We start from the raw sequence: 40,497 nt of genomic DNA, 5'->3' as shown, positions 1-40,497 counted from the left end.
TTATATAGTTAAATATATTTCCCATGATTATTAGTTAATAATTGTTTTGTAACATAGCAGATTCCTATGTAATGAGATTAATTGACACTGGTTTGGTGACATCTTTTTGACGTTGCAAATGCCAGATTCTTAAAGTCGATAGAATAACCATAGCCTAAAATTGCAATAAGAAATGAAGATAAAAGGTGTGCTAGCGAGCTAACTTTTATAATTGACTTGATAGTTCTTTAAATTTCTCAGTCATTATTTAATTCAACAGGTATGAATTGTCCCCTCATCGCTCTAAACGGACTTTCAGATCGGCGACCTTTCTACTATATGTCAGAGGCATACTTTAAATTGTTCAGTGAAAAATCTCATATCTTTGTCAATTTATGTCAAACACCTAGTACCTGCTGGAACCAAAATGACATCGAGTCTGCATGTGGACACAACCGAATCGGCGAGGTAATCTCTTCCAGATGATCATTTTGCTATTATTTGACAGTATCTTGAGGGACTTAGAGTGCGCGTTAAATCGATTAAGCTTACCAATTTCAAGAAATTCAAAGATGAACATCTTGAGTTCAACGATGACGTAAACATATTTGTAGGTGATAACAATGCAGGTAAAAGTACGATTCTTGAAGCATTGGAAATAGTTCTTAATTACAACTATCGTGGCCGACCTTTCAACACCGAGTTTACACCAGATATTTTCAACAAGGATGCAGTCCAGCAATTCTTGGCTTCGGACAAGTCAGCCAAGCATCTGCCTAACTTAACGATCGAGGCATTCATAGATGGAGTGCCAGAATATCGAGGAGCAAACAACTTTCTGAAAGTTGATGCCCAAGGAATCACAGTGCAAGTGCGCTTCGATGCTGCGCTTGAGGACGTGTATACCGAATACCTAAAGACAAACCCTAACATTACGAGCATTCCGATCGAGTTCTATAAGCTAGAGTGGTTGGATTTCGGATGGAACCCGATTAAAGCTGTAGCCAAGAAATTCAGAGCGTTGTATATCGATCCAGCACGTATTCACCCAACATTGGGTAAGAATCAGTATATCTCGACCATCTTGAACACTGCTTTGAACAAGGAGGAACTTGTTAAGCTGACTCTCAATTATCGTGAGAATCAGCAGGTGTTCAACAACTCGGGTGAGGTGAAGATGGTCAATACCGGCTTAGATACAAACCACCTGATCACGGACAAAAAACTCTCTATTGCCGCGAGTACCTTACCTGCCGGCTCTATTCAGACCAGTCTTCAACTTGAAGTGGATGACGTACCTTTTCAGTTCATCGGCAAGGGTGAACAAAGTAATGTGCAGATCAAACTCGCAATTCAGAATAAATCGAAGGATATCGATTTGGTGATGATGGAAGAGCCCGAAAACCACCTTTCCCACACCAACCTTAATAAATTGGTGCACTACATCGAGAGGCAGCGGGGCACCAAACAGCTCTTCCTTACAACTCACAGCTCATATGTGCTCAACAAGCTGAGCATTGATAAAATCTGCCTTGTCCAGTCGGGATATAAGCGCCTACATAAGCTTGATCCTGCAGTCGTCAAAACTCTTAAACGATTACCAGGGTATGATACCTTGCGTGTGGCATTGTCCCGCAAAGTAATCTTGGTAGAGGGTCCATCGGACGAGCTGGTACTTAAGAAGATCTACCATCGCAAACACGACCGACTGCCGGAGCAAGATGGAATCGATATCATTGTGGTGCGCGGAGTTGGGTTCGATACTTTCATCTCCGTGGGCATGGAGATTGGTACCAGAATCAACGTGCTCCGGGATAACGATGGGGCCTATGATGAGAACGTCGTGAAGGCTCGTGAGGCCTATGCGTCTTATCCCAATATCAAGCTCATCTCCTCTGAGGATGATGAAGAGTTTTCGCTAGAACCCGCGATGATTTATGCCAATGCAATCGATCTAAAAACGTTGAATGCTTTTGCTGAGGAGGTGTTATCCAAGCAGACCTACAGCCTCTACGCGAAAGTTGCCAACTTGAATAAACGGCGCGAATTTCTGATCGAGTGGTTCCGAAGCGTTAAGGGAAACGGTAAGGGTGCTCGCAAGGTTGATTCGGCTATCAAGCTATTTGATGGAAACCTGGATTTCAAGTACCCGGCCTTCCTTGATGAGGTGTTTAACTTTGGCTAATGAATTCTGGATTGCGGGAGCAGGGTCAGGCAAAACCTATAAAATCATCCAGGACGCCATTAAAGTGATTGAGGCGGGTGGCCGTGTATTAGTTGTCACCTACACCACAAGCAACCAAGCCGAACTCCGTTCTCGTTTCGTAGAGCTATATGGCAAAAGCAGTGATGATTTTGTCGTCAAGGGCTTATTTTCCTTTTACCTGGAAGACTTAGTGAGACCATATCAAAATGTCGTTTTCCCTGAGCGGATTACCACCACAGCGTTCACCGAGCATAACCCTCACCTGAATGCGGTTACAAAGAATTGGTTCCCCAACAGGGGAGAGAAAATTGGTGGGATCCTGAATCCACTCCATTATCTGACCTCCTGCAAGACAAAAGCATATACGGGCCTACTAGCAAAGCTGGCTACCAGGATCGCCAGCAAGACAAAGAATGCACCAGCAAAGAGGTTAAAAGAAATCTATCATCGGGTCTTTTTCGATGAGGTTCAGGATTTAATTGGTTGGGATTACAATGTTATCGAAGCGCTAAGTAAGATAATGCCTGACTCGATTTGCTGTGTCGGCGATTTCCGTCAAACTATTTACAAGACTACATTCGGTCATAAGGCACCGCATACTCCTGCGCAAAAGATCCAATATTTTCAGAAGATAAATTTTGAGCAACGCTCGCTGCCGAGAAATCGTAGATGTATTCAAAAAATCTGTGATCTGTCTGATACGATTCATCCTGGCCTCTATGAAAAGACAATGTCGGATGTGGAAAATGTCCCTGATGCGATGGCCCATCACTACGGTACCTTCATCATTAAATCTTCACAGGTAAGCGATTATCTCGCAACGTTCAAACCTCAGGTTTTGCGGTGGTCATCGTCCATGGGTAAAGCTTATTTGCCGCCAGGCCTGACCTGTCACACCTTCGGCTCAAGCAAAGGTCTAGGTTTCGATCGTGTCTTGATTATTTCACCGGAGAAACATCTCAAGTATCTAGGCGGCGACCTAAAAGTGTTCGACAAAGACAAAACGGAGGAGTCTAGAAATAAGCTGTACGTGGCTATCACCCGAGCTCGTTACAGCGTGGCGTTTGTCGTTGAGGAAGAACACTTTAAAAATATAAAGCTGCCGCATTGGATTAGACTTGCGTAGGTCGATGCTGGCGTCTGGCAACTTATCTTCCGCTTTTCGCTCATAGGGTACGATGGTCCCTTGCAATAATCGCTGCTGTTATGCCTCACCGAAACCGCATTCAAACTCAAGCTTTACTGGCTTTTCAGTGAAGCTCCGACTTTGTCGGAAAACGGATCTCAGCGAGAGAAGATAAAGACTAATGCTGATAATGCAATAATGGATGTATATTATTGCTGGTATTGGATTAATGCTAATTTGGTAATAAAAAATCACCTTGATGCTAAAAAGGAAAAAAAGGCCACAGTACATTCTGTAAGGTTATGTCGCCATGCATTGCTCTGTTAAGGAAATGTACACTGTTTCAGTCATGATGCCCTAACGCCCCCATCAAGGAGACAGCTATGAAGAGTTGCCTGTTATAGCCGAAGCAGCAAGAAATATTTGCCGTAACCATACTGCTGTATTAAGCCCTGCAGGTTCTGATATAATATAAATGTAGTCAACATGACAATATAACCATACAGTGAATGCGGTTCGTAGTGGAGAGGGAAATATACGTATGCCAGAATTAAACAAAGAGATTTATAACGAACTTACAGAGTCAATCACCGCACACATGATGACTGAACATGACCTTCACCTTGGCCAGTTTGAGTCTGAAGCGCTGCTTGATGAATTGCTCAAGAAACTCATTCCGTCAATTTATAATATGGCTATCGACGACGCAATTCTGTCACTACGGGGCGCTGCTGAAAAAATTGAAGAGGAATTAGATCTGAGGAAAATAATATGAGCTTCAAGACTGACTTAAATTTGATGCGTAAGGAATGGTATAACGCATTTTATACCGGTAACGTCGATCAGTTGGACTATCTCGAGACTGAATGGTTTATATCCACCAATGGCCAGAAAGTGATTTATAAGAAACACCAGTTACGCAAGGTAAACATGCGCCCTGCAGAACAAAAAATCTTATCGTTAACGAGAAGGGAGTATGACGTTGAAATTCGGGAATTCAAAGGTATTGCATGTGTATCTGGTAAAGCAGCATTAGATAACGACGATGATACAGTGCACATCGGATTTATTGAAAACTGGATTATGGTCAACGGCGGCTGGAAACTACAGTTCGTTACTTTTGAAGAACTATAAAGGGAGGTTTTCCTCCCTCTGTTAAATTAATCAAGCAATTCCAGGTTAATATGCTTATAGGCAGGCGTATTACACTGTATTTTCAACATCGTTTCGTTGAGCTGTATATCAAACTTCTTTACTGCCTCGTTAATCAGCTCCCGAAGAGCAGTATCATCCGAGAGCCTTTCTCCAAATTCAATGGGGGCGCGAATGTATTCATTTCCTGATAATTCATCAAGTAAAGTTCTGAATATATCCAGACGCCGGGGTCTTATTATTGTGTAGGAAACGTGAAGAGAGCGCCTGGTCTGGGTTGAGACGTTATGCCAGTACCCCGCGGGGAGGTAGATTGCCTGGCCTGGCTCAACATCAAATATAAAATCTGGCTCCGTTGTAGGTGCAATAAAGTCGAAGCTACGCTCATGCTCCAGAGGGTATGAGTATGTCGGCTTATGTACTGTCCATCTTTTAATCCCTTCAATCTGTACGGCAAGGACATCATGGTTATCAAAATGGAGGCCAAAACTGGGGGTCGGCGTAAAGGCTGCATACAGGTTGGCGCTACATGAACACTCAAGCTGAGAGGACAACCATTGCCTCATGTGATCCACTGAGTCAAAAAACGCCTGGCAGCGATCAAGAACAAGTGTTGCTCCTTCGCGTAAGCATTTATATAACTGGTGTCTGTTGATGTGAGGCGTCCTGTCTCCGGACTGGCTGTAGGAATATCTGACAAACCCGCCGTAGCCCCTCATTTCCGGCCAGTTATCATTGGCAAGCCTTACTCTGGGGTAATGAAGAATGTCCTTCTCCAGTGTCTTGTTTAATGCAGGCCAACTCACCAGCCTACTGGCGTCGACACCGGTTAGTACAAAAGGCGATTTTTGAAAGTGTTCGCGGCGAAATTTTTCCATAATATCGTGGCTGATAAAATTATTCACAGGCCAGCTCCTTGCTGTTGTTCATGCGTACAATACTGGTATCAGCACACGAACCCAGTAACCGCTCATCGTGTGTTATCACAAGTACATATTTGTCTCTGGTCTCATGCGACAGATATTCACGAAAGGCATTTACTCCGGATTCATCAAACCCTTTGGTTGGCTCATCAAACACGATGAGGCTGTACGGCTTGCCATATGAAAGCATGACGCCTAACTTCTGCTTTTGGCCACCTGACAGATTACTGCCGAAACCACGGATAACATGATCGAGCGGCTTATCGAACCCGAACCTCTTCAGCCATTCAGTGATCGCACTGAGGTAAGTTTTGTCAGAAAAGTGAGAGATATTATCCTCTACAGTGCCCGGCAGGAGCTCAATGTCCTGTGGCACATACAGTACATTCGGATACGGCAACTCAGTGCTATCACAAACCTTGCCGTTTATCTCGAACAGGGTATCGCTACTGTTTCTGTTGCCGGAGAGCACCCTTCCTAAGGTTGATTTTCCTGACCCATTCGGCCCAACAAGAAACGTAACTTCACCCTTGTTCAGGGCAATGGTTGTATCAAAAAGACCATTCCTGATGCGTACGTCTGTTTTTTCCTGCGCCAGGGGCAGGGGAGACGGCCGGGTAGTTGAGGGGATAATATCCTTTGTTTCGGAACAATATAAATCAATATCAGCCCGGGCCATTTTGATTTGACGGAATATAAATCCGGCCTGGTTCATTGGGAGGAATATCTGGAACAAGAAGGTAGCGACCATTACCAGACTACCGCTGGTAATATTGCCGTTTTGAATCAGCACATAGACAGAGAATAATATGATTCCACAGAATACAACCGACAGGAGAGCGGAGCTAATCCCGAAAAAGAAGAACTCATTACGTACCGCTACTTGTTTCGAAATATTATCGTTCACGAAGCTCATGAACCTGGTTCTGCTCTTGTCTGTAGTGTGAAATGACTTATCAACGGGCAGCAATTGCATGAGATCAAACATCCCACCAGACACCTTTTTTGCCGTTATGGCTACCGCTCTCATCATCGGAAGTCTGCGTTGAGTCATTGTGATGATAAAATACAGGTAAGCGAGCATCATCACCAGAAATTCGATTGAGATAATGTAGTTAACCGAAACTGCAATAGTAACTACTATCGTAACAAGCTGAATTAATAGTGGTATTATGTGTGTGCATATTGTCCTGGTAAGCGTGGTGGCAGACGTAATCATACTTTCAGATACTTTGTTAATTTCGCCAGGTTTTTTTTTGCTAAAACTATCACTCTGCGATGTCAGTATCCTGTCAATAATTTTTGCACGTAAAGTATAGCTCAGTCTGATATTTAATCTCTGCGTAAGGAACTCACATAAACTATAGCCAAGAGGCATAAAAAATCGTATGGCAAGAAAACACGATGAAAAGATAACCAGCATCGTAGAGTCGGCCAGAGATCCTTTACTATCAACAACACTTTTAATTAATAAACCAAACATGACGAACAAAGCACTGCTGGATGCTGATATTAAAAATATGCTTAACAGCATCACACGACAGTTACCAAGAATATATTTTTCAATATAATTCAAAATAGTTCCTTTAAGCCCATTCTCATGGGCTTCATTAATCCATTAATCAACGCGAATTACAGGAGCATCCTGCGCCACACCCTTTTCCACTGCAGCCACAAACTGATGCGGGTCCAGTCCATACGTCAATCTTCATTATTATTTTAATGAATTTATCAGCTGGCATATCAAGTAAAGGTGTGATTTTTTTTATGTATGTATCGTCAGTGGACGATGCGAGTGGCTTTCTCAGGGTGTTTAAATTTTCCATGCTGTATTTAACAGCAAACTGACCATACCAGGTGGCAACGGTTTCAGCGCCTAAATAACGCTCTATACGCTGTATTTGATTTACATATTCGTTATAGCGGTAATCTCTATAAGTTATTCCCGTCTCATTAACATGCTTCAGTTCCTTTCGGATCATGTCATTCGTGCTGGGGTAGTGATGAAGATATCCGCCAAGATAATCCTCACAGAAGCTGGTATAGGCGTCTGTGAACTGAATGAATGTATGCCACATTTCATCAATAATGGTGAACTGCTCGTGCACCTTAATGTTGAAACATTCCCTGAGAGAGGCTGAAGCAAGCCATATAAATTTCTTGGTTTCAGTGAAAATGAATTCAGCTTCTTCCGGGCTGACATCCCATTCTTTTCTGAATTTCAGCAGCACATCAGTATTTTGATAATTCATTATCGCCTCTAGTGAGGCCGCTTCGAGCGGGGAATGCAGAGAGGTACTTTTCATACTATGTTGCAGCATCGCTAACTCCTTTAGTGATAATACAAATGATAGTGATTAACAGTAGCATTTACAGGCTAATGAGTACGTGCTTTGTAGTCAATATGTTTTTTATTTGTTCTGATTGTGTGACTTTGGACTGTCTCGCTACAAGGTAAACTCATGGATCAGGGATTTGGAGTTTTTGGATCTCAGGAGGAATGAAGAAGGATTAGTGCTGATAAAGCACTAATCCTGATAGACTGATAACATTAAAGCATTATTGCGTACAGGGGAAAATTAACTTTCCTTTATTGATTCCGGGAGCATGATCTCCGTCTTCTTTCCGGAGGCACTGAATAACTCCATCCTTTGCAGGGTTATCCCCGCCGCCCTGCACGGTGGATCGTGCCCCTGACCTGAGCGGAAAAATGGCAGACAAAACCCGCCTTAACCGTCCGGTTACCCCTTCCGCCCTAAAAACCGCATTAACGGCCTCAAACGGCCTGCCGGTGCCCGCTATAGTGCGCCCGCCGCCGTATCCATGACCGCGGTATTCATCTGTCAGAAAATTCTTCGGTGATACAGGACATACAGAGCATGCCGTTTGAGTGGAAAGATGTGATCACGCCCGTCGCGACCCTCACCGCAGCCTGGCTCGGAGCGAGACTCGCATTAATTAATGACATCCGTAAGAAAGCGCTGGATCTGGAGACCGAGAGGCTGGAGCGTCTGGCGGTGGAATGCCACTGCGCCGTCAGTAATCTGCACATTTACTGCCTGCGTCTGCATAAAATCCTTCACACTTTATCAAAAGGTTATAGCCGGAGCATCACCGCGGTGGACTTAAGCCGGTGCCTGGCAGAATCTGCCATTGATACCGAAGCTGCACAGCGGTTTCAGAATACGCTGGAACTTCACCGGCCTGGCGATTTTGAGGAATGGAAAAGGCGTGTCGTTCCGCTACTGGAGCACATTCACGCGGTAATTCCCTCGCCTTCGCTCGCCACAGCAGACTGTACGGAGGAGCTCAGGCGCATGTACGGGAGACCGGATCAAATCAAAATATACAATGAAAAACTGGCCGAGCTGGCAGGCAAGCTCCCGAGCTACCGGCAGCAGATGATGGCGCGCATCGCCGGAGATTACCGCGCATCGCTACATTCGGCCTCCCCGAATATCCGGGTGATGACGCGCAGGATCTGGCGAGCAATGCAGGATTTTGTCAGATAATGTCCTCTGCGTTGCAAAACGTTCTACAGCAGTGAAATCCGGCGCTTTCCGGTGAGCGCGCCTGTATTCCGCAGGCCCTCAGCGCTGGAAGCGCACGACGAAAGAACGGTACCATACCTGCCGGGACCTGCAGAAGAAAGTAAGGCGGGCTCAGGGATGCGATGACGTCCCGGGAAAGCCCCCATCCTGGGGGAGGGGATCAGGAATGCAGGGTGATGCGCGGGATTATTTGTAGGTCTTGGTGAACTTTCGCTACTGGATAAAAATGCGTCAGAATCATCCGCAGCTTATTTTCTTGGGAGAGATCGAAGCGCCTGCCGGGTAGATAGAAAAATACAGGGATGTTATGATGGCTACTCACCCCCTTAACTGAGAGGCTTGATGCTGGAGAATGTAATCATCTGATAAGTAAATATTGAGTAACCACTCACTATCTTATTTATCAATACATAAAACTCATAATCTAGTGCGTTTACGTGCTGGCCGACTTTTTGTATTTGATTACAGGTATCAGGATCGATGAACCTTTCACGTCAAGAACAACGCACCCTTCATGTTTTAGCTAAGGGTGGAAAAATATCCTATTCAAGAGATTCTGCAGGCCGGGTTGTGTCTGTTGAGTGTTACAGCCGGGAAGGCTGGCTACTGTCTGATTGTTCCCTCACCGTTTTCAAAAAACTTCGTAAAAAAAAGCTGATTAAATCAGTAAATGGTCAACCATATCGCATTAATACCGTAGGGCTCCAGAACGTAAGAGCTCAATGCGATAATGCATAATAGATTGAAATAATTAAAAAAATTACAGATAAGTAATTAAGGGAATAACTATGCAAAAAATATTGAAAACAAATCGATTAACATTAATACCTCTCAGTGAGGAACATTTTGATTACCAGTATCAGCTGGACTCCAATGCTGATGTCATGGCCTTCCTCCATGGACCCAGGAACAGGCAAACGTGTAGGGAGGAGTTATCGCAATTTATAGATTCCGCCTCACGGGGATTAGGTTATTGGGTTGGTTTTGTTAATGGGGCTTTTGCCGGTTACTGGATACTCTGTGTTCCGGAGATCTATGTTGATAATGCTGCGGGAGAGTTAGGTTACAGACTCCTTCCTGAATTCTGGCGTCAGGGACTGGCAAAAGAAGGTGCAGCTGAACTGTTGCGATACGGGTTTGAAAATCTCGGCCTGGAAAGGATCTATGCCTTTACAGCCGTAAGTAACCAGGCATCAAGAGCCACGATGCAATCCGTTGGCATGGCTTTCGTTAAAGATTTTGTTGTCGAACTCGATGACTGGCCTGTCGGGGCAGATAGAGATGGCGTTGAATATCTCATAACCTCAGACGAATGGTCTCACACAGTGAAACAGAACTGTTGACTATCTCTGATTAACTACCAACTTAAAAAGGCATCTTCGGATGCCTTTTTCCATGCCACAGATACAGCGTCCTTCGCGGCTGACCTGCCACTTCCGGTTTTGCCTTTTTTCGGACCTCAGGAGAAATAAGAAGAGCACACAGAAGGTGTAGCAAGCCCGGCATTACTTTCCGTAATTATAAATCCATCACAAATATAAGCGTTAAAGGATAAATTTAATAACGCATTTCACTAATGCTAGGTTAGCATGATAGTCAAAACAAATATGAAAGGAACGATGATGCTCAGCCAGCTTAACCTGCGTTTTCACAAAAAGCTGATCGAGGCGCTGAAAGTGCGCGCCGGTCGCGAAAATACCTCGGTCAACGCCCTGGCCGAACGTTTCCTCGATGACGGCCTGAAAACGGTCGCGCCCGGTGACGGCTATTTTCAGCTGGTTGCCGATCCGGAGGCCACGGTCCGGCAGCTGTACCGGCATATCGTTCTCGGCCAGATCTTCGGCACCTCGCCCGTTTCCCGTGACGAGCTGCGCTTCATCCTGGCCTATGCCCGGGAAGCCTTTCTGTGCGGCCGGAACAGGGTGGCCACGCTCCCGGCCCTGCGCACCCTGCTGGACATCACCCGGGACCTGCTGGCCTGGCAGGCTGAGAACGACCGTCCGGTGGACGGCCACTACCTGAAGGGGATTTTCCGCCTGGCAGGGGAGAACTGGACGGCGGAATTCGACGCTTTCCTGGCGGCGCTGCGCCCCGTGGTGGATCAGATGTATGCCGAACATCTGCTGCGCCCGCTGGAAAGCGACTGTTTTGGCCTGGCGGAGGTGCCGGACACCGTGCTGGGGGAGATCTTCACCCTGCCGCGGCTGAAAGCTGTTTTCCCCCTGGTTCTGCGCGGGCTGGACTGGAGCGAACCAAAAGCGACAGCGCTGGCGCAGGATCTGCGCCCGGTGATCCCGTCCGTGACGGAAACCATTGAAGCCGGCACGCTGCGCCTTGATATCCGCATTGACGGTCAGCTTCCCGGCGAGCGCCCGGGGGCCTGGTACACCACGCCGCGTCTGCACCTGCTCATCACCGGCCAGGACTTCGTGGTGCCGTACGGGTGGGAAGCCTTCTCCGAACTGCTGGGCCTGTTCACGCTCTACGCCCGCCATCCGGAAGCCCTGGCGCACGGCCACCAGGGTGAGCGCGTGATGTTCTCCCCCCCGGGAAACGTCACGCCAGAAGGGTTCTTCGGTATCGACGGGTTACGAATTTTTATGCCGGCAGAGGCCTTTGAGACGCTGGTCCGCGAGCTGAGCATGCTAAGCGCTGAAGGCACACTGGCGGAGGCCCTGGCTGGCCTGCGCGGCCTGTACGGGGATCTGTAAATGCCCACAGGATCAGAACTGTCCCGTGCAGGATTTGAAGGCCCGGTACTTAATCCGGAGGACGATCGTTATGGTTTTAGGGCGATAGCGCAGGGTCTGGCCCGAAGCATCCGGGCACTGGACGAGAACATAAGTACCGTCATTGGAATTGAGGGGAAATGGGGTGCCGGAAAAAGCACTCTTGTGCAGTTTCTGACCCATGAACTTCAGTGCCCCACATCACCACAGACGCAAATCGTGACGTTTTCACCCTGGCTGCATTCGCCTGATGATAGCCCGGTCACGGCACTTCTGGTGAGTATTGCCGCCAGATTAGCCCGGCTGGATACGTCTGTTCAGGCACAGGCGGGTCAGCTGTCTCCTCTGGCAGCGAATCTCATGAACTATGCCCAACAGACCTCTCGTGGGCTGGCTCCCCTGATCCGGTTCGGGAGCAAATTCTTCCCTTGGATGGGGCTGGTCGCTGACGGGATGGATGCGGTAGCAGAAACGGAACTTGGTAAACGTGAGAAAACAGCCGCAGAACTGCGGGCAGAAATCGAGCAGCAAATCGCCTCACTCGGGGTAAATTTTATCGTGGTTATTGACGATCTGGACAGGCTTGAACCGGCGCAGGCGGCAGAGGTCCTGCGTATGGTTCGTTCAGTGGCGGACTTCTCCTGCATCCGGTACGTAATGTGCTATGACCGCAATGTGCTGGCACATGCCGTGGAAAGCGCGCTGGGTGTGCTGGATGGCAGGTTGTATCTGCAGAAAATCATCCCGCTGTCATTCAGCCTGCCAAGACCTGAAAGCTTTGATTTGCGCCGTGAATTCCGCCAGGGCGCGCTTGCGCTGTGGCGGGAAGTCAATGCAGACGAGCCGGATGAAGATCTCCTCCGGGCGCTGGCTCATTACACCGAATGTTATGGCGAAGCCCTGTCCACTCCCCGCGAAGTTAACCAGGCCCTGAATGCCGTCCGCTTTCGCTATCCGGGATTACGGGATTATGTTTACTTCCCGGATCTGTGTCTCATCCAGCTGCTTACGACCGTGAATCCAACGCTCTCAAACTGGGTCGAACATTACCTTACCGAATGGTCGGTAGTGACGACTCGAGACGGGCATGTCAGTGACGATGAGCGGCTGGAACTGACTGGAAATCTCACGAAAGCCTTAAGCTGCTTCGGCGCCATTCAGGCGCGATCCGTCTGGGAATTACATGACTGGCTGCCTGGCATTGAAGGGTTTGATGAAAAAACACTCAGCCTGTTTATTCCCGTATCCGGAAACGCTCAGGAGCGAGCCAGCTTGCAGCGCAGGCTGGCCAGCCCGGTGTACTGGCGATATTATTTTTCCTTTTCAGCCCCTCAGAACGTGATGTCCGATGCGGATATTCAGGATATTCTTGCCCTCGCCGGCAGCGATTATGATGCCCTCGAACGAAGACTGTCAGACAGTGTAACGGCAAACGGCATTTCATCCCGGACCTGGTTCGAACATATACTGACCCGCCTGACGCCAGCCGTTACAGCCAAAGCCCGACCCTGTGCCCAGAGGAACCTGCTGAAATTCCTGTTCCGCTGCAGCGATAAAATCATACCTTTCTACCGTGAACGGGATATTTTTTTCCGACGGGAAAGCCTGGGGATCGATACCCTGGTCTCGCAGCTTATAGTACAGCTGAAGCAACGGCAGCCCTCAATGGCAATGTCGTACGTCAGCAGGCTGGTGCGTGATGCTGAGGCATTTGCCTGGGCCACCACTTATCTCTGCCATCTTGGCAGGCAGGCAGATGGTGACCCCGTAAGTCGCGCTGAGCTGGCTGATCTTATTATGATGATCAGGATTCGGCTTGCCGAAAAAAGTGTACGTCAGAAGCTGGCAGAAATTCCGTATCTGGCCAGCTTTATCTATGCCTGGCGTGAGATATCCTATTCAGATAAGGAAAAGGAAGAAGTCAGGGACTGGATAGCTGGGGAACATCTTGATGACAGGGCGTTTCTTCAGATGCTGCTGAACATGAGGACGCCCGTCAGCAGCACTGAACTGGGGACCTACCTGCGTCTTGATCTACCGGCTCTTCAGCAATTTTTCGGTGCTACCGGGCTGAAGGCGAGGCTGGCACAGATTAAAGACGACGATGAGGAGGCCCTGCGGGATATGGCCGCCATGGTGGACGAGGCAATCAAATTAAAAAATGCATGAACGACGGATATTGGCTCAGGATTAAGCGGCTTTGTTGCGCGCACTCAGCCCCGGCAAGAGCCTGTTTTGTCAATAGAGAATATAGAGGGGTGTTTTGAATGTAGCCTCGCCCCGCCACACTGAGCTGGTTGACGCCTTCTGCGCCCGACTCGATGCCATCCTGCCCTGGGACCGCGCCGCGGTGGATGCAACCACGGATATAAAGGTGGCGCTGCGTCTCGCCGGCACGCCGATCGGTCCGAACGATCCGGCGATCGCCGGGCATGCTATTGCCGCTGGCGCCGTTCTGGTGACGAATAATACAAGAGAGTTTGAGCGGGTGCCGGGCCTGGTGCTGGAAGACCGGGTGAAATAAAAAAGTATGTTGAGGTAATGAGCGACCGTTGTGTGCCAGAGGCGAACTTTGCATTTTCTTGGCTAGATCAATCATAAAGGAGATTGATGAGTATGACTGGTTTGTAATCTACCTTAATCTGTCTTGCTTATGCCGCAAGAATCGGGTGAAAGGAGTTTTGACATGAATATCAAAGAGTTTCCTCCGGGGATAATTGAACATCTTGGTTGGTATGTATACCGACTAATTGATCCCAGGGATGGAAGTACCTTCTATGTAGGGAAAGGCACAGGGAATCGTGTATTTGCTCATATGCGTGGTGAGGTGGCTGCGGCTGATGATGAATTATTTAGCAACAAACTCAGGCAACTTCGAGAAATAAGATTGGCTGGCCTTGAGGTCATCCATGTAATCCATCGCCATGGTATGGCTGATGAAAAGACCGCTTACGAAGTTGAAGCCGCACTAATAGACGCCTACCCCGGTTTAACGAACATCATGAACGGTGCTGGCAGCAACGAATATGGTGCTGCACACATCAAAGAGTTAATTGCAACATACCAACCTGAAACAGTCGTGTTCCAACATAAAGTCCTGATGATATCGGTGAACAGAAGTTCAAAAGATGTGGACCTCTATGATGCCGTACGTTTTAGCTGGCGCGTCAGTGTTGAGCGTGCCCGTAAGGCTGAATTTATACTGGCTACAGTAAGAGGAATCGTGAGGGGGGTGTATGTGGCTGATGAGTGGCTCCAGTCTACCCGTGAGAATTTCCCTGAAATGCCTTCATGGAATGCTGACGATGAGTTTGAATCTACACAAAAATCCCGTTTTGGGTTCCGGGGAAAGATAGCATCCCCTGATATATTAAGGATTTATCTAGGTAAAAAAATTCCGGATGAACTAAGAAAAAAGGGAGCTATGTCTCCAGTGAAATATTCGCCTGGCTTTTGATTTTAGAAAGGGGAAGATTCATATTCATAGCCGTTTTTCGCCCCCTGGTTGCTCATTACAGTCTGTATGTCTGCCCTAAGACCAGTCTGTCCTGTGTCAGAAGCGGACGTTCTTTAATATCACACGCTGGCAGCCTGCGATTCAGAGGTCCTGAGGAACACCAGACCCGGGAAGTATTTCACAGACAATTCTGGCACTCCGTGGCAGCATGTGGTGCGTTGCGGAAACTTACAGCCAGTCGGTTATAAGCATTCATAAGGCCGATAGCCAGTGTGAGATCACACAACTCTTTATCTGTAAAAAACTCAGAAAGATTAGGTGCTTGCTCATGTCGTAAAGTCGCATTATGTATGAGGGTAATATGTTCGGCCCATGCTAATGCGGCTTTTTCTTTCGGGGAAAACAAACCCTCCGTAAAGGCCCACACCTGCACCATAGCCAGTTTACCGGCGTTCAGTCCATCCTTAGTCAGCATGCGGATATGAAGATCTGTGCAGTATGCACACCCGTTGAGCTGGCTCACACGCAAATAAACCAGGTCAATAAGTGTTTCCTCCAGATCACTTTGGTTGAGATAGGCATCAACCTCGCAAAAAGCAAGAACGCCGTCCGGCGACGTCCTGCCGTAATTGAGACGGTATCCCATCGCTTTACTTCTTGCTGTCCGGGATTGTTAACTGTGTATCCTTTGTGTCAACAATAAACACGGCCAGAAGTTTTGCCGGAGCCGTTTTGCTTGCATTACGGCTAACCACATGATGCGCACCCGGGTCTTCATACCAGCTTTCACCCGCTTTATAAGTACGCTCAGGCTGACCGGCTACCTGACTGGTAATTTCACCTTCAACGACATAGGCGTAGATAAAAGAAGAGGGTGCATGAGTGTGAGAGGGGGAAGCCGCTCCTGCTGGATAAATAACTTCCACTGCAGTCAGAGATTTACCCGGCACGTCAGGCAACACGTGTGAAAAATTGGGTTTTACAATCTCCCCGGCCTGGTGCTGTTCAATCCCGTGCGCTGAAGCGTAGCTGGAGAAGAGTAGTCCAAAGGTAACAACAACTACAGAAAAAGATTTGATATTCATAACTTACCTCGTATTTAATGACAATCCGTTTTTGCGGCTTTACAGATGTTGTCCATAGCCCAAATTATATGGTTGTTGTATTCACACGTTACTATTTTTTCCTGCAGGCCAGACTAAATATTGCCGATAAGCCCATAAAGTAAAATGCCGGTCTCTGGCCATAATATCATTTTCTGGAATTACCTCATTTGAAATCTCAGTCTCCAGAAAAGCGTCAAATTTTCCAATATGTTCCTGTAGAAATACGATGAAACTCATTCTTTCGGCTTCATTATTGAAAACAATTATCGGAAATATTTGCGCTTCGCCCTCATTATCATCTGACGCGATTCCGGTGACGATTTCTTGATAGCGCTCTCCCAGCAAATTAAAGAGTAATGCGAATTTAAGACTCCCTTTGATGTAGTAAAAAATATCCCTGCAAAACGTTACGCCCTGACTCTTCCGGGGTGATACAATTTCATCAAAGTCAGGAAAGGGCACGGTCAGCCCTGACGCCTTAAATTGCACCAGTGGCACTGTGCTGATGATATGCCCGCCGAACCTGAGTCGCAGAAGTCGCCTGACGGCCAGTCCTGAAAATTGCTCTGTCCACCAGTAGACGCCGCCTGTTACTTCTGATTTGCTTACCGTCACGGAGAACTGGCGATTCAGTTTATAAATCCGCGTTCCGGAGTTCGTGACTTCCCAGAAGTGACGGTCCTGTAAAAATCGCACAACATAATCTTTCGGTGACGGACCCAGTCCGAACCTGTCTCGCCATATATTTTCGGTCTGACGAAAAGAGGCCCGAGCAAATTCAGCCGTCTCACCGGACATCTGATGAGAATAAATTGTTCCTGGCCACACGGTATGGCGGCCGTCAGTCATCATTTCGTCAAGACAGAAAGGTTTATTTCTTGAGTCGCTTATTGAAACTACAAGCATACTGCCTTCTGTAGCCTCAATGTTGCTGATGGTTATCTCAGGCCTGATCCCACCTGAAAAAGATAAATGTTCAAACCAGTCATTATAAAAATTAGTGTCGTTATTATTATCGGCAATAATAAGATAACGGTCACCCGGGAAAATCGTATTTGCAAGGGATAATATACCGTATATCAACACCACATGATTTAAAGAAGAGGCGGGAATAACCTTCCAGTTAATCCCTTTATCACCGTAATTCATTAAATCACAGATGAGAGTTGCTTTATCACCCAGTTCTTGATTATTGCTCATTATTGCGGTCGTTGAAAATAATACACTAATTTATGAGACAGGCCTGAACCATTTCTTCACCGTATAACCCGATATCACTATCGGGTTTCTGCTGCTTCCTGAGGAACGTTGCGGAAACTGATAGCAAGGCGGTTATAGGCATTGATCAGGCCAATTGCCATCGTAAGATCGGCGAGTTCTTTATCTTCAAAAACAGCAGATGCAGCATTAAATGCAGCGTCCGGAACATGCGTATCGGAGACCCTGGTGACGGTTTCAGCCCAGGCGAGAGCTGCTTTCTCACGTTCAGTGAAAACATCTCCGGCCTCGTCCCATACCTGAACCAGTGCCAGCTTAACAGGGGTCAGGCCCTTCTTAAGAAGATCGCGGGTGTGCATATCCAGGCAGAAAGCACAGCCGTTTATCTGGCTTACACGAAGGTTCACTAACTCAATAAGCGTGTTTTCCAGACCGCATTGTGCAACATACGCATAAACGCTACCGAGCGCTTTTACGCCAGCAGGGGAAGTCTTAGTATAATCAATGCGTTGGCTCATTTTTCGTTTCCTTTATCGTTGAAAGTGAGTCAAGCTTACCAGCTGGATTTACACTGAAAAGAACCAAAACCAGAAGATTTTGATGTACCACGAGATGTGGATGAACAACCGCCAGCGCCATAAAGTAAACAATATCTGGCAGATATCGGGTATGTGACGACACGTTTTTAGGGAAGCCATACGCGCGACCGGGGGGAGTATGAATAAGAGAAAATTGATGTTTGCCATAAATCGCTCAGGAAGCCTGTCTATATCAGACCAGATCCGTAAAGTGATCACTGAAGCTATCGAGACCGGAGTATTGCAACCCGGCGCCAGACTACCTTCATGGATAGATCTTGCCACGCAGTTGGGTGTTTCCCGCGGCACAGTAAAGACAGCCTACGAGCGTCTGTCTGATGAGCAATTCGTGGTGATGTCCCGCGCTACCGGAACTTGTGTAGCTGCCAAGCTGCCGGTGAACACGACAAAACTTGCCGATGCTGAACCGGTACCTGCTTCAGAGCTGTATCAGGATTTTTTATTCCCCACCGGCGATTTTCAGATGGGCATTCCAGCAAGCGATGTTTTTCCTGTTCCCTTGCTTTCTCGGCTGTTTGCGGCTTCTGCCCGTAAGGTCATGTCTCTCAGGCAGGCATACTTCGATCCCCGTGGTGAAAGTGAGTTGCGTCGCGAGATTGCAGGCCAACTGGCGCTCTCCCGGGGTTTAAAGTGCCATTCGGCTCAGGTTTTCATCACGACAGGATTCACTGGCGGGTTGGGTCTTGTCCTGCATGCACTCGCTCTGCATGGCAAACTGGCATGGGTTGAAAATCCCGGTTTTCCACCTGCGCGAAAAGCGCTTGCTCTTGCCGGCCTGACAGCAGTTCCGGTGCCGGTTGATTCGTCCGGAATGGACGTAGAGTACGGCATTCTTCATGCCGCCAGTGCCTCGGTGGCTCTTGTTACCCCTGGACAGCAAGCCCCGCTGGGAATGACTTTACCGCTTGAAAGACGTAACAGACTTCTTGAGTGGGCCAGAGCTAATGAAAGCTGGATCATTGAGGATGACTATCTGGGAGAGCTTCAGCTTAACCGTCGGGCAGCACCCGCCCTGGCGTCACAGGATACCTTTGGCAGGGTTATCCATATTGGCTCCTTCAGTAAAACCATCAGTCCGGGCCTCCGGCTTGGGTTCGTGGTGGTTCCACCATCGCTGATTGAAGCCGTTGCCGATGTCGCAGCCTGTCTCTGTCCCGCTCCGGATCCGGCCATTCAGCTGACTGCCCTGGCTTTTATGAACGGAGGTCATTTCTTACGTCATCTGCGAAAAATGAAAAGGGTGTATAACTCGAGAAGCACTGAACTGGCCAGAATAATGGAAGGGTTTGGTTACACCACGCATATCTACGGGTTATCGGTATTGATTGATCTTCCTGATGGTGCCCGTGACAGGGCTATAGCCCATTATGCCTATAATTACGGGCTTGCACCTTCACCACTCTCCGGCTGGTATCTGGCTGATACCCCAGCCCGTGCAGGCCTGCTGCTCGGGGTATCCGGGAAAGAGGGAGCATCTCTGCTGCAGGCCTGCCAGCGCCTCGACCGCTTAATTCGTAAATTGTCATGAGATGAGAACTCCTTCGAGACGGATTAGAAATACAGATACACTGCCTGCTACTGGCACTCACAGAGATCCCCGCGCTGGAAAAACTTGCTGGTACATAAAAATCATTCGTTTTTGGTTCTTTTTAATGGACCTGCCGTTCTCTATCCTGACCTGGTCATTTACGACTGTCGGGCCACTTCCCGGGCAGTACCAATACTTTTGGAGAGAATATGAAAATTTTACTGGCAGGTGCCACAGGTGCAATCGGATTACCCCTCGTCAGAGTGCTTATGGCGCTGGGATATACAGTGGCAGGCATGACGCGTCAGGGGAAAGGGGTTGATGACCTTAAGGAAGTTGGCGCAGAAGCGCTGTGCGTGGACGCAATGGATCGTGATGCCGTTTTTAGTGCGGTCGGAAATTTCAGGCCGGACGTCATTATCGATCAACTGACATTATTACCTGCCAACCCGGCTGAGGTGATCCGCTCTATCCCGGCTGACACACAATTGCACAAGGTTGGAGGCGGTAATCTCCTGGCAGCTGCAAAAGCGCATGGTGTTAGTCGTTATATTCTGCAGTCCCGCGGGTTCTACCTGAGTGCCGAAACCGGACATCTGGCCGATGAAAACGCGCCACTTCGCGTTCGGGCTCCGGGCGTGGTCGGGGAAAGCTGCCAGGTTCTCTCGGATTATGAAAACGACGTTACGCAATCAGGTATCTGCGGCGTGATCCTGCGTTACGGATTCTTTTACGGGCCGGGTACCTGGTACCGCCCTGGTGGTGCCATCGCGGAGCAGGCTCTCAGAGGCGAAGCAGCAATTTTCGGTGAAGGTAACGCAGTCTGGTCTTTTGTTCATATCGATGATGCTGTCGCCGCAACGGTCGCAGCCCTCGATGCTTTGCCGGGCAAATATAATGTCGTGGATGACGATCCACTGCCAGTAAACAAATGGCTTCCTGCATTTACACGCTGGGTCGGAGCGCCGGAGCCTGCTCGGTTGAGCGTCGGGGAATCGCTTTCGCTGGCAGGGGAAGAGGGCCTTTACTATCACACTGCGCTGACCGGGGCATCAAACAGGGCCGCTAAACAGGAGCTTGGTTTTTCTCCGCGTCCTCTGCTCTGGAAAAATCACGTCTGAAGACATTGGCGGTGCTGTGTGGCAGCACCGTATTATCCTGGCATAGGTGAGTGTCATTAGTAATGAACAGTCGGAAAAAAATGCACGTTTTTGATTTTATACTCAGCGACAGTCGCTTTCTGAGAGCATCGGTGATCCGGAATGATGACGGCAGTTGTATGCCGGTACTTTCTGAAATAATGAATACTGCCAGTACGCAGACAGCCCCTTTACTCAGCCCGGTTCCCTGCGAAACCGGCAGTGGGCAGTACGAGGCATTTATTCAGCTTCTGGGGGTTGTGCAATGGAAAGCCGTCAGAGCGGATGTCATCTTGGACACCATTCAGATAAAACAGGGAGTCGATGAGGTTTTTGAAAGTACGCTGGAACGAATAATTAGTCATTTCGCACCCGGGGTAAAGTTAATACGTGTGATGACAACGCACTGAGATACCAGGTTTGATATTATTCTGTCCATCTGACGGCCTGGATTTGTATTTTCCTGAAAGCATAAGCACCATGAAATCCGCTGCCTGCCATTAAGATATGCATAGCGGTAGAATGCCGTCCAGAGATGAATTTTCAAAGGAATACCAGCAGAATGACCAGAGCTAACCTGGTCATTCTGATTGTTTCATATGTTCATAGGGCCATTACTTTGACGCTTGCGTTTCCTGACCTGGCATAGACGAAAGGAAACTCAGCAGATCATTGACAAGCCTGTTCCTGTTTTCAAAAGGCAAATAATGTCCATCGTTTTCATACTCGATATACAGGGCGTGTTTAATCAATCGAGCAGATTCCCGTCCGGTAATCTCAACAGGCGCGCTCTGATCTACGCTCCCGTGGATAATGAGTGTGGGAATATCAATCGACTGAAGATCTTCTCTGAAATTGGTTGAGTACCATGACTCGGCACTCGAAATTATAGCGCGCGTACTTGCCTGATGCGCCATGTGTGAATACCAGTTTTGCATTGCCACATCAGCAAAAGTCGTCCTGGCATAGCCATCGAGGCAACCAATGCGATCGCTAATCAATGCGTCCAGAAAGCCGTTAAAGTCATTTAACGCCATCCCGCCGGGATTTGTCTCTGACCACGCGAGCTGGGGGGTGATGCCTGCAATGATAACGACGCCTGCCACTCTTTCTGAACGAAATCGCGAGATATATCGGGCAACTTCGCCACTCCCCATGGAGTAACCTATTAGCACGGCATTCGTCAGATTAAGGTGCTCCAGCAACTGGCTCAAATCATCTGTCAGAGTGTCATAATCATAGCCATGCCAGGGGCGATCAGATCGGCCAAACCCCCTTCTGTCAGGTGCTATAACTCTGTAACCTTCCCCGACCAGTGCGCTGGCGATGTCATCCCAGCTTTCATTGGTAAGCGGCCAGCCGTGAAGAAGTACGACGGGGCGCCCCTGCCCCCAGTCATTGTAATTTAACTCAACTCGATCCTGAGTATGGAATACAGGCATATTATATGTTCCTCGTTGATTAATTATCAGTATGGAAAGGGTCATTATCGACAAATGAACACGCGTCCGGAGAGAGACTGCTGAAAACAGAGAAAAGCCTGATCCCTCATTAAAGGCATCGGTTCAGTTTAATCGTCTGAAGAGGGAACCGTTCCGGATGAATACGGGTTTAAGGTGCGTTCTGTCGTGACCCAGGTACGTTTGAAAATAACACTTGGCAATGACTCCCCTCCCTGTCTTTATTTGCAGATAAGATCCGTAAGGTGTGGATATTATCTGCAGTAAACAATACTTTTATTGCAGGCAGGTCAGGTATTCTGAAGAGCAGAATACCCGTTTTGTCCCGTTATGCTTTTTCGAATGCAGGATAATCGGTATATCCTTTTGCGCCTTCGCCATAGAAAGTTGACGGGTCCGCATCATTAAGGGCATGGCCCTCCTGTAGACGTTTTACAAAATCTGGGTTGGCAAGCGCCCATCGCCCTACCGGCACAGCATCTGCTAATCCGGCATCTATATCACAGGCTATGTCTTCAAGAGGGCGGTTTACGCGGTTCACCAGTAACGCGCCTGTCCAGAGCTTGCGTAAATCTGCCAGTAATTCGTCATTGCCGTTGTGCGCAATGTGCAGGTACGCCAGTTTACGTTTTGCCAGCTCCAGTACCAGCTGCCGGTACAGCGCCGGATACTCGCTGCCTTCAGCAATGTCTCCCAGGGAGGAGCCCGGAGATATGCGAATTCCCACGCGATCTGCACCGACTTCCGCCACAACGGCATCCACCACTTCCAGAGCAAAACGAATACGATTTTCTACCGGACCACCATACTGATCTTCGCGCTGGTTGGAGTTTGGTGAAAAGAACTGCTGGATCAAATAGCCATTTGCTGCATGAATTTCCACGCCGTCTGCGCCTGCCGTGATGGCCTGTGCCGCCGCATGTCGGAAATCGTTAACAGTCGTGCGAATTTCCTCACGACTAAGGGCACGTGGCTCCGGCACGTCAACAATGCCCGATTTGGTGTAGATTTTTGAATCCGGCACGATTGCGGAAGGGGCTACAGCCTGCCTGCCATGCGGGGTATTGGACGGATGAGACATCCGACCCGCGTGCATCAGCTGAATAAAAAGGTGGCCTCCTCTTGCATGGACAGCGGCGCTGACTTTACTCCAGCCTGCTACATGCGCGTCGGTATAAATGCCCGGAGAGTTCGGAAACCCCTGGCCATCTGCAGAGGGCTGGGTGCCTTCGGAGATCAGTAAGCCCAGTGAAGCTCGCTGTGAATAGTATTCTGCAGCGAGTTCCCCCGGTGTTCCGTCCTCGCATGCCCGGGCGCGCGTCAGCGGTGACATGACCAGGCGATGGGACAGTTGCAGGCGACCAATGGTAATGGGTGTCCAAAGACTTTTCATTTCGTTTTCCAGATAGGTTCTGACAAGGTGATTAAATGTTAGACCGTTTCATTTTATGGATGAAGATCCTATTATTTAGACACACTGTCTCAAAAATGGATTAGTCATGGATCTTACAGCGCTTGCAGATTTTAATATCGTTGCCGCCTACGGAGGATTTGGAAAGGCCAGTCGGGGTACCGGGCGTCCGAAAGCGACGCTTTCGCGTCGCGTAATGGATCTTGAGGAAAGTCTTGGCGTCCGTTTGCTGGAACGCGGGGCAAGAACGCTAAAGCTTACCGAGGAGGGAAAGGCACTCTACGAACGGACACATCATCTGGTCAGCGAAATTATGGCCGCGGGAGATCTAATCTCTACCGGGTTAGAATCCCCTCGCGGACGTTTGCGCATCAGCGCACCTGTCCTGTTTTCGCATACGATGATCGGTAAGATAGCTGCGGGCTTCTCTGACGCTTACCCGGACGTAGTTCTGGAAATCAATGCTGAAGACCGAAACGTGGAACTTGTAGATGATAATTATGACGTGGCGATTCGTGTGAATCCCAGGCATGACGCACTGCAGGTTGGCCGCTGTTTTGCACGTGACGAAATGTTGATCGTTGCCGCCAAATCAATCCCCGTACCGGACTTCAGTGCATATGGTGAAACGGGAGGTCCGCCTGTAGATATTCCCGCAGTTGTTCTGGCAAGCGGCTTCGACGGAGGAATGTGGAAATTTAGCCATAATGGAAAAGAGATTACCCTCAATCCACATGAACGTATTCGGATGTCATCCCTTGTTCCGCTGCGGGATGCAGTCCTGGCCGGAGCCGGGGTAGGACTCTTGCCCCGTTCGCTTCTGAACCAGACCGGTGCAGATCTCAGCGGAGTAAATATCTGGGGTCACGCAGTCGATCGGCCGATTGAACTCTGGGTGCTGCATCCATCGAGAAGGCTTGCAAGCACAAAGGTAAAAGCCTTCATCGACTTTTTGATCCTGCAATTTCCGGAACGCAGCATGTCCGGGGTAATGCACCTGATTTGATAAACCAGATGCCGCATGCTGCTGTAGTAAAACCGCGACATAGGTAAACCCTGTAAATCACATGCGGTTTTCATTGTCCCATTCCTTCGCGTCGGGATCACTGCCCGGCACCGTACACTTTTTTATATACCGCCGGACTCATTCCGGTGACCTTAATAAATGCTCTGCGCATCACTTCCGTGCTGCTGTATCCGCAGCGGGCAGCGACTGTTTTAACCGGAAGCTGCCCGACAAGTAACTCTCTGGCCCGCGAAATTTTTGCCTGCTCCAGCCAGTCACCTGTACTTACGCCCATCTCCTGCTGAAAAATCCTGTTAAGGTGGCGAACACTAAGACTGATATAGTCAGCCATCTGGCCTACGCCACGAATTGATTCCAGGTTTGTTAACACCCAACGTTGCAGGTCCTGTAAGGAAGAGCGTCCGTTCGTTGACACTTTTTGGCTACGAATGAAATGACCCTGCCCACCGGGACGACGAAAAAACATGACCAGGTTTGCCGCCACATCGCGTGCAATATCCTGTCCAAGATCCTCTTCAACAAATCTGATGGCCAAATCCATTCCGGATGTCACGCCTGCAGCGGTTCTGACCGGTCCATCCGCCACATACAGCGCATCTGCATTGACCTGAACTGCCGGAAAGCGTTTGTGCAGTTCTTCCGTGACAGACCAGTGTGAAGTGACCTGACGGTCGTTGATTAGCCCTGTCTGCGCAAGAAGTAATGCACCTGTGCAAATTGAACCGTAGCGGAAACTTTGCTGGCATATCTCAGTTAATGCACAAATCTGGCTCTCTGATAACTCTCTGCTGCCGATATCCGGTGAACCGGCTATCAGAAACGAGGTTTTGTCACTGATGCAAAACTGTGAAAGGCAGGTAGTCGCGTTCACTGACACCCCCGAAGATGACTGAATGACATCCTCGCCCAGGGATATCACAACGGAGTGATAGACACGCCGGCGCGTTATACGGTTTGCTTCAGAAAAAACATCCAGTGGACCTGCGATGTCCAGTAGCTGCACTCCAGGAACAGCGAGTATAACGATAGTATGCATAATCTTTTCTCTACAGGTCTGCTTTTGCTGCTATGTCCTAAAATGACATAAAAGAACCATTATAGACATTCTGTCGTTCCTTTAACATATGGACAGTACCTATCCAACGGAGGACGACCATGAAATTAAACAAGCAGGGCATACACGTACCGGACACGCAAATGACACGGGATACAACCTCGTTCATTCGTGATACCGAATCAGATTTGCTTTTTCACCATTCAAGCAGGGTTTATCACTGGGCTGCGTTGTCAGCACAAAAACACGGTATACAGGTTGATCATGAGCTTCTGTACGTAGGCTGCATGTTTCATGATATTGGCCTGACGAAGGAGCACTGCAGTTGCGATAAGCGTTTCGAGGTAGACAGTGCGAATGCGGCACGAGAATTTCTTGAAAACTACAGAGTGACCCGTGAAGAGATCGACAAAGTCTGGACAGCAATTGCCCTGCATACTACTCCCGGTATCCCTGAATATATGGCGCCGGAAATTGCTCTCGTCACCACGGGTGTCGAAATGGATGTGTTGGGAATAGGATATGAGACGTATACCGAGGATGAAAAAGCCGCAGTGATTGCCGCACACCCTCGAACTGAACGCTTCAAGGAAGATATTATCCAGGCATTTTATGAGGGTATAAAACATCGACCCCAGACAACGTTTGGTAATGTGAAAGCAGATGTCCTGAAAGACAAGGATCCTGGTTTCATCCCGTTTAACTTCTGTAGCATCATCCGCCAGTCGCCCTGGAAGGCATAAGCGAAACAGTACCCCACAGTACCGAGCGAACCGGTAAAGGGAGAACGAAGCCAGAGCGGATCGAACTCCCTGTAATAGGGTGCCAGAGCGGTACCCTGTTTCAGGAAGCTGTTCTTCCTCTCCCGGAGCAACCAGCAGTCAGGGATTTGGTGTTTTTTGGGAAAGGATTTACTGTTTTTTTATGACATGAAGGACTAACTTCCGCTTGCAGTTCATAGCAGACCTACCTTACACACCTGTCTGCTCGGCGCCAAGAGCAGACATTACTAAGTCCGCACTGCATTAATTCTTTGGGCACAAGTCACTCTTTTCGAAATGTCTGTCTTTATCCAGGCGGCAAGTCTGTTTTGGGTCATAGCGGAAATGCCATGTAGAAGAACCTAGGTTGAAACCCTCTGCTTAGTTTGCTAGCTGTTGTACCTCCGCCCACACGTCATCATCTATGGGGGCAGTATTTCCGGCACTGAGAATCGCAGAGAAGGATGGAAAATCGCTATCCCTGAATGCTGATTCTCCAATCGTCAAAAAATTTCTGAGGGGAGGAGTTAAGAGACCATCTAAATGCATCCACGGGAAGGACACGGTGGGCAAATCCCAAGCCACTTAACCATGCACATTACCAACTTGTAACACATTCTCACTTCGCTTCAGATTCGTTTCAATCTTTCCTAAACTATTCTGCGTTGCTGCCGATTATCAACAGTTAGATCGAAATAATCAAAGGTAATCCATGTCTAAATTTCGTACTGCACTGCTATTAATTTCAAGTGTATTTTATTTGACAGCTTGTGGCGAAAGCGATCCTGACGTAAAGACGATACAAGATACAAAGCCAGTATTTTTTATAGGTGACTCTTATAAGGAGGGTTTTGACAATTGGAGCGTTTGCGGTTCAGTGAAATGGGAGAAAATGAAAGAAGACGTCACAAGAATGTATGAGGGGAGAGACGTAGTCAGAGTAACTTGTGATGTTGATAATGTTGATGATTATGCGGGAAAACTCAAAAGTCTTATGCTTGACAACATTGCAAAGAATCCAGACAAATCTACAGCAGAAAAAGATAAAGCAACCACAAACCTCATAACCAATCTTGATTCCATTCAACTAAACCTATATTTTCTGCCTCCCAACGGGTCTAAACCGCGACCATATCTTTACGCATATAGATACAAATGGAAGGACGGTAAATCTGGTGTTGACATACACCGCCCTGAAGGGTTCATAAGGGTGATTCAAGGTCAGAAAAAAGATGTTTTCGACCTGATGTTTAGCAATAAAAATAACGAATATTCTAATGGTCGTGATGCGAGAGCAATGGCGACTCTATTTATGGCTATGAGAAAAGACTAACAGTGTAAATAAACTCATGTGCCCAAGGTGGGCAAATGGGTTTATTTCCGACTGAATCGCCACGGAAAACATGCTGAAAAGGTACTATCAACACAGTATTTTTCTTGCTAATTAATCCACTTTTCAAGCCAGCTATGGGGGATGCCATGGGCATAGTTCCATGGATCAGGTTAGATCCCGCAGAGTGCCCTAGCTTTCGCTCAAACAGTAAGCCGCTTTAGGTACTAGAGAGCTACTTCTGGTTTATGGCGATTGTGACCTGCGCCCCATTATTTAAAACACCTCGATGTAAGTGTATGTATTCCTAAAGTCAGCTTCTCGCTCATAGCGGACCTTTAGCCTGTCAGCTTGCCTGCTCCGTGTTGTGAGTTCAACGGGTCGATGCAACGCTAACCTAAATCAAGGGAGCACGTTGCCATGAAACCAAGAGTGGGTTGCTGTATACGGCGAACGAGGCAAACACAAAAGCCTGTATAAGCGAGCTTACATGCCATTCGAAAGCTGCTGACCCTTTTCCGTCCCCTTACTGTCTAGTAGGTGCCTGTTGAGAGTTCTAACTTTCTGATGTTGTCGGCGTTGACCTACCACTATCCAATCATGTTTGGCGGGTTGGCGGGAATTAAACCCGCATCCCAGAATAACTATCTATATGTTTTATCTTGATAAAAAGAATTTTTAGTTGATAAAATGCATTATGATGCTTTAGCAGTCTTTTCGTAGTACCTTTTGTGTCCTTTCCAGCAATATTTTGTGGTTTCAACTCAGGAAGGCTAAGGATCTGCCATGACGACTATAAAAACGCCTAAACGAGTTTGCCTTTATAATGATGCAGACCGTAAACATAGCCTCAGTTTTCTCAACTTAATTGATAACACTATCCTTGGTGGTCGTGGGGAAGTGGTAGTAGATTTTTCAGAGTTGGAGTATCTTGGTGCAGCAGCGAGTGTAAGGCTTTTTGCGATTATAAATCGTGCTTATTTTGTCACCAAACGTAGCAATGTTGTTCGTTTTATCTGGCCTAAGAAAGAAAAAAATCCTTCAGGCCACCGTTACATTGTGGGGACTGGGCTATCTATTGCTTTAATGGCAAATAATACCCAAAAATTGGAAAAGTTATGCTTGGATCAAAGGTACTATCAATCAGCAGTAGAGCCTTTTGACCACTGGATGAAAACTTTAGAGATCATTGATGATAAAGCGCTTTTGACCTTTGATCAGTATCTACTAGTATCATCTGCTCTGAGCGAGGCAATGCTCAACGTTTCTTACCATGCTTATGAACATCAACGGTTTGAAGATGTGAAGTGGCACACTGAATTTGGCCACCTGAATAGAGGTGATATCATCACCTCACAGTCAAAACAGGTGACATTATGACCGGACGTAACAGACGTAATTTTAGCCCCGAGTTTCGCCTCGAAGCTGCCCAACTTGTACTCGATCAGCACTACACCGTTGCCGCCGCTGCAACGGCAATGAATGTTGGTAAATCCACGATGGATAAATGGGTTCGCCAGCTTAAAGAAGAACGCGCAGGTAAATCCCCAAAGGCCTCTCCGATGACGCCTGAGCAACTTCGCATTCGTGAATTAGAAAAACGACTGCAACGTGTTGAAATGGAAAACGATATATTAAAAAAGGCTACCGCGCTCTTGATGTCAGACTCCCTGAACAATTCTCGTTAGTTGAGAAACTCAGGACGCGGTTTCCTGTTGCCTTTATTTGCAATGTGTTCGGGATCCATCGCAGTAGCTATCGGTACTGGCTAAGCCGACCGCAGAAACCTGATGCAAAACATATCGTTATACTTAGCCTGGTTCGTGAAGTTCATCATGCCAGTAATGGCTCTGCGGGGGCCCGGAGCATTGCCGATATGGTCAGCGCAAAAGGTGTTCCGTTGAGTCGCTGGCGGGCCAGTAAGATAATGAAAGAGCTGAATATTGTTAGTTGCCAGCAACCGGAGCATCGCTACAAAAAAGCCACAAAAGAGCATGTGGATATCCCTAATCATCTGGATCGCCAGTTTGCAGTAACGGAACCTAATCAGACCTGGTGCGGCGACGTGACCTACATCTGGACGGGCAAACGGTGGGCTTATCTGGCGGTTGTTCTGGATTTATTTTCCCGCAAGCCAATAGGCTGGGCGATGTCGTTTTCTCCGGACACAGCTCTGACAGGAAAAGCATTAACGATGGCCTGGGAAGCCAGGGGAAAACCGGCTGACGTTATGTATCATTCTGACCAGGGAAGTCACTATACCAGCAGGGAGTTCAGACGGTTACTGTGGCGTTATCGTATAAAGCAAAGCATGAGTCGACGTGGGAACTGCTGGGACAACAGCCCAATGGAACGATTTTTTCGCAGCCTGAAATCAGAATGGGTACCGAACTGTGGATACGCTAATTTTAGCGAAGCAAATAGATCAATAACGAATTACATCATTGGTTATTACAGCCAGCTCAGACCCCACCAATATAACGGTGGCTTAACACCCAATGAATCAGAGCGATTGTTCTGGAAAAACTCTAAAGCCGTGGCCAGTTTTTGTTGACCACTTCACAATGCTTTTTCGCATATCGGTGCACAAGCCCACACATCCTCTCGGCGCAGTTTCTCTAGCTTGTTCGTCCATGAACGCAGCGTACAAAGTATGATACCGTCAAGGTCAATTTTCTTATATGAGGTTGCATCTATCTGGGTGAGTTCACTGATACGCATACCAGTGAAGGCAGACAGAGTCATAAAACACGCGCCCTCGAATACTTTGAATTCATTAACAGCAAACCGGTCTGTCAGACCGTATTGTCTGGCATAAACTTTGACATCTTGAAGATAGGGAAGTCTTTCATATGCATTGTTCACATCCTGCATTAATCGCCCCATCAGTTGCTCATAAATCGCGGGGATCACCGTGGGGTTATGTCCATTTCCGTTAACAGAATATTGTTTGGCTAATTGCTTTAAACTTTTTCCTTCCGGCAGTCCTAACTCGAATCGTGAATGTTCTGGAAAGTGCGAATTAACCTGCGTGAGGACACTCAGTGCCTGAAGATTAATTTTTAATGATCCTTCGCTAAATGCCTTTCCTTCATGAAGTATTTGGCTGAAGACCAGTTCATTACTGAACAACGAGAAGGAGTCAATGTCAGTATCTTTAAACACTCTAATCGCCACATTTGCAAATTTCGCTACGTGCCAGCATTGCTCGAATGTGCGAAACGTGTCTCCCCCCATGTGCAAAAGTTCACCCTTCGCACCCCAAATAAGAAAATAGATGCGTTGCTTCAATTCTTTGAGCAGTTTCGGGTTATTTTTATCAGGATGAAAGTTGATCTTGTATAGATTTTTAGAGGCGTTCGTACGATTAAAAAAAACATTGTAATCCCAGATATCATGGGCAAAGTAAGACACCGGTTTACCATTTTTATCGACGCTGACTACAGTGTCATCACCCGGCATTACAAATTGACCAGAGGCTTGTGGTAAGGCATATTCTTTATATTTATCGATATCACTACTGATAATGAACATGACTACCCCCTGAATATATCTATTACTGATTGTTCATCCCATAGAGGATGACATTCTCGCTCTAGATGCTTCTGTGCCGCTTTTAGGTGCGCTTTCTTAAATTGCTCTTTGAGCTTATTAAGCTTGGCTTTGATCTCACCGTAGTTGGTCAAAAAATGCTCTACATTCCGGTGGGCGAGCATGGCTTCATTTAAACGCTTTTCAAAGGACAGCAAGCGCCAGATATCGTGGGGATCATCGACAATACCGAAATTGGCACAACCAAAACACTTTATGACAAAGCCGCATCCCAGTTCTAACTTCTCTTCAGTACTGAGAATGCCCGCCCGGTTGACCACCTTCTGGAACTCCCGTTTTTCTGGTGTATCCTCACCCTTACAGAATCCGCCGTTGAGATTCTCTACGACCTGAGCCATGGTATCGCTACTCTTTAGCACCTGCCATTCCTCATTTGAGAGTACCTTACCGACTATCTCTTTGGCCTTGCCCACCGCGAGAACTGTGCCACCACTGGGATTTTCCCCTAAATAATGCAACGCCGTTAAACCCACTGCCAGTTGATTTCTTGCTTCAGCCTTCGAGACCTTGCTGTAGTTATAGATTTTGTAGGTTATGTCTGCATTACGCGTATTTTCAGCCGCCTTCGTTCTGCCCATGCTCTGTTCGGCAAACTGCTTAATGGATGATTTCAATAGGTTACAATTCAGCCGAAATCCCGGACGATTTTCAATTAACGACTGGAGGCGCGAAGAGTGTTCGACCAGGTATTTCTGAGCATAAAGATTAAGATTACTTGCTGTAGGCGCTTTGCCGTTCATTTTCCGGAACAGGTAATGTTTATTCAGACCGAGGCTCAAGGAATGCGCCTTGGACCACGAAAGGTGAGATTCAAAGAAACTTTTACATACTGCTCGCGGGGTAAATGTGCGAAGCTCAACCTTATCTCCTCGAGTCTTAAAGCCCTCAATGCTAATGCGTCCTGCACCGGACGCCTGGCAAACCCATTCATCCTCTAAAAACATGCTGAATGTTTCAGTCTGTCCAGTACCCAGATAATAAATTGTCAGAAACACCGCATTGTATACCAAGCTGTCGAAAACAAATCGTTTTTCAAACTTTGTTAACGTCTCATCATGATATGACATTAACAACCTGCTTCGGTCATCCAGCAATGCATGAGCAATGGCTCGCAGCTCTTTGACGTTGTAATTATTTGAATCCAGTTTGGCTGACCGGGTATTAAGGTTTCGTGCCGCTTTGGGTATTTGTCCGAAGCCAAATTTTCTACATATTGAATTCAGGCGTGAACCTATAGTACCAAGCGTTGTTGTCTCAATGGAGATGCCGTGAACCCCCTTTCCTGTGCTTACCATAGACAGGTATTGCGCATGAATGTATTGAGTACAGGTTTCCGGTGAGAACTCCGCTTTGGCTTTTTGCACACCGCTTTGCTTATTGAACGCATGTGCCAGTACACGTCGGACGTATGAAAAATGCCAAACTTTTGTCGCTTCTCGCCATCCCGATTGCTCAAATTTGGAAATCAGTAAACGAATATGGTCATCGGTGGCGTACGCTTTGAATGTGGTAAAGTCACAAATACTGTTTCCTCCGGCGCCATTTTGCCAAACATACTTCCATTTGGTGATGTTGGTCAGCGTATTGTCCGTAACCATTTCAGTGGTAGGGATGGAGCGGTAGGTGCGTGCGTTTTCTTTTTGGTCTGAGTCATCAGTCATGAATTACCTCATCCTCCAGCAAATTCATGGTTATCTCAGGGATCTGGTTCTTATCCGGATTTCCATCATGATGCTTGAGATATAGCATGGTCGTATCCAGATCCTTATGACCCATTTCTTTCTTTAAGATTTCCAGTGCTTGCAGCATCGTCAAACCTGATATTTGTGCCAAAGAATCAAGTTTGTAGGCTCCAAAGGTGGCTCGGCAATCATGCTGCTTGTGCTTGAAATGTGGGTTACTGTTCTCCTGGATTGCTGTTCGTAGTTTTCCCCAGAGCGTATTAAGACTTTGTGTCGTGAAGCTATTGCCGTCCTTGTTGATGAAAGCTGGCGGGTTCATGTCACCTGTATTCATGAAATACAGTTGTTGCCGCTTCTTATATCGCTCACTTTTATGGTATTGGTTTATCGATTCCATCAACCAAACAGGCATAGATACCTGACGGTTGGTGCCATATTTCGTTTTACAATTGTGGTCGGACCCAATCCAGATACCTGTCAATGTTTTGCCGTTAAACCCCTTTGGGATTGCAAAATGTTCAGGCTTAATATTTGCCACCTCAATTGCTCGAAGCCCTACGCAGAGCATGACACTGACCATCAGGCGAAATTCTCTGGACAGCCCTTTGCTAAACCAGTTGTCTCTTACATGTTGAAGATCGAGTTCGTTTAAGGGCTGAAGGTTGGTATCTCTTGTCTGACTACGAATAGAGCAGTCTGTCGTCGTTTGTCCGTATTTCGTCATGCCTGTCACTTCAAAAGGCAGCTTTGAAATGTAACCATGTCGGTAACAAAACAGGTAAAAACGTCTTGCGATAGACAATGCAACCACGGCTGTGTTGCGGCTCAGTGTGCCTCTTTCGATTTCACCAATGAGATATGCGCGGTATAGAAATATGGGAAAGCGTTGCAGCTGTTCTTCATGGTCGTCCCACTTGAGGGAGTTGGCATCCAGAAACCGGTAATACCGCAACAAGTGAAAACACGTTGGTTTAATATCTTTTACCCCCTCAACGATACGGCGATGAAGGATAAAGGCATTCGGTTCAAATACTGGCACGCCTTCACTGGTGAGCAGCATGAATACGCCTTTAAAGGGCATAGGCCGTTCAATACTGAAAGAACCTCCGTCATCAGCAACCTTCACATCACCTATGTCTATAACGGGGCTTGTCTCTACAAGGTGGTAGAAATGATTCATCTTGCTCTGACTCCCTTGACGCTATCCTTCAACGTACCAATCTAATTTTTAGTATAGATGTCACTCTAGTTATGACAAATCATGAAGGCTCTAGTGATAATCTAAAAATACTACTTAAATTTTTAGTTGAGTGTAGAAAAGTAACTTTTCCGTCGGTATAGGATTCACTTTTGTTGCTCATCACAGGGTCGAAACCTACTGAGGGGAGGTCTGCAATTTTGCTTCCAACCGACTGACAGCCAGTCAAAAGACAGATAAAAATCACTCCGGCTGCTTTAATCATTACTAGCCCTCATAATCGTTTTCTGTATGGTGCTGATATCGAATTCTTCACCTGGGTAAACCGTCAAATTTTTGGAGAAATAATTAGAACCAACGAGGAAGCTGTTACGTTTACCAACCCAAACAAACTCTGAAAACATAAAAGACCTGAGTTTATCAGTCGCTATAATCTCGTAGGTATGTGAGGACGGTAATGATGCAGTCGCGACATCTGGGATTGTGACGGAAGAGTGAATTTTTTTGGGCACATTGAGACGTAGTGCGACTTCTGGTGAAGGGTCATACTCCTTTGAAAAATCCTGTGATTTTGAAGTTTGGGGGAGGGTGAATTTTTTACCCTGGTCTGGTCCAAAAATCGCAATAACGCTTTTATTCAATTTACTTACGGACACTATCGCCTGTAATGGGGTACTGGATAGGTCATTGACGAAAGAGATTGTCAGGCTGGAACCCGGCTCTAACCATAGAATTTTTTTACCGGCTGCATCTTCATCCAGGGATACAATATTTGATAACAAAACGCCATTTTTGGCTATAACGTCAAATGCAATTTTGGGTATCACAAGGTTCAAAGGCGTAAGTGTTGACTGATTTGCGATCTGGAGATAGTTACGCTTAGTCATGCTTGTTTTAATTACAGGTCTTTGTTGACCATTAACAAGCCACATACCGTCGACATATTTTGCAGAAATAGAAATAAATTCATAGTTAGCCTCAGATTTAGCAACTGACTGCTGAGAAGTAGGCATTGGTGTTTTAGTCGATGCGGTTGCATTGATTGATGGCCACACAAATGCCAGCACCGGTAAAATTATCAGTTTTAATTTCTGCATTATAAAGCAGCCTCTATGTTGTTATCTTTTAAATCCAGGTCAAGTGGTGTTGTGTTTTGTGTGTAAATGCCGTTCTTATTAAGGATCATTTGGTGGCAAATTAGGGTTGGTGTTGAGGCCAGTATCAACTCGACCAGCGTTATTGCCGGAACTGTAGTACGAGGTATACCTGGGGCTAGTAGTGCTGGATCGCTAATTGCTGACATGAACAGCGAGCCAGTATTGATATGGAGACAGTTGCCGACGAGTACAGGTAAGTTAGTCAAAGGTAACCCATGAGCCTTTCTGATGCTATTGACCGGATTCCGACCCAGTACAACGAGGTTGACATCGCTAATATTCATTGGGCTGACTGCGTGATCCATACCAAAAAGAAACTGACTCTGAAAGATATTCACGTTTGCCTGATTAAACGCGAGGAGAGCGTTATAGGTATTGTCGAAACCCTGTCGTATGTCCGTGTAGTCGGATGGACAAACACCGATAGTAATATTTCCTTTAAAAAGCACCTTCATCACCGTGGCCAGCTGGGTGGAGAGCAGTTTGCTGATCTCCTCTTCAAGATAACTGCGGTTAATTTGTTTATGCCAACGTCCGCCTCTTGCACACCACCGTTCGTTAAGAAATGTGCTTGGGTAATAAGTCCTACGATCATTATTTGTGGGTAAGAGCTTCTTCATCATCTCTTCACCAGCCCCGGCTGCTGAGAACACTCGCACAGAACGTCCATCAAAAATACCAGTGTTTATCGCTGTCATTAACTCCATGGGCTCAGGACCATAATCAAAGAGATTCCCGGTAGGGAAAATGATTAGTTCCTCATCTGGGCTCGATATCGAATGGATAAGATTACAAAGCGTCGAATAATGTCCATGGGGGTCTGCCAGAAAGAAAACCCTTCCGGAATAATTAGTCAGGTCAATTGTCTGGACGTGCTCAGATGCCATAAATGCCTCTTCTAGAAAGTACAGTAATAATACCGGATGAGTGTCGGCAATATTTTCGTTAAGAGGGCTAATTTCTGCGCTTAGGCAAAATAGAAGTTGAATTCATCTGTAGTATCCGCACAGAGAGACTTTTAAGTGCCGTCTTTGGATAGGATTTTTTAGTGTCGTAAAGCTGAAGAAAACGTCATTTATGTGTGTTTTTATCAAGTGTACATAAAGTAGAGCAAGACAATTTTTAAAAACGAAGGATTCTTTTTTAACAATAACTTACGTGTGTTTCTTGCCTCGTTTTTGTTGACCTAAAGCAACCATTAGTGTATAAATCCCATATCAAAAGTGGTGGGTTAATTAAACCAATTCGAGGGGTTCTGCATGACTGAATTAGTAAAAACAAAACTGGCTGTAGCTGAATCAAACTCTACTGAATTAGAGACACTTAAAGTTGTTATTGATGATGGTAGTAAAGCGGCAAAACTGGTTTGTGTTAACAATCAAGGTGACCTTGTTCCCTTATTGACTCAAAATAGTTTCGTTGCAGATTTCCGGGTAAGCCATGACGGGCTTATTCCGTTTAATTACCTTATTGATGGCCTTCAACGATTCTCTCATCACAGTGAATCTAGTAATGCCCTTGAAACTACCGACGTTGCGCATCAGTACGATGAGATCAGTCGTCTGAATGTTCACCATGCTCTTCATTCCTCTGGTTTAGAGCCGCAGGATGTTCATCTCTATGTAACATTGCCACTTAGTCAGTTTTATACCGCTTTGGGTGAAACCAATGACGAAAACATCCAACGGAAAAAAGACAACCTGATGAAGCCGGTTGAACGTTATATTGATGGTAAGCGTGTTTCATTTAATGTTGTTTCAGTTACCGTGTTTCCTGAGTCACTTCCGGCGGTAACTCGTGCAGATGAAATTGAGTTAATTGAATCTTTTGAATCAAGCCTGGTTATCGATTTAGGTGGGACAACACTTGATGTAGCAAGCATTACTGGTCAGCTGGAACAGATCTCCCGAGTCAAGGGTTTTGACCGTATTGGTTGTTCTATCGTATATGATGAAGTCCGTCGTTATCTGGATTCTTCAAAGCTGAACGCAAGCTACGCGTATATTCAACACTTGGTCGACAATCGTGATAACAAAGCCTCACTAAAGGTTTCTTCCGATGATCTTGATGGTGTCTTCCAAGCCGTAAATAGTGCCGTAGCGCAACTTCAAGAAAAAGTGATCAAAGCAGTCACTCAGGTGGAAGAACGTCCGCACAATGTATTCCTAGTCGGTGGGGGTTCTTACCTGATTGAACCGGCAGTGCGTGAACATTTTGATAAATCGAAAATCATCATGGTAGATAATCCGCAATTCGCTCTCTCACTGGCTATTGCAGATACTGTTTTTGCGTGATGATGGTTTTGTAAAGGGGGGGGGTATGACAAAAAAAACTGAGAAGGAAAACGATCGCATCCAGATTAGCGCGTTTTGGTTATCGGAAAGGCAATCTCCGTATGCCTATAATTTTCTAAAAAAAAGTGACTTAACACATCGTGGCGAACAGCTTTCCATAATAAGGTCTGCAATCACTACGGGGTTAGTGCTAAATAACCTCTTCCCCGAGCTATCAAGTTTTATTAATGGACTGAATGAGAGATTAACGGCTGCTGATCTAAATCGGTTTTTTAATGATGAATTTAAAAAGAGTGATTTAAGTAATGAACAGTTGAAAGAACAAATAAGTCTTATGCTTGATTCGAAATTCAACGATTTAATTTTAAAGATTAATAATTGCAAGAATCCTGCTGCTGTATTTTCAACTAATTGTCAAACTGATGTCAGTGATGCAGTAAAGCCTGAGACAGCAAAGGAACAGCGGTTGGAATTAATGTCTACAGAACTGGCCAAAAACTCCATGCCTGTGACTGTAGAGACCTTGCCGCCTGTTGCGATCGCAAATCAGAATGATTCAGTTCTAAAAACTAATCATGGTTCTCCGGACGTTAACTTAGCTCAAACCGAAACCATGGCGCTCAGTGAACAAGCGCAAGTGCAGGGTGTGACAACAAAGCAGAAGAAAAGGGCAAATGCAAACCTCGCAAATCTTGCAAAGTAAATATAGAAGTATCAATTGATTAAAATTTGTAATCTCTCAAAAAAGTCAGCTTACCAGCTGGCTTTTTTGTTGGTATATTATTAGTAGATGAGGTTGGATGGTGAACCGGTTACATGTAGTTAATGGAACACTCAATGCTGCATAGCAAGTTAAATAATTTCGTAGAATTATAGATCCAACTCAAAAACTCATTATGAACCTCTTTGGTTGTTTCAGGTCTAACCAGTTTGTTTTATGAAACCTAATTTTAGTTATGTATACTACTAAAAAAAAGGTGGTTTAGCTCCTGTTTATGGTTGTTCGTTTGCACGATTTAAGAACAGGTGTTAAAACGGGTACAGATTTGTCCTAAAGTATTGGTTGAAGTAAGAAATATCTTACTAAAATTGGTACTTATTTATTATTTTATGTAAAAAATCTCTATGCTTTACTGGTCAAGTTAGGTTTTTTTGTTACCCTAGCACCCTATGATCCTAAGAGTTTCTGCCGTGCAATCTGGATGAGCGTAAAGAAACTAACGGCATCATGTGTAACTGTTTGATTATTATAATGAAGGCTGACTGAATGTTATCACGCAACTCACTAATACATGGTTTACGTCGAGATCAGTTAATCGAAGTTCTGTCTATTTCTGAATTCCCAGTTGTCCTGGTCGAGAATCCCTTCATTCAGCCTGAATCAACGGGCAAAAAACCTGTAATTTTTAATATTGATGAATTTCATGTTTCTATCGCTCCAATTTCCTCCCTTAAGTACGACTGGGAATGGGCTCCAATTGATACAATACTCATCGAAGTGGTCATTCCACCTGCGGAAGCAGACCTCGTAAGCGCCGAGAATGATTTTCTTCGCGATGCGGGTATTGGCCATATTCAATGCGAGCCTGGTGGTGTATCGATACGCCGTACAGTGACATTTGTTGGTGGTATCACCGCCGACAATTTGCTGTATCAGCTTAGGCTTATGTGCGTGAGTGCTTTACACCTGATTGGAGAGGAACTGGAGGATGAAAGTTAATTACAAGAAACTATTACCTCTTGTAGTGCTCGGTTTAACAATTGCGGGGGCTTACTCGCTTTTCAACGCAAGACCGGCGGAGCCCGACTTGTACGATTTTACTGGCAAAGTTCTTAAAGCCACGTCTGTTTTCCAACCCTGTGATAAAGAATCCACACCTTCGTTAAACGTTAAAATTGCAGATAACGGAAACATACATATCAATGGTGTTGCATCAAAAGTTACTTTTGTTGAAAAAGTTTCGCCTGATGAAATTTCTGTTAAGTGTGCTGGGTTACCAATCAAAAATGCTCGGCTTGTGCATACGAGCTCTTACACCATGATAATTTCGGAAGGAAAAGGTGGTTTTGTTATTTCGGATTTGATACGCATCCAGGATAATGAAGTCATCTCCGGTATATGGTTCTTTAAGAAGAGAGCATAGCAATGAAAGAACTGGAAGCTATTGGAACGAAGGCTCTACGGGCTAGGGTCTTCAGCCAGTCAGTGGCGATGGCATTTGAAGTGAACGTCGACATAAGTCGGTCTGCTGATAATTCAGCCTTCATAAGCGAGGCTGAAAAATATTACCTTACTCTCCAATTCGCCCCTCCGGCTGACAATAGAGAATATGGGTGGAATTCAGAGGGAAGTATTCTCATGAAACTATCCCAAAACGAAGCCATGGCGCTGGCTTCTGTCTTCCTGAGAATTAAACCTACACTTAAAATTGAAAAGAGAAAAACCACGCATCGCACACACCAGGCTTACAAAAATATCACTATCGGCCCAAATGACCGTGGGGGCTTGTTAGTCACGTCAGGCATTGTTCCGGTCGAAAGGGGTTCATTTAAACCCATAAATTATAATCTTCCCGTAACGCAAATGGATTGTGTTTCAACAGGACTTTTTTTGCTTGGATTCTTGACGCTTAAGATGCCATGGGTATCCTCAGAATCGATAATAACTGCTCTGCGCCTTTCGGAGTCGAAAAGCTGTCAGTGAGTTAAAAATCTTCAATTTTTAGCAAAAAATTAATATTTTTTTTCCTCTTAACGACAAAGATTTCAGATTTTTTTATCGTAGAGTACTTCTAATT

Annotated in this window: 37 protein-coding genes and 1 pseudogene; 23 read left to right on the top strand and 15 right to left on the bottom strand. The window is 46.5% G+C overall.

Annotated features, from left to right (window positions below; genetic code table 11):
- Positions 1 to 505: 505 nt before the first annotated feature.
- The 4 genes from HX778_RS14145 to HX778_RS14130 all read left to right on the top strand — a co-directional run bounded on the left by HX778_RS14145 (position 506) and on the right by HX778_RS14130 (position 4,445).
- Positions 506 to 2,164, top strand: coding sequence for an AAA family ATPase (locus HX778_RS14145; protein ID WP_176982371.1), 1,659 nt, complete (start codon positions 506 to 508; stop codon positions 2,162 to 2,164).
- The gene (locus HX778_RS14140; protein ID WP_176982370.1) at positions 2,157 to 3,311 is read left to right on the top strand and encodes a UvrD-helicase domain-containing protein; all 1,155 of its coding nucleotides are present in this window, start codon (positions 2,157 to 2,159) and stop codon (positions 3,309 to 3,311) included. Before HX778_RS14145 ends, HX778_RS14140 begins: the two co-directional genes overlap by 8 nt.
- Before the next feature lie 541 nt (positions 3,312 to 3,852).
- A complete protein-coding gene (locus tag HX778_RS14135; RefSeq protein ID WP_218167142.1) occupies positions 3,853 to 4,086 on the top strand; it encodes a DUF2164 family protein in 234 nt (77 codons plus the stop codon).
- Entirely contained in the window at positions 4,083 to 4,445 is a 363-nt protein-coding gene (locus tag HX778_RS14130) for a nuclear transport factor 2 family protein (RefSeq protein WP_255483404.1), read from the top strand. Before HX778_RS14135 ends, HX778_RS14130 begins: the two co-directional genes overlap by 4 nt.
- Before the next feature lie 26 nt (positions 4,446 to 4,471).
- Here the strand turns inward: HX778_RS14130 and HX778_RS14125 are convergent, their stop codons facing one another.
- The 3 genes from HX778_RS14125 to HX778_RS14115 are packed head-to-tail and all read right to left on the bottom strand — an operon-like array spanning position 4,472 to position 7,707.
- The gene (locus HX778_RS14125) at positions 4,472 to 5,368 is read right to left on the bottom strand and encodes a JmjC domain-containing protein (RefSeq protein ID WP_176982369.1); all 897 of its coding nucleotides are present in this window, start codon (positions 5,366 to 5,368) and stop codon (positions 4,472 to 4,474) included.
- Entirely contained in the window at positions 5,361 to 6,962 is a 1,602-nt protein-coding gene (locus HX778_RS14120) for an ABC transporter ATP-binding protein (protein ID WP_176982368.1), read from the bottom strand. The genes HX778_RS14125 and HX778_RS14120 overlap by 8 nt, the downstream gene beginning before the upstream one ends.
- Positions 6,963 to 7,008: 46 nt before the next feature.
- Positions 7,009 to 7,707 carry a hypothetical protein gene (locus tag HX778_RS14115; protein ID WP_176982367.1) on the bottom strand — a complete coding sequence of 233 codons (699 nt, stop codon included), beginning with the start codon at positions 7,705 to 7,707 and terminating at the stop codon, positions 7,009 to 7,011.
- Between the two features lie 558 nt (positions 7,708 to 8,265).
- Between HX778_RS14115 and HX778_RS14110 the strand changes: the two genes are divergently transcribed.
- The 7 genes and pseudogenes from HX778_RS14110 (at position 8,266) to HX778_RS14080 (ending at position 15,123) form a co-directional block, all read left to right on the top strand.
- Entirely contained in the window at positions 8,266 to 8,898 is a 633-nt protein-coding gene (locus HX778_RS14110; protein ID WP_176982366.1) for a hypothetical protein, read from the top strand.
- Positions 8,899 to 9,417: 519 nt separating this feature from the next.
- Entirely contained in the window at positions 9,418 to 9,675 is a 258-nt protein-coding gene (locus HX778_RS14105) for a YjhX family toxin (RefSeq protein ID WP_176982365.1), read from the top strand.
- Between the two features lie 50 nt (positions 9,676 to 9,725).
- Positions 9,726 to 10,280 carry a GNAT family N-acetyltransferase gene (locus HX778_RS14100; protein ID WP_176982364.1) on the top strand — a complete coding sequence of 185 codons (555 nt, stop codon included), beginning with the start codon at positions 9,726 to 9,728 and terminating at the stop codon, positions 10,278 to 10,280.
- A gap of 279 nt (positions 10,281 to 10,559) precedes the next feature.
- Positions 10,560 to 11,648, top strand: coding sequence for a transcriptional repressor PifC (pifC, locus tag HX778_RS14095; RefSeq protein ID WP_176982373.1), 1,089 nt, complete (start codon positions 10,560 to 10,562; stop codon positions 11,646 to 11,648).
- The gene (locus tag HX778_RS14090; RefSeq protein WP_176982363.1) at positions 11,649 to 13,835 is read left to right on the top strand and encodes a P-loop NTPase fold protein; all 2,187 of its coding nucleotides are present in this window, start codon (positions 11,649 to 11,651) and stop codon (positions 13,833 to 13,835) included.
- A gap of 103 nt (positions 13,836 to 13,938) precedes the next feature.
- Positions 13,939 to 14,190 (top strand): annotated as a pseudogene (locus HX778_RS14085) (PIN domain-containing protein); the annotation flags it as partial.
- 162 nt (positions 14,191 to 14,352) lie between these two features.
- Positions 14,353 to 15,123, top strand: a complete 771-nt coding sequence (locus tag HX778_RS14080) for a hypothetical protein (RefSeq protein ID WP_176982362.1) — start codon at positions 14,353 to 14,355, stop codon at positions 15,121 to 15,123.
- A 178-nt stretch (positions 15,124 to 15,301) separates the two neighbouring features.
- Here the strand turns inward: HX778_RS14080 and HX778_RS14075 are convergent, their stop codons facing one another.
- The 4 genes from HX778_RS14075 to HX778_RS14060 all read right to left on the bottom strand — a co-directional run bounded on the left by HX778_RS14075 (position 15,302) and on the right by HX778_RS14060 (position 17,965).
- Entirely contained in the window at positions 15,302 to 15,769 is a 468-nt protein-coding gene (locus tag HX778_RS14075) for a carboxymuconolactone decarboxylase family protein (RefSeq protein WP_176982361.1), read from the bottom strand.
- Between the two features lie 4 nt (positions 15,770 to 15,773).
- Positions 15,774 to 16,208 carry a cupin domain-containing protein gene (locus tag HX778_RS14070; RefSeq protein WP_176982360.1) on the bottom strand — a complete coding sequence of 145 codons (435 nt, stop codon included), beginning with the start codon at positions 16,206 to 16,208 and terminating at the stop codon, positions 15,774 to 15,776.
- An 81-nt stretch (positions 16,209 to 16,289) separates the two neighbouring features.
- Complete coding sequence (locus tag HX778_RS14065) at positions 16,290 to 17,429, bottom strand: hypothetical protein (protein ID WP_176982359.1); 1,140 nt, start codon at positions 17,427 to 17,429, stop codon at positions 16,290 to 16,292.
- Positions 17,430 to 17,506: 77 nt separating this feature from the next.
- On the bottom strand, positions 17,507 to 17,965 hold the full coding sequence (locus tag HX778_RS14060; protein WP_176982358.1) for a carboxymuconolactone decarboxylase family protein: 459 nt from the start codon (positions 17,963 to 17,965) through the stop codon (positions 17,507 to 17,509).
- A gap of 199 nt (positions 17,966 to 18,164) precedes the next feature.
- On the opposite strand from HX778_RS14060, the gene HX778_RS14055 reads away from it, so the two are divergent.
- Entirely contained in the window at positions 18,165 to 19,574 is a 1,410-nt protein-coding gene (locus HX778_RS14055) for a PLP-dependent aminotransferase family protein (protein WP_176982357.1), read from the top strand.
- Between the two features lie 209 nt (positions 19,575 to 19,783).
- Positions 19,784 to 20,695 (top strand): NAD(P)-dependent oxidoreductase, encoded by a 912-nt coding sequence (locus HX778_RS14050; protein WP_176982356.1) that lies wholly within the window; start codon positions 19,784 to 19,786, stop codon positions 20,693 to 20,695.
- Positions 20,696 to 21,327: 632 nt separating this feature from the next.
- On the opposite strand, the gene HX778_RS14045 is transcribed toward HX778_RS14050, so the two are convergent.
- Positions 21,328 to 22,155: an alpha/beta fold hydrolase gene (locus HX778_RS14045; RefSeq protein WP_176982355.1), complete on the bottom strand. Its 828-nt coding sequence runs from the start codon at positions 22,153 to 22,155 to the stop codon at positions 21,328 to 21,330.
- A 346-nt stretch (positions 22,156 to 22,501) separates the two neighbouring features.
- On the bottom strand, positions 22,502 to 23,566 hold the full coding sequence (locus HX778_RS14040) for an alkene reductase (RefSeq protein WP_176982354.1): 1,065 nt from the start codon (positions 23,564 to 23,566) through the stop codon (positions 22,502 to 22,504).
- A gap of 106 nt (positions 23,567 to 23,672) precedes the next feature.
- Here HX778_RS14040 and HX778_RS14035 point away from each other — a divergent pair, with 106 nt between their 5' ends.
- Positions 23,673 to 24,590, top strand: a complete 918-nt coding sequence (locus HX778_RS14035; protein ID WP_176982353.1) for a LysR family transcriptional regulator — start codon at positions 23,673 to 23,675, stop codon at positions 24,588 to 24,590.
- Positions 24,591 to 24,687: 97 nt separating this feature from the next.
- Here the strand turns inward: HX778_RS14035 and HX778_RS14030 are convergent, their stop codons facing one another.
- Positions 24,688 to 25,647 carry a GlxA family transcriptional regulator gene (locus tag HX778_RS14030; protein WP_218167141.1) on the bottom strand — a complete coding sequence of 320 codons (960 nt, stop codon included), beginning with the start codon at positions 25,645 to 25,647 and terminating at the stop codon, positions 24,688 to 24,690.
- A gap of 119 nt (positions 25,648 to 25,766) precedes the next feature.
- Here HX778_RS14030 and HX778_RS14025 point away from each other — a divergent pair, with 119 nt between their 5' ends.
- From HX778_RS14025 to HX778_RS14010, 4 genes are all read left to right on the top strand, one after another.
- Positions 25,767 to 26,408 (top strand): HD domain-containing protein, encoded by a 642-nt coding sequence (locus HX778_RS14025; RefSeq protein WP_176982352.1) that lies wholly within the window; start codon positions 25,767 to 25,769, stop codon positions 26,406 to 26,408.
- A 730-nt stretch (positions 26,409 to 27,138) separates the two neighbouring features.
- Complete coding sequence (locus tag HX778_RS14020) at positions 27,139 to 27,759, top strand: hypothetical protein (protein WP_176982351.1); 621 nt, start codon at positions 27,139 to 27,141, stop codon at positions 27,757 to 27,759.
- 783 nt (positions 27,760 to 28,542) lie between these two features.
- Positions 28,543 to 29,136 (top strand): hypothetical protein, encoded by a 594-nt coding sequence (locus HX778_RS14015; RefSeq protein WP_176982350.1) that lies wholly within the window; start codon positions 28,543 to 28,545, stop codon positions 29,134 to 29,136.
- Positions 29,133 to 30,310, top strand: a protein-coding gene (locus HX778_RS14010) for an IS3 family transposase (protein ID WP_142486209.1) whose coding sequence is annotated in 2 segments (ribosomal slippage) — positions 29,133 to 29,391 and positions 29,391 to 30,310 — 1,179 coding nt in all. Because the reading frame shifts where the segments join, the coding sequence is not laid out codon by codon here. The genes HX778_RS14015 and HX778_RS14010 overlap by 4 nt, the downstream gene beginning before the upstream one ends.
- Positions 30,311 to 30,315: 5 nt before the next feature.
- Here HX778_RS14010 and HX778_RS14005 read toward each other — a convergent pair.
- From HX778_RS14005 to HX778_RS13985, 5 genes are all read right to left on the bottom strand, one after another.
- Entirely contained in the window at positions 30,316 to 31,290 is a 975-nt protein-coding gene (locus HX778_RS14005) for a hypothetical protein (RefSeq protein ID WP_176982349.1), read from the bottom strand.
- 2 nt (positions 31,291 to 31,292) lie between these two features.
- A complete protein-coding gene (locus HX778_RS14000; RefSeq protein WP_176982348.1) occupies positions 31,293 to 33,029 on the bottom strand; it encodes a hypothetical protein in 1,737 nt (578 codons plus the stop codon).
- Complete coding sequence (locus HX778_RS13995) at positions 33,022 to 34,230, bottom strand: site-specific integrase (protein ID WP_176982347.1); 1,209 nt, start codon at positions 34,228 to 34,230, stop codon at positions 33,022 to 33,024. The genes HX778_RS14000 and HX778_RS13995 overlap by 8 nt, the downstream gene beginning before the upstream one ends.
- A gap of 275 nt (positions 34,231 to 34,505) precedes the next feature.
- On the bottom strand, positions 34,506 to 35,345 hold the full coding sequence (locus HX778_RS13990) for a hypothetical protein (RefSeq protein ID WP_015063114.1): 840 nt from the start codon (positions 35,343 to 35,345) through the stop codon (positions 34,506 to 34,508).
- Positions 35,345 to 36,292: a metallophosphoesterase gene (locus HX778_RS13985; protein WP_015063115.1), complete on the bottom strand. Its 948-nt coding sequence runs from the start codon at positions 36,290 to 36,292 to the stop codon at positions 35,345 to 35,347. Before HX778_RS13985 ends, HX778_RS13990 begins: the two co-directional genes overlap by 1 nt.
- A gap of 372 nt (positions 36,293 to 36,664) precedes the next feature.
- Between HX778_RS13985 and parM the strand changes: the two genes are divergently transcribed.
- The 5 genes from parM (at position 36,665) to HX778_RS13960 (ending at position 40,403) form a co-directional block, all read left to right on the top strand.
- Complete coding sequence (gene parM / locus HX778_RS13980; protein WP_015063116.1) at positions 36,665 to 37,699, top strand: plasmid segregation protein ParM domain-containing protein; 1,035 nt, start codon at positions 36,665 to 36,667, stop codon at positions 37,697 to 37,699.
- Between the two features lie 25 nt (positions 37,700 to 37,724).
- Positions 37,725 to 38,402 (top strand): hypothetical protein, encoded by a 678-nt coding sequence (locus tag HX778_RS13975; protein ID WP_015063117.1) that lies wholly within the window; start codon positions 37,725 to 37,727, stop codon positions 38,400 to 38,402.
- 564 nt (positions 38,403 to 38,966) lie between these two features.
- Positions 38,967 to 39,419: a hypothetical protein gene (locus tag HX778_RS13970; protein ID WP_015063118.1), complete on the top strand. Its 453-nt coding sequence runs from the start codon at positions 38,967 to 38,969 to the stop codon at positions 39,417 to 39,419.
- Positions 39,409 to 39,843: a hypothetical protein gene (locus HX778_RS13965; protein WP_022652166.1), complete on the top strand. Its 435-nt coding sequence runs from the start codon at positions 39,409 to 39,411 to the stop codon at positions 39,841 to 39,843. Before HX778_RS13970 ends, HX778_RS13965 begins: the two co-directional genes overlap by 11 nt.
- A 2-nt stretch (positions 39,844 to 39,845) precedes the next feature.
- Positions 39,846 to 40,403, top strand: a complete 558-nt coding sequence (locus HX778_RS13960) for a hypothetical protein (RefSeq protein WP_022652167.1) — start codon at positions 39,846 to 39,848, stop codon at positions 40,401 to 40,403.
- Positions 40,404 to 40,497: the final 94 nt, after the last annotated feature.

Origin of the sequence: Cedecea sp. P7760 (assembly GCF_013386425.1) — a bacterium.
GTDB lineage: Bacteria > Pseudomonadota > Gammaproteobacteria > Enterobacterales > Enterobacteriaceae > Cedecea > Cedecea selenatireducens.
The sequence above is the reverse complement of the archived record's forward strand: the minus strand, read 5'-3'. Positions and strand labels throughout refer to the sequence as shown.

Bases quoted from the DNA above. Each gene is read 5' to 3' on its own strand.
- HX778_RS14135 (WP_218167142.1), top strand. From the start codon at position 3,853: ATGCCAGAATTAAACAAAGAGATTTATAACGAACTTACAGAGTCAATC.
- HX778_RS14130 (WP_255483404.1), top strand. From the start codon at position 4,083: ATGAGCTTCAAGACTGACTTAAATTTGATGCGTAAGGAATGGTATAAC.
- HX778_RS14115 (WP_176982367.1), bottom strand. From the start codon at position 7,707: ATGCTGCAACATAGTATGAAAAGTACCTCTCTGCATTCCCCGCTCGAA.
- HX778_RS14110 (WP_176982366.1), top strand. From the start codon at position 8,266: ATGCCGTTTGAGTGGAAAGATGTGATCACGCCCGTCGCGACCCTCACC.
- HX778_RS14105 (WP_176982365.1), top strand. From the start codon at position 9,418: ATGAACCTTTCACGTCAAGAACAACGCACCCTTCATGTTTTAGCTAAG.
- HX778_RS14100 (WP_176982364.1), top strand. From the start codon at position 9,726: ATGCAAAAAATATTGAAAACAAATCGATTAACATTAATACCTCTCAGT.
- pifC (WP_176982373.1), top strand. From the start codon at position 10,560: ATGCTCAGCCAGCTTAACCTGCGTTTTCACAAAAAGCTGATCGAGGCG.
- HX778_RS14090 (WP_176982363.1), top strand. From the start codon at position 11,649: ATGCCCACAGGATCAGAACTGTCCCGTGCAGGATTTGAAGGCCCGGTA.
- HX778_RS14080 (WP_176982362.1), top strand. From the start codon at position 14,353: ATGAATATCAAAGAGTTTCCTCCGGGGATAATTGAACATCTTGGTTGG.
- HX778_RS14075 (WP_176982361.1), bottom strand. From the start codon at position 15,769: ATGGGATACCGTCTCAATTACGGCAGGACGTCGCCGGACGGCGTTCTT.
- HX778_RS14070 (WP_176982360.1), bottom strand. From the start codon at position 16,208: ATGAATATCAAATCTTTTTCTGTAGTTGTTGTTACCTTTGGACTACTC.
- HX778_RS14065 (WP_176982359.1), bottom strand. From the start codon at position 17,429: ATGAGCAATAATCAAGAACTGGGTGATAAAGCAACTCTCATCTGTGAT.
- HX778_RS14060 (WP_176982358.1), bottom strand. From the start codon at position 17,965: ATGAGCCAACGCATTGATTATACTAAGACTTCCCCTGCTGGCGTAAAA.
- HX778_RS14055 (WP_176982357.1), top strand. From the start codon at position 18,165: ATGAATAAGAGAAAATTGATGTTTGCCATAAATCGCTCAGGAAGCCTG.
- HX778_RS14050 (WP_176982356.1), top strand. From the start codon at position 19,784: ATGAAAATTTTACTGGCAGGTGCCACAGGTGCAATCGGATTACCCCTC.
- HX778_RS14045 (WP_176982355.1), bottom strand. From the start codon at position 22,155: ATGCCTGTATTCCATACTCAGGATCGAGTTGAGTTAAATTACAATGAC.
- HX778_RS14040 (WP_176982354.1), bottom strand. From the start codon at position 23,566: ATGAAAAGTCTTTGGACACCCATTACCATTGGTCGCCTGCAACTGTCC.
- HX778_RS14035 (WP_176982353.1), top strand. From the start codon at position 23,673: ATGGATCTTACAGCGCTTGCAGATTTTAATATCGTTGCCGCCTACGGA.
- HX778_RS14030 (WP_218167141.1), bottom strand. From the start codon at position 25,647: ATGCATACTATCGTTATACTCGCTGTTCCTGGAGTGCAGCTACTGGAC.
- HX778_RS14025 (WP_176982352.1), top strand. From the start codon at position 25,767: ATGAAATTAAACAAGCAGGGCATACACGTACCGGACACGCAAATGACA.
- HX778_RS14020 (WP_176982351.1), top strand. From the start codon at position 27,139: ATGTCTAAATTTCGTACTGCACTGCTATTAATTTCAAGTGTATTTTAT.
- HX778_RS14015 (WP_176982350.1), top strand. From the start codon at position 28,543: ATGACGACTATAAAAACGCCTAAACGAGTTTGCCTTTATAATGATGCA.
- HX778_RS14005 (WP_176982349.1), bottom strand. From the start codon at position 31,290: ATGTTCATTATCAGTAGTGATATCGATAAATATAAAGAATATGCCTTA.
- HX778_RS14000 (WP_176982348.1), bottom strand. From the start codon at position 33,029: ATGACTGATGACTCAGACCAAAAAGAAAACGCACGCACCTACCGCTCC.
- HX778_RS13995 (WP_176982347.1), bottom strand. From the start codon at position 34,230: ATGAATCATTTCTACCACCTTGTAGAGACAAGCCCCGTTATAGACATA.
- HX778_RS13990 (WP_015063114.1), bottom strand. From the start codon at position 35,345: ATGCAGAAATTAAAACTGATAATTTTACCGGTGCTGGCATTTGTGTGG.
- HX778_RS13985 (WP_015063115.1), bottom strand. From the start codon at position 36,292: ATGGCATCTGAGCACGTCCAGACAATTGACCTGACTAATTATTCCGGA.
- parM (WP_015063116.1), top strand. From the start codon at position 36,665: ATGACTGAATTAGTAAAAACAAAACTGGCTGTAGCTGAATCAAACTCT.
- HX778_RS13975 (WP_015063117.1), top strand. From the start codon at position 37,725: ATGACAAAAAAAACTGAGAAGGAAAACGATCGCATCCAGATTAGCGCG.
- HX778_RS13970 (WP_015063118.1), top strand. From the start codon at position 38,967: ATGTTATCACGCAACTCACTAATACATGGTTTACGTCGAGATCAGTTA.
- HX778_RS13965 (WP_022652166.1), top strand. From the start codon at position 39,409: ATGAAAGTTAATTACAAGAAACTATTACCTCTTGTAGTGCTCGGTTTA.
- HX778_RS13960 (WP_022652167.1), top strand. From the start codon at position 39,846: ATGAAAGAACTGGAAGCTATTGGAACGAAGGCTCTACGGGCTAGGGTC.